53 protein-coding genes and 1 pseudogene (1 of these 54 cut by a window edge) are annotated in these 56,035 nt (G+C 72.4%); 29 read left to right on the top strand and 25 right to left on the bottom strand.

Going from position 1 to position 56,035, the window contains the following annotated elements; genetic code table 11:
* The 9 genes from ACWDRW_RS29315 to ACWDRW_RS29275 form a co-directional block, all read left to right on the top strand.
* On the top strand, nt 1-107 hold the end of the coding sequence (locus ACWDRW_RS29315) for a molybdopterin oxidoreductase family protein (RefSeq protein WP_451727867.1). Its footprint begins 2,407 nt before the window's first position; the window shows 107 of its 2,514 coding nt (coding positions 2,408-2,514); its start codon lies beyond the left edge, outside the window; the stop codon is at nt 105-107.
* Nucleotides 104-586: a hypothetical protein gene (locus ACWDRW_RS29310; RefSeq protein ID WP_451727864.1), complete on the top strand. Its 483-nt coding sequence runs from the start codon at nt 104-106 to the stop codon at nt 584-586. The genes ACWDRW_RS29315 and ACWDRW_RS29310 overlap by 4 nt, the downstream gene beginning before the upstream one ends.
* A gap of 156 nt (nt 587-742) precedes the next feature.
* The gene (locus tag ACWDRW_RS29305) at nt 743-1,843 is read left to right on the top strand and encodes a substrate-binding domain-containing protein (RefSeq protein WP_451727863.1); all 1,101 of its coding nucleotides are present in this window, start codon (nt 743-745) and stop codon (nt 1,841-1,843) included.
* Nucleotides 1,844-1,967: 124 nt separating this feature from the next.
* Entirely contained in the window at nt 1,968-3,278 is a 1,311-nt protein-coding gene (locus ACWDRW_RS29300; protein ID WP_451727860.1) for an ABC transporter substrate-binding protein, read from the top strand.
* Between the two features lie 204 nt (nt 3,279-3,482).
* Complete coding sequence (locus ACWDRW_RS29295) at nt 3,483-4,451, top strand: carbohydrate ABC transporter permease (RefSeq protein WP_451727858.1); 969 nt, start codon at nt 3,483-3,485, stop codon at nt 4,449-4,451.
* Complete coding sequence (locus ACWDRW_RS29290; protein ID WP_451727855.1) at nt 4,448-5,365, top strand: carbohydrate ABC transporter permease; 918 nt, start codon at nt 4,448-4,450, stop codon at nt 5,363-5,365. Before ACWDRW_RS29295 ends, ACWDRW_RS29290 begins: the two co-directional genes overlap by 4 nt.
* 2 nt (nt 5,366-5,367) lie before the next feature.
* Nucleotides 5,368-6,432, top strand: coding sequence for a hydroxyacid dehydrogenase (locus tag ACWDRW_RS29285; RefSeq protein WP_451727854.1), 1,065 nt, complete (start codon nt 5,368-5,370; stop codon nt 6,430-6,432).
* 33 nt (nt 6,433-6,465) lie between these two features.
* Entirely contained in the window at nt 6,466-7,926 is a 1,461-nt protein-coding gene (locus tag ACWDRW_RS29280; protein WP_451727851.1) for an HAD-IA family hydrolase, read from the top strand.
* Nucleotides 7,927-8,020: 94 nt separating this feature from the next.
* A complete protein-coding gene (locus ACWDRW_RS29275; RefSeq protein ID WP_451727848.1) occupies nt 8,021-8,851 on the top strand; it encodes a hypothetical protein in 831 nt (276 codons plus the stop codon).
* Here the strand turns inward: ACWDRW_RS29275 and ACWDRW_RS29270 are convergent.
* Nucleotides 8,838-11,264: a polysaccharide lyase 8 family protein gene (locus ACWDRW_RS29270; protein ID WP_451727845.1), complete on the bottom strand. Its 2,427-nt coding sequence runs from the start codon at nt 11,262-11,264 to the stop codon at nt 8,838-8,840. The two genes, ACWDRW_RS29275 and ACWDRW_RS29270, sit on opposite strands and share 14 nt — an antisense overlap.
* A gap of 166 nt (nt 11,265-11,430) precedes the next feature.
* Here ACWDRW_RS29270 and ACWDRW_RS29265 point away from each other — a divergent pair, with 166 nt between their 5' ends.
* Entirely contained in the window at nt 11,431-12,081 is a 651-nt protein-coding gene (locus tag ACWDRW_RS29265; protein ID WP_451727843.1) for a peptidoglycan-binding protein, read from the top strand.
* 251 nt (nt 12,082-12,332) lie between these two features.
* Here ACWDRW_RS29265 and ACWDRW_RS29260 read toward each other — a convergent pair whose 3' ends face one another.
* From ACWDRW_RS29260 to ACWDRW_RS29225, 8 genes are all read right to left on the bottom strand, one after another.
* Nucleotides 12,333-13,307 (bottom strand): GNAT family N-acetyltransferase, encoded by a 975-nt coding sequence (locus ACWDRW_RS29260; protein ID WP_451727840.1) that lies wholly within the window; start codon nt 13,305-13,307, stop codon nt 12,333-12,335.
* A gap of 244 nt (nt 13,308-13,551) precedes the next feature.
* A complete protein-coding gene (locus tag ACWDRW_RS29255) occupies nt 13,552-13,917 on the bottom strand; it encodes a hypothetical protein (protein WP_451727837.1) in 366 nt (121 codons plus the stop codon).
* 355 nt (nt 13,918-14,272) lie between these two features.
* Nucleotides 14,273-15,193, bottom strand: a complete 921-nt coding sequence (locus ACWDRW_RS29250; protein ID WP_451727834.1) for a MurR/RpiR family transcriptional regulator — start codon at nt 15,191-15,193, stop codon at nt 14,273-14,275.
* 110 nt (nt 15,194-15,303) lie between these two features.
* Nucleotides 15,304-16,971, bottom strand: a complete 1,668-nt coding sequence (locus ACWDRW_RS29245; protein ID WP_451727832.1) for a phospholipid carrier-dependent glycosyltransferase — start codon at nt 16,969-16,971, stop codon at nt 15,304-15,306.
* A 95-nt stretch (nt 16,972-17,066) separates the two neighbouring features.
* The gene (locus tag ACWDRW_RS29240; protein WP_451727831.1) at nt 17,067-17,249 is read right to left on the bottom strand and encodes a hypothetical protein; all 183 of its coding nucleotides are present in this window, start codon (nt 17,247-17,249) and stop codon (nt 17,067-17,069) included.
* A 16-nt stretch (nt 17,250-17,265) separates the two neighbouring features.
* Entirely contained in the window at nt 17,266-17,553 is a 288-nt protein-coding gene (locus ACWDRW_RS29235; RefSeq protein ID WP_451727829.1) for an SHOCT domain-containing protein, read from the bottom strand.
* A 46-nt stretch (nt 17,554-17,599) separates the two neighbouring features.
* A complete protein-coding gene (locus ACWDRW_RS29230) occupies nt 17,600-18,043 on the bottom strand; it encodes a DUF6325 family protein (protein WP_451727826.1) in 444 nt (147 codons plus the stop codon).
* A gap of 17 nt (nt 18,044-18,060) precedes the next feature.
* On the bottom strand, nt 18,061-18,771 hold the full coding sequence (locus tag ACWDRW_RS29225) for a nucleoside/nucleotide kinase family protein (RefSeq protein WP_451727823.1): 711 nt from the start codon (nt 18,769-18,771) through the stop codon (nt 18,061-18,063).
* Between the two features lie 192 nt (nt 18,772-18,963).
* Between ACWDRW_RS29225 and ACWDRW_RS29220 the strand changes: the two genes are divergently transcribed.
* The 3 genes from ACWDRW_RS29220 to prcB all read left to right on the top strand — a co-directional run bounded on the left by ACWDRW_RS29220 (nt 18,964) and on the right by prcB (nt 22,323).
* The gene (locus ACWDRW_RS29220) at nt 18,964-20,463 is read left to right on the top strand and encodes a hypothetical protein (RefSeq protein WP_451727820.1); all 1,500 of its coding nucleotides are present in this window, start codon (nt 18,964-18,966) and stop codon (nt 20,461-20,463) included.
* Nucleotides 20,460-21,395, top strand: a complete 936-nt coding sequence (locus tag ACWDRW_RS29215) for a lysylphosphatidylglycerol synthase domain-containing protein (protein WP_451727817.1) — start codon at nt 20,460-20,462, stop codon at nt 21,393-21,395. Before ACWDRW_RS29220 ends, ACWDRW_RS29215 begins: the two co-directional genes overlap by 4 nt.
* Nucleotides 21,396-21,468: 73 nt before the next feature.
* Nucleotides 21,469-22,323, top strand: a complete 855-nt coding sequence (gene prcB / locus ACWDRW_RS29210; protein ID WP_451727814.1) for a proteasome subunit beta — start codon at nt 21,469-21,471, stop codon at nt 22,321-22,323.
* A 2-nt stretch (nt 22,324-22,325) separates the two neighbouring features.
* Here the strand turns inward: prcB and ACWDRW_RS29205 are convergent, their stop codons facing one another.
* Together ACWDRW_RS29205 and ACWDRW_RS29200 are read right to left on the bottom strand one after the other, a co-directional pair.
* On the bottom strand, nt 22,326-23,285 hold the full coding sequence (locus ACWDRW_RS29205) for a hypothetical protein (protein WP_451727811.1): 960 nt from the start codon (nt 23,283-23,285) through the stop codon (nt 22,326-22,328).
* 10 nt (nt 23,286-23,295) lie between these two features.
* Entirely contained in the window at nt 23,296-24,768 is a 1,473-nt protein-coding gene (locus ACWDRW_RS29200) for an APC family permease (RefSeq protein ID WP_451727809.1), read from the bottom strand.
* 315 nt (nt 24,769-25,083) lie between these two features.
* On the opposite strand from ACWDRW_RS29200, the gene ACWDRW_RS29195 reads away from it, so the two are divergent.
* Entirely contained in the window at nt 25,084-25,581 is a 498-nt protein-coding gene (locus ACWDRW_RS29195; protein WP_451727806.1) for a DUF5709 domain-containing protein, read from the top strand.
* A gap of 116 nt (nt 25,582-25,697) precedes the next feature.
* On the opposite strand, the gene sthA is transcribed toward ACWDRW_RS29195, so the two are convergent.
* Nucleotides 25,698-27,131, bottom strand: coding sequence for a Si-specific NAD(P)(+) transhydrogenase (gene sthA / locus ACWDRW_RS29190; RefSeq protein WP_451727804.1), 1,434 nt, complete (start codon nt 27,129-27,131; stop codon nt 25,698-25,700).
* Nucleotides 27,132-27,286: 155 nt separating this feature from the next.
* Here sthA and ACWDRW_RS29185 point away from each other — a divergent pair, with 155 nt between their 5' ends.
* Entirely contained in the window at nt 27,287-28,405 is a 1,119-nt protein-coding gene (locus ACWDRW_RS29185) for a sulfite oxidase (RefSeq protein ID WP_451727801.1), read from the top strand.
* A gap of 6 nt (nt 28,406-28,411) precedes the next feature.
* On the opposite strand, the gene ACWDRW_RS29180 is transcribed toward ACWDRW_RS29185, so the two are convergent.
* Nucleotides 28,412-28,615: a hypothetical protein gene (locus ACWDRW_RS29180; RefSeq protein ID WP_451727799.1), complete on the bottom strand. Its 204-nt coding sequence runs from the start codon at nt 28,613-28,615 to the stop codon at nt 28,412-28,414.
* A 157-nt stretch (nt 28,616-28,772) separates the two neighbouring features.
* Between ACWDRW_RS29180 and ACWDRW_RS29175 the strand changes: the two genes are divergently transcribed.
* Entirely contained in the window at nt 28,773-31,016 is a 2,244-nt protein-coding gene (locus ACWDRW_RS29175) for an MMPL family transporter (protein WP_451727796.1), read from the top strand.
* Between the two features lie 7 nt (nt 31,017-31,023).
* On the opposite strand, the gene ACWDRW_RS29170 is transcribed toward ACWDRW_RS29175, so the two are convergent.
* Entirely contained in the window at nt 31,024-32,229 is a 1,206-nt protein-coding gene (locus tag ACWDRW_RS29170) for a glycoside hydrolase family 64 protein (RefSeq protein WP_451727794.1), read from the bottom strand.
* A 225-nt stretch (nt 32,230-32,454) separates the two neighbouring features.
* Here ACWDRW_RS29170 and ACWDRW_RS29165 point away from each other — a divergent pair, with 225 nt between their 5' ends.
* Nucleotides 32,455-33,219, top strand: a complete 765-nt coding sequence (locus tag ACWDRW_RS29165) for a hypothetical protein (RefSeq protein WP_451727791.1) — start codon at nt 32,455-32,457, stop codon at nt 33,217-33,219.
* 22 nt (nt 33,220-33,241) lie between these two features.
* Here the strand turns inward: ACWDRW_RS29165 and ACWDRW_RS29160 are convergent, their stop codons facing one another.
* Nucleotides 33,242-34,168: a GNAT family N-acetyltransferase gene (locus tag ACWDRW_RS29160; RefSeq protein WP_451727789.1), complete on the bottom strand. Its 927-nt coding sequence runs from the start codon at nt 34,166-34,168 to the stop codon at nt 33,242-33,244.
* Nucleotides 34,169-34,216: 48 nt separating this feature from the next.
* The gene (locus tag ACWDRW_RS29155; protein WP_451727786.1) at nt 34,217-34,642 is read right to left on the bottom strand and encodes an OsmC family protein; all 426 of its coding nucleotides are present in this window, start codon (nt 34,640-34,642) and stop codon (nt 34,217-34,219) included.
* 214 nt (nt 34,643-34,856) lie between these two features.
* Here ACWDRW_RS29155 and ACWDRW_RS29150 point away from each other — a divergent pair, with 214 nt between their 5' ends.
* Complete coding sequence (locus ACWDRW_RS29150; RefSeq protein WP_451727783.1) at nt 34,857-35,756, top strand: GNAT family N-acetyltransferase; 900 nt, start codon at nt 34,857-34,859, stop codon at nt 35,754-35,756.
* A gap of 68 nt (nt 35,757-35,824) precedes the next feature.
* Nucleotides 35,825-36,148 (top strand): hypothetical protein, encoded by a 324-nt coding sequence (locus ACWDRW_RS29145; protein ID WP_451727781.1) that lies wholly within the window; start codon nt 35,825-35,827, stop codon nt 36,146-36,148.
* Between the two features lie 11 nt (nt 36,149-36,159).
* Here ACWDRW_RS29145 and ACWDRW_RS29140 read toward each other — a convergent pair whose 3' ends face one another.
* Nucleotides 36,160-37,047, bottom strand: a complete 888-nt coding sequence (locus ACWDRW_RS29140; RefSeq protein ID WP_451727778.1) for a Gfo/Idh/MocA family protein — start codon at nt 37,045-37,047, stop codon at nt 36,160-36,162.
* A gap of 238 nt (nt 37,048-37,285) precedes the next feature.
* On the opposite strand from ACWDRW_RS29140, the gene bdeA reads away from it, so the two are divergent.
* From bdeA to hypE, 10 genes and pseudogenes are all read left to right on the top strand, one after another.
* Nucleotides 37,286-38,188 (top strand): bis(hydroxyethyl) terephthalate hydrolase, encoded by a 903-nt coding sequence (gene bdeA / locus ACWDRW_RS29135; protein WP_451727775.1) that lies wholly within the window; start codon nt 37,286-37,288, stop codon nt 38,186-38,188.
* A gap of 63 nt (nt 38,189-38,251) precedes the next feature.
* A pseudogene (locus ACWDRW_RS29130) lies at nt 38,252-39,781 on the top strand (LuxR C-terminal-related transcriptional regulator); the annotation flags it as partial.
* A gap of 202 nt (nt 39,782-39,983) precedes the next feature.
* Nucleotides 39,984-41,261, top strand: coding sequence for a PucR family transcriptional regulator (locus ACWDRW_RS29125; protein ID WP_451727773.1), 1,278 nt, complete (start codon nt 39,984-39,986; stop codon nt 41,259-41,261).
* 102 nt (nt 41,262-41,363) lie between these two features.
* A complete protein-coding gene (locus tag ACWDRW_RS29120) occupies nt 41,364-43,079 on the top strand; it encodes an enoyl-CoA hydratase-related protein (protein WP_451727770.1) in 1,716 nt (571 codons plus the stop codon).
* Nucleotides 43,076-43,648 (top strand): hydrogenase maturation protease, encoded by a 573-nt coding sequence (locus ACWDRW_RS29115; protein WP_451727767.1) that lies wholly within the window; start codon nt 43,076-43,078, stop codon nt 43,646-43,648. The genes ACWDRW_RS29120 and ACWDRW_RS29115 overlap by 4 nt, the downstream gene beginning before the upstream one ends.
* Nucleotides 43,649-43,729: 81 nt before the next feature.
* A complete protein-coding gene (gene hypB / locus ACWDRW_RS29110; protein ID WP_451727764.1) occupies nt 43,730-44,479 on the top strand; it encodes a hydrogenase nickel incorporation protein HypB in 750 nt (249 codons plus the stop codon).
* Nucleotides 44,476-46,803 carry a carbamoyltransferase HypF gene (gene hypF, locus ACWDRW_RS29105; protein ID WP_451727761.1) on the top strand — a complete coding sequence of 776 codons (2,328 nt, stop codon included), beginning with the start codon at nt 44,476-44,478 and terminating at the stop codon, nt 46,801-46,803. Before hypB ends, hypF begins: the two co-directional genes overlap by 4 nt.
* A gap of 2 nt (nt 46,804-46,805) precedes the next feature.
* The gene (locus tag ACWDRW_RS29100; protein ID WP_451727758.1) at nt 46,806-47,123 is read left to right on the top strand and encodes a HypC/HybG/HupF family hydrogenase formation chaperone; all 318 of its coding nucleotides are present in this window, start codon (nt 46,806-46,808) and stop codon (nt 47,121-47,123) included.
* Complete coding sequence (hypD, locus tag ACWDRW_RS29095) at nt 47,120-48,262, top strand: hydrogenase formation protein HypD (protein ID WP_451727756.1); 1,143 nt, start codon at nt 47,120-47,122, stop codon at nt 48,260-48,262. The genes ACWDRW_RS29100 and hypD overlap by 4 nt, the downstream gene beginning before the upstream one ends.
* A gap of 73 nt (nt 48,263-48,335) precedes the next feature.
* Complete coding sequence (gene hypE / locus ACWDRW_RS29090; RefSeq protein ID WP_451727966.1) at nt 48,336-49,325, top strand: hydrogenase expression/formation protein HypE; 990 nt, start codon at nt 48,336-48,338, stop codon at nt 49,323-49,325.
* 48 nt (nt 49,326-49,373) lie between these two features.
* On the opposite strand, the gene hypA is transcribed toward hypE, so the two are convergent.
* From hypA to ACWDRW_RS29050, 8 genes are all read right to left on the bottom strand, one after another.
* A complete protein-coding gene (gene hypA / locus ACWDRW_RS29085) occupies nt 49,374-49,712 on the bottom strand; it encodes a hydrogenase maturation nickel metallochaperone HypA (protein WP_451727753.1) in 339 nt (112 codons plus the stop codon).
* A 7-nt stretch (nt 49,713-49,719) separates the two neighbouring features.
* On the bottom strand, nt 49,720-49,872 hold the full coding sequence (locus ACWDRW_RS29080) for a hypothetical protein (RefSeq protein WP_451727750.1): 153 nt from the start codon (nt 49,870-49,872) through the stop codon (nt 49,720-49,722).
* Nucleotides 49,873-49,927: 55 nt separating this feature from the next.
* Nucleotides 49,928-50,134, bottom strand: coding sequence for a hypothetical protein (locus ACWDRW_RS29075; protein WP_451727747.1), 207 nt, complete (start codon nt 50,132-50,134; stop codon nt 49,928-49,930).
* Nucleotides 50,135-50,181: 47 nt separating this feature from the next.
* Nucleotides 50,182-50,778 (bottom strand): DUF5947 family protein, encoded by a 597-nt coding sequence (locus tag ACWDRW_RS29070; protein ID WP_451727744.1) that lies wholly within the window; start codon nt 50,776-50,778, stop codon nt 50,182-50,184.
* On the bottom strand, nt 50,775-51,329 hold the full coding sequence (locus tag ACWDRW_RS29065) for a NifU family protein (RefSeq protein ID WP_451727741.1): 555 nt from the start codon (nt 51,327-51,329) through the stop codon (nt 50,775-50,777). Before ACWDRW_RS29065 ends, ACWDRW_RS29070 begins: the two co-directional genes overlap by 4 nt.
* A complete protein-coding gene (locus tag ACWDRW_RS29060; RefSeq protein WP_451727738.1) occupies nt 51,322-53,115 on the bottom strand; it encodes a nickel-dependent hydrogenase large subunit in 1,794 nt (597 codons plus the stop codon). Before ACWDRW_RS29060 ends, ACWDRW_RS29065 begins: the two co-directional genes overlap by 8 nt.
* Before the next feature lie 66 nt (nt 53,116-53,181).
* Nucleotides 53,182-54,270, bottom strand: coding sequence for an NADH-quinone oxidoreductase subunit B family protein (locus ACWDRW_RS29055; RefSeq protein WP_451727735.1), 1,089 nt, complete (start codon nt 54,268-54,270; stop codon nt 53,182-53,184).
* Between the two features lies 1 nt (nt 54,271).
* Nucleotides 54,272-55,786: a hypothetical protein gene (locus ACWDRW_RS29050; RefSeq protein ID WP_451727732.1), complete on the bottom strand. Its 1,515-nt coding sequence runs from the start codon at nt 55,784-55,786 to the stop codon at nt 54,272-54,274.
* Nucleotides 55,787-56,035: the final 249 nt, after the last annotated feature.

Raw genomic sequence — 56,035 nt, 5'->3', positions numbered from 1 at the left:
CCACCGCCTCGTCCCCCGTCGACGCCGCCGTGCCCGCCACGCACGGCGGCACCGGCGCGGTCGTCGACGAGGCCGGACCCGCACCGTCCAGGGGAGGAAGCACATGAAGATCGGCGCCGTCCTGCGCGAACTGCACGAAGACGAGCGGGAGTTGGTGCGTTGTCTGCTGCTCACGGCCGAACGGCACCGCAGCGCCCACGACATCCACCATCTCTCCCTCGACCTCGCCGACTGGTCCCGTCGGCATCTGCGGGACGTGGCCGAGGTAGCCGACCGGTACGGCGTCCACCTCGAACCGGCCCCCGACGACGGCCCCCGGCGCACCGACCGGCTGCGGGAGAAGGGCAGCGCGCTGCTCGGCCTTCGCACCGATCCCGGGCTCCTGCTGCTGCACGACCTGCGGGAGATCCACGGGCGGGCCTCGACGGTCTCCCTCGACTGGGAGCTGGTCGCCCAGGCCGCCCAGGCCACCGCCGACGACGGGCTGCTGGACCTCGCACAGCGCTGCCACCCGGACACCCTGCGGCAGCTGCGCTGGGCCAACGCCGAACTGAAGGAGACCTCGCCACAGGTCCTGACGAGCTGACCATCAGGACCCGAGGAGCCGACCGCCCCGGTCGGTGACGACGCGTCCGTGACGATCGTATTGATCGCAAACGATCGATACGATTGTGGGCGTAGAGTAAGCGCTCCGGGATCACTGCCTCTAGCCCGGAGACACGCCACCGACCAGGGGGAACCGATGCGACTCCATGTCGACCAGCGCCACGAGCGCGTGCTCGAACTCGTCCGCGAGCGGCGCAGCATCCGGGTCGCCGAACTCGCCGCCGAACTCGGCGTGTCCGCGGTCACCTTGAGGCGGGACGTGGAGGCGCTGGCCGCCCAGGGCCGGGTGCAGCGGCTGCACGGCGCCGTGGTGTGGCCGGAGGAGACGGCGGCCGAACCGCGCGAGCGCCCGGCGGGCGCGGGGGGCGCGGGGGGCGCGGTGATCGGAATGATCGTGCCGACCACCAACTACATCTTCGCCGACATCGTCCGCGGGGCCCGGGAGGCGGTCGCCGCCCAGGGTGGACGGCTCGTCCTCGGGGTCTCCGGTTATGTGGACGCCGAGGACTCGGTCCAGGCGGAGCACCTCATCGCGGGGGGAGCGGAGGGGCTGCTCGTCGCGCCCAGCTGGTTCGGGGGCGTGCCCGAGGGCGGCCAGGAGAAGTGGCTGCTGGACCACGACGTCCCGGCGGTCCTGGTGGAGCGCTCGGCGCCGCCCGGCAATCCCGCCGCGGTGCTGGACCGGGTCCGCACCGACCGGGCCCACGGCGCCGCCGTCGCCGTCGGGCACTTCGCCGCCCTCGGTCACCGCAAGATCACCGCGGTTCTCCAGGCGGGCCCGCACGCCGACCAGATCTCCGTCGGCTTCCGGGCCGCCGTGCGGGACCTGGGCCTCGACGTCGACATCGACGCCCCGACCGTGCGCGAGCACGGCGACTACGAGGCGAGCGTCGACCACCTCGTCGGTGCCGTGCAGAAGCGGGGCGTCACGGCGGCGCTGGTGCACAGCGACGAGGACGCGATCGTGCTGGTGCCGCGGCTCCAGGCGGCCGGCGTGCGGGTCCCCGACGACCTGGCGCTGATCGCCTACGACGACGAGGTCGCGGGCCTGTCCGACGTACCGCTCACCGCCATCGCCCCGCCCAAGCGCTCGGTCGGTGAACTCGCCGCCAAGCTGCTGCTCCAGCGGCTCGCCGAGCGCCGCGGCGGACAGCGGCCGGGTCCCGGTCAGCACCTCGATCTGCTTCCGGTGCTGCGGGTTCGCTCGTCCTGCGGCGGCGAACCGATCGCCGACTGATCGTTCCTTTCGCTGTCCGATCGTTTTGATTGTCTTGGTCGAACGCTCTTGACGTCGATCGTCCGCTCACAAAAGATGTCCTGCGACCGCCTCTTCCCGTACGAGGTCTCGTAGGAGCCGTGCCATGACGCGCACTTCACGTTCGTTCCGCACCACCGCCACCCTCGCCGCCGTCGCCGCTCTCGGCATGCTCGCCACCGCCTGCGGCGGCGACGGCGACTCGACCGACACCGCCGCGGGCGGCAAGCCGGTCACGCTCACGTACTGGACCTGGACGCTCGGCGCCAAGTCGACCGTGGAGGCGTTCAACAGGACGCACCAGGACATCAAGGTCGAGCTCACCGAGATACCGAGCGGCACCGAGGGCTACAGCAAACTCGCCAACGCCGTGAAGGCGGGCAACGCGCCCGACGTGGCCACGATCGAGTACCAGATGGTCCCCGAGTTCGCGAGCCAAGGTCATCTGATCGATCTGACCGAGTACGCGGGCGAAACGGTCAAGACGAAGTTCCCGCAGGCCGTCCAGGACCTGGTGACCTTCGGCGGGAAGACCTGGACCGTCCCCTACGACGCGGCCCCGCAGCTCTACTACTACCGCACCGACCTGTTCGAGAAGTTCGGCATCGAGGTCCCCACGACCTGGGACGAGTTCAAGGCGGCCGCCGAGAAGGTCAAGAAGCAGGACAAGAGCGTCCGCCTCGCCTCGATGCCGAAGAACGACCCCGCCCTGCTGGCCGCCCTGTCCTGGCAGGCCGGCGCCAAGTGGTTCGCCGTCGAGGGCGACGCCTGGAAGCCCGCCGTGAACGACGCCGCGACGAACAAGGTCGCCGCCTACTGGGACGGCCTGATCGAGGACGACCTCGTGCAGTCCTACACCGGCTACAGCCCCGAGGAGACCAAGGCCCGCACCTCCGGCAAGACCCTCTCCTTCCTCGGTGCCTCCTGGTCCGCGGGCGGCATGAGGACCGCCATGCCCGATCTGGCCGGCAAGTGGGCCGCCGCGCCCATGCCCCACTGGGGAAGCGCCGCCAGCGGCAACTACGGGGGCACCTCCTACGGCGTCCTCAAGGGCAGCGACCACGCCGAGGCCGCCGCCGAGTTCATCACCTGGCTCACCACGGACAAGGCCGGCGTCCAGGCCCGGCTCGCCGACCTGGAGTCGCCCAGCAGCGCGCTGCCGGCCAACCCCGAGATGCGCGAGGTGGCCGCCGCGGAGTTCGACACCGCCTACCTCGACGGCCAGGACCTCTACGCCCTCGCCTCCGAGCAGGCCGACACCATCGTCCCCGGCTGGACCTGGGGCCCGAACCAGATGGACGTCTACACCGCCGTCCAGGACCGCACCGCCAAGTCCGACTTCACCGCGGGCGTCGAGGCGGGCCAGGAGAAGGCCGAGTCGGGCATCACGGAACGCGGCCTGAAGCTCGCGAAGTAGCCCACGCCGCCCGACCCGGGGCGCGTGACCCGGCAACTCCGATCCGCGCCGCCCGGCCCGGGGCCCTGTGCGGGAACCCTGACGGGCGCCGCCCGACCTGTCGGCCCTCGCCGGGACGCCCCACAGCCCCGGCGGCCCGGGACCGCTCGCCCCCCGCCTCCCCGCGCCCCCGCCTCGCCCGTCCCACCCCGCCTAGGAGCCCCTGTGGCAGCACCGTCCGCCCCAGTCGCGCGCCCCGCGGCCGTACGCGCACCCGCGCCGCGGTCCTCCGGCGCCTCGCGGCTGCGGCGCAGTCAGCGCCGTACCGCCGCCCTGTTCATCGGCCCGTTCTTCGTGCTGTTCGCCGCCGTGATGGCGGCCCCCATCGTCTACGCCGGGTGGATGAGCCTGTTCCAGGAACGCTCCTCCGGACTCGGCTTCGGCGGCACCGAGCGGGTGTTCGCGGGCCTGGACAACTACACCAGAGCCCTCTCCGACCCCGGCTTCCGCGCCTCTTTCGGGCACATCGCGCTCTACTGCGCCCTCTACATCCCGGTGATGGTCGGCGGCTCGCTCGCCCTGGCCCTCCTGGTGGACTCCGCGCTCGCCCGCGCCAAGCGGTTCTTCCAACTCGCCCTGTTCCTGCCGCACGCGATCCCCGGACTGATCGCTTCGATCATCTGGATCTACCTGTACACCCCCGGTCTCAGCCCGGTGCTCGAGTGGATCGGCGCGCTCGGCGGCTCCTGGGACTTCTACCGCAGCGATCACGTGCTCATGTCCCTGGTCAACCTGACCGCCTGGCAGTGGACCGGCTACAACATGGTCATCTTCTACGCCGCCCTGCAGGCCGTTCCGCGCGAAGTGATCGAAGCGGCCGTCGTGGACGGCGCGGGCGCCCTGCGCACCGCCCTGCAGATCAAGGTCCCGATGATCGCCTCCGCGGTCGTCATGACCGTTCTGTTCACCTGCGTCGGCGCGATTCAGATCTTCACCGAACCCAAGCTCCTCAACCAGCGGGGAGCACCCTCGATCGACACCGAGTGGTCCCCGACCCTCTACATCTGGAAGGCGGGTTTCGTGCAGCACGACTACGGCCTGGCCGCCGCCGCGTCCCTGATGCTCGCCGCCCTGGGTGTCGCCCTCTCCTACCTCGTCACCCGGCTCGGCAACCGGTGGAAGGCGACCCGATGAGCACCCTCACCCAGGACACCGCGCGCCCCGCCTCGAAGGAGCCCGAGCCCGCCCCGGCCGCCCGCCGCCGCGGCGCCCCCGGCGCCCTGCTCTCCAAGGGCTTCGTCAACGGCCTGCTGATCGTCGCCGCGTTCTACACCCTGATGCCGGTCAGCTGGCTGCTCTTCGCCGCCACCAAGAACCACCGCGACCTCTTCGCCACCTCCGGCTTCTCCTTCGGCGACTTCAACCTCCTCGCCAACCTCCAACGCGTCTTCACCTTCAACGACGGCATCTACCTGCGCTGGTTCGGCAACAGCATCCTCTACTCCGTCGTCGGCTCCGCCGCCTCCACCCTGCTGTGCGTCGCCACCGGCTACGCCTTCGACAAGTACGAGTTCCGCGGCAAGGAGAAGCTGTTCGGCCTGGTCCTCGGCGGCGTCCTCGTCCCCACCACGGTCATCCAGCTGCCGATGTACCTGCTGGCCACCAAGGCCGGCGTCGTCAACACCTACTGGGCGCTGCTGCTGCCCGCCCTCGTCAACCCCTTCGGCGTCTACCTCGCCCGCGTCTTCTCCGAGGGCTACGTCCCCGGCGAGGTGCTGGAGGCCGCCCGCGTCGACGGCGCCGGCGAACTGCGCACCTTCACCCGGATCGGCCTGCCCATGCTGGCGCCGGGCTTCATGACCATCTTCCTGTTCTCGTTCACCGCCAGCTGGAACAACTTCTTCGGCGCCCTGGTGATGCTCAACGACGAACAGCTCTACCCGGTCAACCTGGGCCTGTTCATGTGGAACAGCGTCACCCAGCAGCAGCCCGAGTTCTACTCCCTCGTCATCACGGGCTCCCTCGTCGCCGTCGTCCCGCTCATCGTCGCCTTCGTCTGCCTCCAGCGCTTCTGGCGCTCCGGGCTGACCGCCGGTGCGGTGAAGTGACGATGCCCGCACCGGAAGGCACCCCCCTGAACCCCCTCGACCCCCCGAATCCCTCGGACAGCACCCCCCGCCCGCACACGGTCCTGGCCATGGGCGCCCAGATCCACCGCCAGCTCCTCGCCGAGCCGGCCCTCGACCGTCTCCACACCGTCGCCCGCGTCGACACCACGACCGCGATCAGCGACCTCGCCACCGCCGACCCGCGCGAACTCGCCGCCGCCGAGGTCCTCTTCACCCACTGGGGCGCCCCCCTGCTGGACGAGGACGCGCTGCGCCTGATGCCCCGGCTGCGCGCGGTCGTCCACGCCGCGGGTTCCGTCAAGCACCACGTCACCGACGCCGTCTGGCGGCGCGGCATCACGGTCTCCTCCGCGGCCGCGGCGAACGCCCTGCCCGTCGCCGAGTTCACCCTCGCCGCCGTCCTCTTCGCCGGCAAGCGGGTCCTCGACGCCGCCCGCGACTACGCCGACACCCGCACCCGCCCCGACCTGCTGCCGTACTACAGCGGACACGGCAACTACCGCCGCACCGTCGGCGTCGTCGGCGCCTCCCGCATCGGCCGCCGGGTCATCGAGCTGCTGCGACCCTTCGACTTCGACGTCCTCCTCTACGACCCCTACGTCGACGCCCATGAGGCCCGGGCCCTCGGTGTGGAGCGGGCCGGCCTCGACGAACTGGTCCGGCGCGGAGACGTGGTGTCGATCCACGCGCCCCAACTCCCCGAGACCCACCACATGTTCGACGCCCGCCGCCTCGCCCTCCTCAAGGACGGCGCCACCCTCGTCAACACCGCCCGCGGCGACCTCGTCGACACCGACGCGCTCACCGCCCACCTGCTCACCGGCCGGATCCACGCCGTCCTCGACGTCACGGAACCGGACGTCCCCCCGACCGACTCGCCCCTGTACACGCTGCCCAACGTGCTGCTCACCCCGCACATCGCGGGCTCCCTCGGCAACGAACTCGGCCGGATGACCGACTGGGCCGTCGACGAGGTCGCCCGCTACGCCCAGGGCCTGCCCCTGGCGTTCGAGGTCGCCCCGGACGAGCTGATCCGCTCGGCGTGACCGCGCGCACCTCTTCCGCAGGAAAGGACCCCCATGCCCGACCCGGCCCAGCGCGTCCTCGTCGTCGGCATCGACGGCGTACGCCTCGACTCCCTGAACCGGCTGACCACCCCGCACCTCGACGCGCTCGCCGCCGAGGGGTTCCTGGCGCCCGTCGAGGTGGACGCGGACACGCCCACCATGTCGGGGCCGTGCTGGGCGACCGTCGTCACCGGCGTCACGGTCGCCCGGCACGGCGTGTGGAGCAACGACTTCACCGGCCACCGCCTCGACGTCTTCCCCGACTTCGCGACCCGGCTCGCCGTCCAGGACGGGCGGCGCACCTTCGTCGCCGCCGGCTGGCAGCCCCTGATGCAGGCCCGCTCCGGCGGCCCCCTGTTCGCCGCGCCCTCCCGATCCGCGTACGTCTCGCCGGCCGAGGACACCCCCGAGGCGTGGGAGCACTGCGACGAGCGGATCACGGAGGCGGCCGTACGCCTCCTCGCAGACCCCACCGACGACACCGCCGCCTCCTTCGTCTATCTGGGCGCACCCGACGAGACCGCGCACTTCCTCGGCTGCGGCGAGGCGTACGAGGCCGCGATCCGCCGGGCCGACGCCCGCCTCGGGCGGCTCCTGGACGCGGTCCGCTCCCGGCCGTCGTACGCCGAGGAATCGTGGACCGTCCTGGTCGTCACCGACCACGGCCATGTCGACGCGGGCGGCCATGGCGGCCGTACGACCGAGGAGCGCACGGCGTGGCTGGCCGCCGCGGGTCCCGGAATCGGCGCGCCGACCCGCCCCCTGCGCCACGCCGACGTCGCCGCCCAGGTGTTCGCCGCGCTCGGCCGCCGCCCCGACCGGCACTGGACGCTCGATGGGACGCCCTTCGCCGCCGCCCCGCACGCCGTGCTCCTCGACATGGACGGCACGCTCGTCGACACCGAGTCCCTGTGGCTGCGCACGGTCCGCGAGGCCGCGCCCGCGATCGAGCAGGAGGACCTCTTCCAGGCCCTCGGCCGCTCGGCCGCCGACACCGCGGCACTTCTGCGGCCCGAGGACCCGGACGCCCTGGCCGCGGATCTGGAGGCGCGCTTCCTCGCGGCCGTCCAACGCGAGGCCGCCCCCCTGCCCGGCGCGCTCGGACTGCTCGACCTGCTGCGGGAGCTGGGCGTCCCGGCCGCCCTGGTCTCGGCGTCCTCGCGGCCGGTCGTGGACGCGGTCCTCAAGACGCTCGGCACCGACCGGTTCCGCACCACGGTCGCCGCGGGCGAGACCCCGCGCACCAAGCCCGCCGCCGACCCCTACCTCGCCGCCGCCCGGGCCCTCGGCGTCGACCCCGCGGCCTGCCTGGCGGTCGAGGACTCACCGACGGGCGTCGCCGCCGCCGAGGCGGCGGGCTGCCGCGTCCTCGCCGTCCCCTCGTACACCCCGATCGAACCGGGCCCCCGCCGCACGGTGCGCCACGGCCTGGCGGGAATCGGCAGGGGCGAGCTGTGGGCGGCGGGTCTGTGACCTCGACGGCGGGACCGTGACGTCGTAACCCGACGTTTGTTCGATGGTCTGCGGCCCGCATACGATCGCCTCCCGCCCGCCCCGAGGAGCCCGTATGCCGTCCGCCCGCCGCAGCCTGCTGTACGTCACCGACCTCGCCTATCCGGCCCGCGGGCGCCGCTACTGCGACGAGGACATCCGGCTCACCGCCCGGCTCCGCGAGGACTTCGATCTCGCCCTGTGCCATCCGCGGGACGCGGTCGCGCTGATGGACGGCTTCGACGCCGTCGTGGTCCGCAACAGCGGGCCGGTCCTCGAGTACCCGGAGGCGTACCAGGCGTTCCGCGACCATGCGGCCGCGACCGGGGCGCTCGTCTACAACGAGCTCACCGGGCGGGCCGACATGGCGGGCAAGCAGTACCTGCTCGACCTGACCGCGCAGGACTTCCCGGTCATCCCGACCGTCGACCGGCCCGAGGACGTGGACCGGCTGCCCGTGGCCGACCGGTACGTCGTCAAACCCAAGCTCGGCGCGGACTCGATAGGCCTGCGGATCGTCCCCGCCGACCGGGCCCGCGAGGCGGCTGACGGAAGCGTCCTCGTGCAGCCCTGCGTGGACTTCGCCTACGAGGTCTCCTTCTACTTCGTCGACCACGACTTCCAGTACGCCCTCCACGCTCCCGACCCGGAGCGGCGCTGGGAACTCCAGCCGTACGAACCCACCGGCGCCGACCTGGAGTTCGCGCGCCGCTTCATCGACTGGAACACCATCCGCCACGGCGTCCAGCGCGTCGACGCCTGCCGCGCCCCGGGCGGGGAACTGCTGCTCGTGGAACTGGAGGACCTCAACCCGTACCTGTCCCTGGACGCGCTGGACGAGGAGCGCCGGGACGCCTTCGTCTCGGCGATGAAGGCGTCCCTGCACGGGATGTTCAGCCGAGCCTGACGGTGATCCGCTGGGTGGCGCCGGCCGTGGTGCTCAGGTCGCCGAAGGTGAGCCTGAGCGAGGAACCGGTGGTCGCCGAGGTGACGGTGGCCGGTTTCGAGGTCACGCCGGTGACCGGGCGGTTCCAGGTGAGGGTCAGGCCCGTCCGCATGCGCATCGGGTCGCTGACACAGATCACGGCGGTGCCGTCGCCTTTCTCGTTGATCATCACGCAGCAGGGGTCGCTCGCGACGAGAGCGCCCACGGTTCCGCCGAACCAGAAGTTGACCCCGGTGAACCCGAGCGAGGCAACGGCCACGCCCTGCTGGTCGTTGGTGTTGGCGAGGACGGTCAGCCAGCCCGTGGCGGCGGCCCGGGCCCGGGTCTGCGCCGCCGTCGCGCCCGGCATCAGCTGGTAGGCGTAGGTGCCGGCGGTCGGATCGGTGCCGTGGTCGACGTACAGCGTCAGGTACTTGCGGTTCAGTACGGCCGTGGAGCCGCCCTTGTTGATGTCGCTCCAGCGGCCGTCGCGGGCCTCGCGGAGCACCTTGACGGTCGCCCCGCCGGGGAAGACGTAGCCGCCGTGGCCGCCGAGGTGCGCCCAGCTCGCGCCGGTGAGCGTCTCCGACCAGGGATAGGCGAGCGGCCTGGTGGTGCCGTCGACCGTGAAGGGCGCGCTGCCCGTGGGGCCGAGGTTGCGGTTCTCGACGGTGGTCTCCACCGCCGTCCCGTCGGCGCAGCGGATGCCAGCGCCGAGGCAGACGACCGTGTCGTCGAGGAAGAACCACGACTTCTTCGCCAGCAGCGTGGACTGGAGTCCCTTCAGGTACTGCCCGATCGCCGCTCGCTGACCGTCCGTGGCGCCGCCGACCCAGTTCACATCGGGCAGTGAGGCGCCCCAGTCGCCGCCGGCCGCGTCCGCGAGCACCTTGCGCGAGGCGGTGGTGCCGGGGAGCCGGTAGGGGTCGACGGTGGGCCAGAAAGCGTCGCTGTACTGGCCGTTGGCGAAGGTGTCGCCCCACCAGTAGAGCATTCCGGAGCCGGTGTGCCAGCCGCGGAGGTTCTCGCCGTTGCCGGTCTCGTAGTACGTGATCCTGCGGTCGGCCATGCTGAGCGAGGCCGCCCAGCCGGGTCTGCGGTGGGTGGCCCGGGCCATGTTGGTGAACAGCCGGTGCCCGGTCGGCTCGCCGATCGGGGTGACCGAGGTGTCGTCCAGCACCGACTCGAGCCGGGCCAGGTTCGTCAGCCCGAGCGAGGGGTTGCTCATCGGCGGGCTGTAGTAGTCGCGCTGGAGCCAGCCCTTGACCAGCCCGCGCCAGCGGGTGTTCTCCGCCGCGCTCGCGCCCTGTCCGAGCAGGACGATCGAGGCGAGGATCGGATGACCGCGCAGGTGATCGTCCTGCTGGATCTGCTTGGCGTCGGAGGCGGAGAGCCCTCGGCTGATCGCCCGCCCGGAAACGCCGTCCATGACCAGGCCGTTGTAGAGGAAAGGGGCCCAGGCGTTCTCGACCGCGTCGAACACGATCTGCCGAGTGGCGTCGGTGACCGCCCAGGTCGACCCGGCGAGCAGCGCGAACAGCATGCCGAGGCCGCCGAGCATCACTGAGCCGTAGGAGCCGGTGTACGGCACGGTGGTGTGCTGGATGAACGATCCGTCGGTGTACAGCCCGTCCCCGTTCCTGACATACGGGAAGACGGGGGAGAGGGCGTCGCGGGCCAGGGCCACCTTGGCGGCGCTGCCCCCGACGATGCCGCGCAGCGCCAGCACGCGGCACAGGTCGACGCGGTTGGCGCCGGTGCTGGTGCCGGTGTAGTCGGCGACGGCGGAGTCGGGCACGAAGTGGTCGACGGCGGCGCAGTAGTCGGCGAGCCGGGTGGCGGTCAGCGAGTCGTACATCAGCACGCACACGTCGAGCAGTGCCTGCGGGGCGCCGATCTGCCAGCTGTACCAGTTGCCGTAGCGGGCCTGGTTCTCGTTGTAGACCTCGGAGTGGAGGTGATCGAGGCCGGTCAGAATGGCTGTCCTGAGCGTGCTGTCGCCGGTCAGTCCCGTGCCGGGCTGGCAGTAGGCCTGGGCGAGCGTGTTGAGGCGGTTGTAGCTCGCGTTCAGATTGCCCGAGTATCCGTACGACTCCTGGTCGGTGTCGGGTTCGGGGTCCGCGTACACCAGGTCCGGCCACAGTGATCCGGCGGCCGGTGCCATGGCGGACCGCAACTGGCCGGCGGTGGTGCCCAGTTCTGTGAGCCGGCTCTTGAAGGGTTCGGCGGTGGGGCTGAACCCCTCGCCGAGGATCAACGTGCGCCACTTCGCGCGCAGGGTCGCGAACTCGTCCGCCTCGGCGGCGACGGCCGTGACGGGGGTGGGGAGGGTGAGGGTGAGAGCGGTTGCGGTGCCCGCGGTCAGAAGACGGCGGCGTGACCAACGAGTCGTCATGACGGCGGTTTCTAGCACGGCAGCGATCAAACGCTCAATAACTCTGGCCGAATTGAGCGTATTGATCGTTCAGTCGCGTGTGGGCGGGTGAACTCCGGGGGCGACGAGCCCGTATCACTCGGTGGAGTGATGTCGCCCCCGCCCACGGGACGGAAGGAAGCGAAACGTGGAGCACACCGGCCCACCCCTCGAACCGGCCCGCGTTCTGCGCCCCCGCCGCACCGACGCTCTCGCCGACCTGTTCCGCGAGCCGGGACGGGAGGCCGGCGACACGGACGGATCCGCCGACTACGAGCCCGTACCCCTGCCCACCCCGCCGCGCGGCGCGGAGGACGACACCCAGGAACTTCCCCCCGTCCCTGACGGCGCCACCGATCCCGCAGGAGCCGACCGCTCTCGCCGCACTCTGTCCCGGGTCACCGCCGCGTTCGCCGTGACCGCGGCCGCCCTGATCGGCTTCGGCGGCGCCCTGGTCCTGCCGGACGCCAGGGACGACCCCGCGGCCGAAAGCCCCACGCCCACACCTCCGGCGGCCGTCGCCCCGACCCCCACTGCCTCGGCCGCCCCGGACCCCGACGGCCCCGGCACCCTGCGGGAGGGACACACCGGCCCCGAGGTCAGCGAACTGCAGCGACGCCTCCTGAACGTCCCGGACGTCTACGTCGCCGGCTCCACCAGCGGCCGCTACGACGCCGCACTCACCGAGGCGGTTGCCCGCTTCCAGCTCTGGTACGGCATCCGAGGCGACGAGACCGGCGTCTACGGCAACGACACCCGCCTCGCACTGGAGTCCCGGACGTCGAACGGCGGCTGGTGACGAGGGCCGCCCCCTCGAACGCCGGGCAAGAAGCGCGGAAAGCGGAGCGAGCCGCGCACGACGGGCTGCCAGCCTGATGCCGGGGCCCGCGCATCAGGCGCCCGGCCCGCTCGACCCGAAGGCCCTCCCCGATGACCGGCTCCCGCATTCCGGGCCTGGTGCTGCCCGCCGTGTTTCTGCTGGCCCTCGTCGTGGGCGCGATCTGGTACTGGCGCCACCGCCACGACGACTGACCGACACCGGCGGCGGACTCAGCGCCAGTCGTCGACCACGTAGGCGTCCGGGTGGCTGTAGCCGGGTTCGTTCGGCTTGTGCATGGTCACGCCTTGCAGCCAGGTGCGGAAACCGCGGTCGGCCATGCGGCGGTAGGCGTCCTGGCGGGCCAGGTTCACTCCGGCGTCGAGTTGGCCCAGGCCCTTCTCGGTGGCCACCTGCTCGCACGCGCTCAGCAGTCGTTCGAACCGGTCCCCGGCGTCCGGGCCGGGGCGTACGGCGCCGAACTTGACGAAGCACACGTCCTCACCGGCCTCCGACCCCGCTCCGCAGTGACAGACGGCCAGACCGTCGAGGCCGGAGTCGGCGCCCTCGAGGAGGACGGTGTCACCGAGCCCCTGCGCCTGGGTGGCCACGATCTCGCGCTCCACGCTCAGACCCTCGTACACGGACTCCGTCAGTGCGCGACCGAGGCTCAGTGCCTCGGGCCGCTCGGCGGCGGTCAGTTCGCCGTAGAGCACGCGGCCGGGGACCGCGGCACTGACGGTGACCTGCTTCTTCATGATGGCTGTGAGGAAGCGGGGCCAGAAGCCGTACCGGCGGTAGAGCTCGAGGTGCTTGGGGCTGTGCGAGAAGGTGAACAGGCCGCGGTGGCGGGTCTCCCAGGTGTCGAAGCAGGCCATGACCGGGTCCATGAGGCGCCTGCCGATGCCCTGGTCCCACAGATCCGGACGTACCGTCAGCGGGCCGAAGTACCCGACGCTGCCCCAGTCGGTGGCGAAGTTCGATCCGACCACCTCGCCGTCCACGGCGGCCGCGAAGGCCGCGTGCGGATCCGCCGCCCAGCGGGTGCGGACGTAGTCGGCGGTACCGAAGAACGTCTTCGGCTCAGGGATGCCGAGGAAGGTCCCGAAGGCGACCCTGAAGATCTCGTCGGCCCGATCCAGGTCCGGCTCGGCCAGCGGACGGACCGACGCCGAGGCGGCGACACTCGTTCGCTTCGCTGCGGGCATGATCGCTCTCCTTCCGCCCCCTGTTCCATCGCACCACGGCCGTGCGCCGCGGGCGAAGCGACAGGTGCGAAGGCACCTCGAGGAGGTGCTGCGAGCCGGTGCCTCGGCCAGGAGCCGCGAGCCGGTGCCTCGGGCGGGAGCCGCGAGGCGGTGCCTCGGCCAGGAGCCGCGAGCCGGTGCCTCCGGCGGGAGCCGTGAGGAGGTGCCTCAGCGGATGCCTCAACGGATCGAGCCGACGGGCCCCTCAGCGGCGCTCCGACAGTGCCAGGGACACCGCCCGTACGCTCCGCGCGATGTGCTGGAGCTGCATGACCTCGGCCGCGTACATCTTGATCGTGTGCTCGATGACCGACTCGGGCATGCCGAGGGCGGGCAGGTCGGCCCGCGCGGTCTGCAGGGCGGTGCGGGCGACGCGGATCTCCTGCTGGACCTGGATCTGGGCGTGCCGGGCGAGCAGGACCGGGTGACGGATCAGCGCCGGGTAACTGGCGTAGCGGGCCGGCACCAGTTCCCGCAGCCACTTGGCCGCGGAGCGCTCCCAGTCGTAGCTGCCCGGCGTCTTGACCTGGCAGGGCCAGTCCGAGCTGATGCGCGTGGTCGTCAGGGTCATGGTGCTCGCTTCCGGGTGTGCGGCGTCGTGAGTGGTGGTCCGACGAGGTCGGGGCGGCCCCGGCCTAGGGGATGACCGGGGCCGCCCGGCCGAACACCCTGTGAGCCGACGGGGTAGGAGTCGGCGGCTGAGGGTGCCCGTCGCGGAGCCCGCGGGGCCGACGGAAGTGCGCACGGCGGATGGGGTGACGTGCGCATGAGCGGACCGTCGGCCTTTCTACGGGCGGGTGCGGCGTGGAGCAGTATTTATATATGCCGTCCGCTTTGCAAGACGTATGAAAACATTCATGCTCGAAAAGGGGTGGAAGGTGCCCCTGTGATGCGGTTTGGCGACCGCGGCGGGGGAGCCCCGGGGATCAGTCCCGGAGGAAGAACTGGTGCTGGTCGGAGATGTGCTCGTACTCCTCGAGCCGGGCCTGGGTGCGCTCCGGGTCGGCGTCGGTCATCGCCTGGAGCAGGGCCGCGGCCATGACGCCGGGCGCGGCGTAGGAGTCGAAGACCAGCCGTGACCCGGTGCCCGTCGCGAAGACGACGTCGGCCGAGTCGGCCACCGGGCCGAGCGCCAGGTCGGTGACGAGCGCGACCCGCAGGCCCGCGCTGCGCGCCACCTGGACCGCGGTGAGCGTCTCCTGGGCGTGCCGCGGCATCGAGAACGCCAGCACCCAGGTGCCGCCCGCCTCGCGCGACTGCAGCAGCGCGTCGTAGGCCACGCTGCCACCCCGTGTCACCAGCCGGACGTCGGGGTGGATTCGCCGGGCCGCGTAGGCGAAGTACTCGGCCAGCGACGCCGAGATGCGCAGGCCCAGGATGGTCAGCGGGGTCGACCGCGACAGCTCGCGGCCCACCTCGATCACCTGGTCGGGGTTGCCGAAGTCGCGCCGGAGGTTCTCCAGGTTGTCGATCTCGGCGTCGACCGCGGCCTGGAGTTCGTTGCTGCCGTTCTCCTCGGTTCCGGGGCCGCCGGCGAGGGCGCCGAGGGCGATCGACTGCAGCTTCTCCCGTAGCGCCGGGTAACCGGTGAAGCCGACCGCGGCGGCGAATCGGGTCACCGAGGGCTGGCTGACCCCGACCCGCTCGGCGAGATCGGTGATCGACAGGAAGGCGGCCTCGGTGATGTTCTCGATCAGGTACTGGGCGATGCGGCGCTGCCCCGGGGACAGATGGGGGCCGTCGAAGAGCACTCTGAGCTGGGAAGTCGGGGACGCCTCCGCTTCCGCGGCGGTCTTCCCCGAGGTGATCGCGGATGCCTGTGCGCGTGCCTGCTGCGGCGATGGCACCGGTGCGCCTCCTTTGTCTTCCACAGTGCCTCAACATAGCTCACGCACCGTGCCGAACCGGAGGCCGAAAGCCCCTCCGGCCGGTCAGGGGGCCGCCGGAATCACAACGCTCATCGGCGATAGATGGTGATCGAATGGCCGACCGTATCGATCGGGCGACTGCTTTCGATCAGCTCGGCCAGTCGGCCGGTCGCCTTCGCCACCGACGAGTCCGACACCACCAGCAGCCCACGCACCTCCCGCGCGGGCACCGTACGCGGGTCGACGGCCTCGATGCCGTAGTACGACGGCACACCGCTGCCCTTGTACACCAGCCAGACCGGCTCGCCCGGATACCGCTCGCGCAGCCGGTCGGCCAGCCGCCCCAGGTCCTGCCCCCAGTCCACGGCCGCGTCGTGCAGCCGCAGATGCGTCTTCGCGGGACCCCCGAACGCCTCGTTGGAGTACGGCAGATAGTAGGGAAACGTCCGCAGCGAGCTGACGGCCACGAACAGCACCAGCCCCGCCGTCACCGCCGCGCCACGCACCCGCGTCCGGCCCTTCCCCGCCACCAGCACACAACCCGCCGCCACGGCCAGGAACATCGGCACGAACACCGCGTACCGCGTCCCGAAGTCCCGTGACCCCTGCATCGCCGCGAGCAGCAGCACGGCCGTGGGCACCAGCACATAAGGCGTCGCGGGCCGCAGCCGTCGCACCGCCGACAACGCCACGGCACCCGCCGCCCACAGCACCAGCATGCCGAGCGGTGTCTTCACCAGCAGCGCGGCCGGCAGGTAGTACCAGAGCGAGCCGGTGTACAGCCGTCCGAACAGAAACCCCTGCCACGGGTGCTCCTCGAAGGCGAACTGGAGCCGCACGCCGTCCCGGTAGGCCTCCGGGAACGGCAAGGCCTCTACGGCCAGGCCCCGCAGCCCGTGCACAACGGGCACCGGCTGCTCCGGCGCCCAGCGCAGCCGCGGATCGACCACCAGATACGTCGCCCATACGACGGCCACCGCGACCAGCGCGACGACAGCGGCCCCCGCCGCGGCCCGCCTCAGCACAACGCGCCGGACCGGCACGGAGGTTCCCCACCACACCGACACCACCGCGAGACCCAGCAGCACCGGCACCGCGCTCAGCGCGCTCATCTTCGTGGCGAGGGCCGCGCCGAGCGCCGCCCCGGCGAGCGGCAGGTACAGGCGGGGCCGCAGACGCGCCCGCCACAGCAGCCACACCGACGTCAGCAGGAATCCGGCCGCCGGGACGTCCAGCGTGGCCAGCGATCCGTGCGCGATGACGTCGGGCGAGAGGCAGTACAGGGCCAGGGCGGTCAACCCGGCCGCCGGACCGGCCAGTTCCCGCGCGAAGGCGAACACCACGAGACCGAACAGCAGGGTCAGCACGATGACCGGCAGGCGGGCGAACAGCATCAGCCGCCAGGGATCGTTGCCGGACTCGTACAGCAGATGCCGCCCGATCTCCCCCTGGTCGCCCTCGAACGAGGCGTCGTAACGCGGATCGGCGAGCGCCAGCCCCGCCGCCACGACCAGTTTGCCCAGCGGCGGATGCTCAGGGTTGAGGCGCAGGCTGTGCTCGTCGAGGTAGACGGCGGCCGTCCCCACGTACACGGGCTCGTCGATGGTCGGCGTCTGCTGGACGGCGGTCGTCACCATCGCCACCGCCATCTGGCCGAGCAGTACGACCGCCAGGAGCGGCACGAGCCACCGCCTGCGGGCGGGGCGCGGTGACTCGGGGACGGCGGGCCGGGTGTCCAGGAGCGGTTCGCTTGCCATCATCCGTCCCGCGATGCCACCGGCCGCACGGTGGCGGGAGGGGTGCTGCGGCGCCTCATGCGCCTACTGTGCACCAGCTCCCGCCGCCAGGAGTGTCACCGCCGCAGGAGTCGTACCGACAGACCCTCCGCCGTGCACAGGAGTACGGCCCGCGACGTCGCGGAGTTCAGCTCCACCCGGCAGCCGTCCGGCCGAGGCCGTGACCAGGAGTCGGGCGGCCGGGGCTCGACGCCCCGGCCTTCCTCGTCGCTCCACCCACGGACCGGTGCGATCACCATCGGGGAAGGTTCCGGGTCAGGCTTCCAGCACCCGGCGCTTCTGTTCCTCGAACTCGGCCTCGGACAGCACGCCCTGAGCCTTGAGTTCACCGAGCTGCTTCAGCTGCTCGATCTTGTCCGTCATGTCGGGGGCCGCCGCCGGCGGCGCCGCGTAGGACGTCGGCTGAGGCGGTTGCGGCGCGGCCTGGTACTGCTCCTGTGCCGCCCAGCGCCCCGCTTGCCGACGGCTCACACGGTTCGACACGGCGGTCGCTGTCCCGGCCACGACGGCGGTGCGTGCCACCCCGCGAAGAAGACCTGGCATGACTGATCCCTTTCTGCGCGTCGGCCGTCATCGGCCGTCGCGTCGTTCAGGAGGCGCCCTCGACCTCGTCGAGGGCGGCGGCCAGCGCGTTCACCGGGATCCGTCCCGAGGCGACCAGCCGGGCACCGCCACGGCGCAGGGCGCCGGCGAAGGGTGCGGCCCACCGGTTCTCGTAGACCAGGATGCCCGCGGAACTGCCCGGTTCCAGCGCGTTGGCCGCCTCCTCGAGGTCGTCCTGGCCCAGCAGCCCGGACGACGCCCCCTCGAAGACGGCGAGGTCGAGCTGTCCGTCGCCGGTGAGGTCGGCGATCTCCATGCCGGTCACCGAACCGTCGGCGTCCTTCCGGACGAACATCAGGTCCAGGATCCGGATGATGCCGCGGTCCACGAGGTCGACCAGGAGAGGGAAGCCCTCGCCCGTCATCCGGTTGCCGGGGAATTCGACGACCAGGTAGTCGATCGGGCCCACTTCTTCGAGTTCCTCGCTCACGCTGTCACCCCTGGTGCTCACGACTGCCCCCAGCGACGCCCCCTCGCCTCAATTGCACCATCGGCGCGCTGTCCGCGCACTTCTGCAGGCCCCGGGCGCGTGCTCACCACCAGATCCGCCCGCCCCCGCGTCGCCGCCACCAGTTCGGCGTTGCGCTGGTCCGACCTCATCACCCACGCCACCGCCTGCTCGTGGGTCTTGCCGAACTCCTCGTGGCGGGCGATCAGGCGGCGCAGGCGTTCGTCCTCGTCGAGTTCGCAGAACCAGACCTCGTCGAGCTGGGGGCGTACGCGGGACCAGGCGCCGGTCTCCAGGAGGAGGTAGTTGCCCTCGGTCACCACCAGGCGGGCGCTCCGCGGTACCGGGACGGCGCCGGCGATCGGCTGCTCCAGGATCCGCTCGAAGCCCGGCGCGTACACCACCTCCCCGTCCGTCTCCTCCCGCAGGCGCCGCAGCAGTGCCGCGTACCCGGCGGCGTCGAAGGTGTCCGGCGCGCCCTTGCGGTCACGGCGGCCGAGCCGGTCCAGTTCGGCGTCGGCGAGGTGGAAGCCGTCCATCGGGACGTGGGCGACCCAGGGAGTGCCCGACCCGTTCAGTTCCCGGATCAGATGTTCGGCGAGTGTCGTCTTGCCCGACCCCGGGCTGCCCGCGATGCCGAGGATCGCGCGCTGCCCGGAGGCCGTGAGGGACCGGGCGCGGGCGAGGAGATCGTCGAAGGTCTGCGGCACGCACCGAGTCTTTCATCCGTTGCCGCGCCGGCTGACTCGTTCTTGTCAGGCACCTGGCCGAACTCAACCCTGCGCATCCGCCCCACGCGAGTTAGTTTGTCCGTGTTTTCTCCCGTTTCCCTGGCTGCGGGCCTCGGACGGCCGGGCACCGCGTCGTAGGGCCCTACGACGCGCAGCGGTAAGGGGTGGACGATGGCGCACGGCACGAACGCGATGCTCGTGGGCAGGGGGCGACGCGACGCGGCGGCCGTGTCCGGCGGATCCTGGCGGACGCGGGGCGACGCCCCGCTCGCCTCGGTGGCCGGTGCCTTCACCGCCGCGCAGCTCCTGCTCGTGCCCCCGGACATGGGCCTCGGCTGGGACGAGACGGTCTACGTCAGCCAGGTCGGCGACCAGGCCCCGCCCGCCTTCTTCAGCGCACCGCGCGCCCGGGGCGTCTCCGTGCTCGTCGCGCCGGTCGCCTCCTGGTCGGAGTCCACCAGCCTGCTGCGGGTCTGTCTCGCCGTCGTCTCGGGCCTCGCCCTCTACCTCGCCCTGCGCGCCTGGCGCGGCCTCTTCCCGCCCCGGGTCCTGGCCGCCGGCGGCGCCCTGTTCGCCTCGCTGTGGGTGACCCTCTTCTACGCCCCGCAGGCCATGCCCAACCTCTGGGTCGCCCTCGGTGCCCTGCTCGCCGTCGGCTGCTTCCTGCGGGCCCGCGCCGCGGACCGGCCCGACCGGCGGGCTCTGTGGGGCGTGGCCGTCGGCACCGCCGTGATGGCGGTGATGCGTCCGACCGACGCCGTCTGGATCACCCTCCCCCTGCTCGCCACCGCCCTGGTCCTACGGCACTGGCGGCTCGGGCTCGTCACCGCGGCCGGTCTCCTCACGGGTGCCGTCCCCTGGGTGGTGGAGGCGTTCACCTCCTACGGCGGACTGCGCGAGCGGCTCGCCGAGGCCTCCCGGGTCCAGGGCGGCCTCGGCTGGCACTTCGCCGTGGACGACCAGATGCGCGGCCTGGTCGGACGGACGCTGTGCCGGCCGTGCTCCGGATCCATGCCCCATCCCGTGCTCACCGTGTGGTGGCTGCTGCTGCCGCTGCTCGCCGTCCTCGGGCTCGTCGTCGCCGTACGGGCACGACGCACCGCCCGCACCCTTGTGCCGCTCCTGTGCGCCACCACCGCGGCCGTCCCCTACCTGTTCCTGATCGGCTACGCGGCCCCCCGCTTCCTGCTGCCCGTGTACGCGCTGCTGGCCGTTCCCGTCGCCGACGGCCTGCTGCACCTGGTCACCGCACCCGACGGGCGGTGGCGGCCGGTCGCCGCGAGCGTCCTGGCGGTCGCGGTGGCCGCGCACCTGGCCGTGCAGTTCGCCGTCCTGAACCACATCGTCGACCGCACCGTCCGCGACCACCGGGTCTGGGCCCGGGACGTCGAGGAGCTGCACGCCCTCGGCGTCCGCCCGCCCTGTCTGCTCACCGGTCACGAGGCCATCCCGATCGCCTACTACGCCGGTTGTTCCTCGGGCGCGATCCGGGGCAACAACGCCAATATGACCACGGCGGAGATCCTGCGCACCGCACGCGTCGAACCGGTCGCCGCGCTGAGCGTGCCCGGCGGCACCCCGCCCTCCTACGCCCGCGGCTGGCAGCTGCACCGGCTCGAGGGCATGGACGTCCGGGTCGCACCGGCGCCACCCGCGGGCGGAGCCGAATGACGCCCGAGCCGCTCGCTCCCGCCTCCACCCGCCGACGGGCCGCCTACTGGCACACCGCGCTCACCCTCGCCGTCGTCGTCGCCGCCTGCTGGCTGGCCCGGCGGCACTGGCCGATGCTGGAGACGGGCGCGGTGCGGCTCGCCGTGGCGGACCAGGGGTGGCTCCTCGTCGCCGGCACGGCGGCGCTCGGCACCTGGCTGTGCGCGGCGCTCGCCCAGCAGGGCGCCGTACCCGAGCGGCTGCCCCGAGGGCGCCTGGTCGCCGCGCAGTTCGCCGCGTCCGCCGCCAACCACGTGCTGCCCGCCGGACTCGGCGCGGGCGCCGTGAACCTGCGCTTCCTCATGCGCTGCCGACTGACCGCCGGCCGCGCGGCGACCGCCGTTGCCGTCAAGGGCCTCGCCGGAGTGATCGTCCGCGCCGCCCTGATCGCCGGGCTCGCCGTCGCCTGCCCCGGCGTGCTGCGCTTTCCGGACGTCTCCCCGGTGGTCCCGCTCGCCGCCGCGGGCGCCGTCGCACTCCTGGCGTGGCTGCTCCGCCGCCGCTGCCGACGGCTCCTGCGCACCGCCCTCACGGACATCCGGGCCGTGCACGCCCAGCCGCAGCGGGCGGCGGCGCTGTGGGGCGGATCGCTCGCCTTCGCCGTACTGCACTGTCTGGTGCTGATCGCCGTCACGCAGGCCGTCGCCCTGCCGCTGCCGCCTCTGCGGGTGGCGCTGCTCTACCTCGCCGCCAGCAGCGCGGCCGCCCTGCTGCCCACCCCCGGCGGGCTCGGCTCCCTCGACGCGGCGCTCGCGTTCGCGCTGACGGCGGCCGGGGCGCCGGGTGCGGCGGCCGCCTCCGCCGTCCTCGGCTACCGGCTGCTGACCGTCTGGCTGCCGCTGGTGCCGGGACTGCTGGTGCTCGGGGTGCTGGTCCGGCGCAAGGCCCTGTGACCGGCGCGGAGTTTCCCGAGCGCACACCGCAGGTAGGACTCCCCTTGTCGGTCCGCGGACGAGGGGGAGTGCCATGACGCAGGGCGAGTACGGCGGGGGACTGGACGAGGAGTTCTTCGTCCCGGGGTCCTCCTCCTTCTCCGAGTTCCTCGCGCTTCACCGTCCGGAACTGCTCAGCACTCGCCGGGTGTTGCCGGACGGCGTACGGGCCGCACCCGACCAGGTGCCGCACGGCACCACCGTGCTCGCCCTCGCCTACCGCGACGGGGTGCTGATCGCCGGGGACCGCCGGGCCACGATGGGCAACCTGATCGCCCAGCGCGATCTGGAGAAGGTGCACCCGGCGGACGACCACACCGCCGTCGCCTTCGCCGGGACCGTCGGACTCGCCCTCGACATGGTGAAGCTCTACCAGGTGGAGCTGACCCACTTCGAGAAGATCGAGGGCATCCCGATGACCCTCAACGCCAAGGCGCGACGGCTGGCGGGCATGATCCGGGAGAACCTCGGCCAGGCCATGCAGGGGCTCGCCGTCGTCCCCCTCCTCACCGGCTACGACCCCGCGAGATCCGAGGGCGAACGCGGCCGCATCTTCAGCTTCGACCTGGCCGGGGGACTCTACGAGAAGAAGGATTTCCACGCCGAGGGTTCCGGATCTCCTTATGCGCGGGGCGCGTTGAAGAAGTTGTTCCACCGGGGCATGTCCCGCCGTGACGCGTCCCTGGCGGCGCTCCAGGCGCTCTACGACGCGGCCGACGACGACTCCGCGACCGGCGGCCCGGACCTCAGCCGGCGCATCTACCCGATCGTCTCGGTCATCACCGAGGACGGCTTCGAGCGGCTGTCCGAAGCCGAGACGGAACAGCTGAGCCGCGAGATGGTCGACCAGCGCCGCAGCCGCCCGGACGGACCGACCGCGACTCCGTGAGCTCAGCTTCTCGGCAGCAACTCCTTGTGCCACTTGGTGAGTTGTCTGACCGGGTCGCCGGTGTACGACCACGGGGTGCGGGTCGCCCGGCGGCCCGTCATGCGCAGCAGCGAGGAGGCGATGTCCGGCAGCCCGGCGAGGCAGGCGGCGTGGGTGAGGTAGTGCAGATCGCGCAGCTCGCCGGGGGCGACCGCGTTCGCGGTGCGGCCCGTCACCCAGCGCTGCCAGGTCCGCCGTACGTCTCCCACCGCGCCGGCGTGATCCCAGTGCTGCCCGAGCCCCATCGCGGAGGTCTGCCCGTGTGCGGCGTCGAGGGCGTAGCGGTACTCCTCGACGCGGGCGTACTGGACCAGGACCGGCAGCGGGCAGCCCGCCGGGGCCGCGCCGGCCGCGTCGCGGGCGAAGTCGTACATCAGGCCGTGGGTGCCGTGCCAGCGCGCCGAGTAGTAGTGCAGCACCTGAAGGTGTCCCTCCACGCTGTACGGGTCGCGCCGGTGCAGTTCGTCCCACCAGCGGGCCAGTTCCCGCCGCCGCACGCCGGACGGGTACAGCCGCGCCACCGAGATCAGTGAGATCCACGGCGTGGGATCGTCGACGTAGGCCTCGGCCGCCCGCAGACACGCCAGTACGGCGCTGTCGACGCGCTGCTGGTCGATGGGCGTGCCCCGGCCCGCGGCGATGGCCAGGTTGAAGGCCCGGGCGGTCTCGGTGGCCGCCCGCAGCACCAGCGCGTCGGCGCTGTTCGGCTCGGCGGCCAGCCAGGACTCCATCGTGGAGCTTCCCGCGCAGGCCTGGGCCAGCATCCGTACCCGGTGGCCCCGGGAGAGCCAGTCGGGTCCGGTCGTCCGCAGCAGATCGCGCAGTCCCTGCCAGCGTCCGATGACGATGTCCTGGCGGGCGGAGGTCAGGGGCGCGTCCCCGCAGTCGGGGTCGAAATCGGGAGTGAAGCGCTCGCGCGCCATCGCGGCCCCCTCAGAAGTCGGTGGGGTGGCCCTCGTGGACGCGGGCGTGCTCGGGCGGGCGGCCCGCGGGGACGTACTCGGTCGCGACGGTGAGCGTGGCGTCCAGCTTGGCGGGCCGGTAGTAGTCGCTGCCGCGGCGCCAGTACCAGAGCATCGGGACCACACCGGCGGCGAGGCCGCCGACGCCGATCGCGATGGCGGCGGGACTGAGTTCGCCGAGCGACTCCACGAACACCCAGAACATGAACAGGGCGCCGAACAGCGGCCATACGCCGCCGAAGACGAAGTTGGCCGGGGACCTCAGCAGCATCTTGCGGTAGGCGACCACGACGGCGAGGCCGGTCAGGCCGTAGTAGACGGCGATCTGCAGGCCGATCGCGGAGATGGCGTCGGAGAGGATGTCGCCGACCGTGCCCAGCGCGTTGGAGGCGACGAACATCGCCAGGGCCACCGCGCCCACCACCACGACGGCCACCCACGGGGTGTTCCAGGTGTGGTGGACCTTCCCCAGCGCGGAGGGCATCGTGCGGTCGCGGCCCATCGCGAAGAGCGAGCGCGTGACCTGGATGAGCGTGGTCTCCAGGGTGGCGACGGTGGACAGCATGACCGCCACGATCAGCAGCTTCCCGCCCCATCCGGGCCAGATCTCCTCGCCGAGGACGGCCAGCACATTGGCCTCGTTGGCGTGGATCTGGTCCGTGGAGAGGATGACGTTCACCGCGATGGTGAACACCTCGAACAGCAGGAAGACCACACCGACCCCGATCAGGCCCGCGAGTCCGGTCGTACGGCGGCTGTTGCGGGTCTCCTCGCTGAGGTTGCTGGTGACGTCCCAGCCCCAGTAGTAGAACGCGGCGATCAACGCGCCCGAGGCGAAGCCCGACACGCCGTCGAACTGGCCGAAACCGAGCCAGGACCAGTCGAAGGCGCGGGCGTTGTCGGTGTGGAAGACGGCCAGCACCGCGAACAGCGCGAGCAGGGCGAGTTCGACGCCGGACATGACGAGCTGGGCGCGTACGGTGAGCCGGGCACCGCCCAGCACCACCAGCAGCATGAGCAGGAACCAGGCCGCGCCCACCGCCGTGGACAGCGCGGTGTTCTCGGCGAGTTCGGCGTCGAACAGCGCGAGCGTCATCGACCCCGCGGGCAGCGAACCGGCCACCATGAAGATGGTCGCCGACACCACCAGGGCCCAGCCGCTGAGAAAGCCCAGAAAGGGATGGAGAGTTCGGCCCACCCACGAGTAACTGGCGCCCGCGTTCACATCGATGCGGCCGAGGTAGCTGAACGCCAGCGCGATGCCGAGCATGGGTATCGCGCAGTACAGCAGAGCGGCCGGACTGGCCGTCCCCACCACGCCGACCAGGACCGCGGTGGTCGCGGCGAGCGAGTACGCCGGAGCGCTGCCCGCGACCGCCATCACCACCGTGTCGAACGTACCGAGGGCGCCTGCCTGAAGCCCTCTGCCCCTTTTGTTGCTCATGGCCTGTGCTGCTTTCCGTCGTGCACGCCGCCGGGCACCGAGGAGCCCGACGCCGTATGGGGGGTGGGGGGTTGCACCCGCCCGGGGCCGTGGAGGGATGGCCTCGGACCGGGGCGGCGAAAAGTGTTTGGAGGGGTGGGGGCGTGCAGCCGCAGAGTCGGCGTACGATCACACCGCGTGTGCACGTGATGAGTGATGATAGCCCCACCGCCGACTGCCCAGGACAGGCCGGGTGGTTGGCGAACGCGGATCGGGAAACGCGGTTCGGGAGACAGGAGAGGGACCAGCGCCCACGAGTACACGCAGGAGGCAGGCATGGGCACGGACCGCGGCAACCCCGGGCCTATGGCGGACGACGCCTACCAGCCCACCGGTACCAACGAGGAACAGCAGGACGCGGCTCCGCTCGACCTCCAGGACGCGGTGGACGAACGGACCTACGACGACACCCTTGACGAGGGCTACTCCCCGCCGGAGAAGCCGCTCGGCGTGACCAAGTACGGCACCACCGCCGCCGAGCAGCACGAGGGCGAGACCCTCGACCAGCGCCTCGCCCAGGAGGTCCCCGAGGCGCCCGGCCCCGTGGCCGAGGAGGGCGAACCGGCCGACCCGCAGACGGGCGACCGGCGCGCCGGCCGCCTGGTCGCCCCGGACGAGGGCGCCCACCCCCACACCACCAAGGACGAGATCGCCTTCGACGTGGGCGTGGACGGTGGAGCCGCCGGCGCCGAGGAGGCCGCCGTGCACGTCGTGGAGGACGACAGCCACCTCCCCGACGAGGAGGACACCACGGTCCGGCGCCCCGGGCCCTGAGACCGGCACCGACGCCGAGGTCGGTGCTTCTGTGTCGAGCCGCGAGGTGAAGGGGACATCAGGGACCGGCCGCGCGAGCCACCGGTGAGCCTCGCGGCGCGCCGCCGGCTCGGCCGTCAGCCGGAATCCGCCCGACCGGTCATGTCCCCGTCGTCCATGCGGTCCACCTGGCGGAGGCGGTTGGTGGCGTCCAGGGCCGCGACCTTGTAGGACTCCGCCAGCGTCGGGTAGTTGAACACCGCGTCGACCAGGTAGTCGACCGTGCCGCCGCAGCCCATCACCGACTGGCCTATGTGGATCAGCTCGGTCGCCCCGGAGCCGAAGCAGTGCACGCCGAGCAGGGTGCGGTCCACGGGCGAGACCAGCAGCTTCAGCATGCCGTGGGAGTCGCCGATGATCTGTCCGCGGGCCAGCTCCCGGTAGCGGGAGATACCGACCTCGAAGGGGACGCGGTCGTCGGTCAGCTGGTTCTCGGTGCGACCGACGAAGCTGATCTCCGGGATGGTGTAGATCCCGATGGGCTGCAGGTGGTGCATCCGGCCGACGGGCTCCCCGAAGGCGTGGTACGCGGCCGTGCGGCCCTGTTCCATGGAGGTCGCGGCCAGCGCCGGGTATCCGATGACGTCGCCGACGGCGTAGATGTGCGGGACCTCGGTGCGGTAGTGCTCATCGACCGAGATCCGGCCGCGCGGGTCCGCGGACAGTCCGGCCTTGTCCAGGTCGAGCCCGTCGGTGAGGCCCTGCCGGCCGGCCGAGTACATCACCGCGTCTGCGGGGATCTTCTTGCCGCTCTCCAGCACGGTCAGCGTGCCCCGGGGGTGCCGCTCCACCGCGGCCACCGTCTCGCCGAAGCGGAAGGTCACCGCCAGGTCCCGCAGCTGGTACTTGAGCGCCTCCACGATCTCGACGTCGCACATGTCGAGCATCCCGGCTCGTTTCTCCACCACGGTGATCTTGCTGCCGAGCGCGGCGAACATGGAGGCGTACTCCATGCCGATGACCCCCGCGCCGACGATGACCATCGACCGCGGCACCCGCTCCAGGGTGAGCACGTTGTCCGAGTCCATGATCGTCCGCCCGTCGAACTCGACGGTGGCGGGCCGCGCGGGGCGGGTGCCGGTGGCGATCACGATGTGCTCGGCGGTGAGCAGCCGTTCATGGCCGGTCACCTCGCGCACCGCGACGGTGTGGTCGTCGACGAACCGGCCGGTGCCGGCGAAGAGGGCGACCTGGTTGCGGGAGAGCTGGCTGCGGATGACGTCCACCTCGCGGCCCACCACGTGCTGGGTGCGCGAGATCAGGTCGGCGACGGTGATGTCCTCCTTGACGCGGTAACTCTGGCCGTACAGATCGCGCTGGGAGAGTCCGGTGAGGTAGAGCACCGCCTCGCGCAGGGTCTTGGAGGGGATGGTGCCGGTGTGGATGGAGACCCCGCCGACCATGTCGGGGCGGTCGATGACGGCCACCCGGCGGCCCAGCTTGGCCGCGGCGATGGCGGCCTTCTGGCCGCCCGGACCGGATCCGAGGACGAGCATGTCGAAGTCGGGCATCCTCAGGAGTCTGGCAGCCGGAAGACCGTTTCCGATAGGGCGGGCCGGAAACCGACGGCGCGAACCTGCCTCGGGGGCACGGTGGTTGGACCGGCGCACGACGGTCGTGCGTATCCGGCGAGGCGGTCGCGGTGCTCCGGCGGGACAATGCCGGTATGGGTGCACGACTCGGTGCCGCGAGCGCGCCCGCCCGGCTGGCCGCCCCCGACGAGGCGATCGGCCGCGACGAACTGGCGCTCGCCACCAGAAACCACGGACTGCCGCTCGAGGCCCTGCGCTACGACCTCACCCCGCCGGGCCTGCACTACGTCCTGACGCACTACGACATCCCGTACGTGCCCGACGCGGCCCCCTGGACCCTCACCCTGCACGGCAGAGTGCGCCGGCCGCTCCGTCTCGACCTCGCCGATCTCAAGGCGTTCCCCCAGGTCACCACGCGCGTCACGCTGGAGTGCGCGGGCAACGGCCGGGCCCTGCTCACCCCCCGCCCGGTCAGCCAGCCCTGGCTCGTCGAGGCGGTCGGCACGGCCGACTGGACCGGCGTGCCGCTGCGGCTGCTGCTCGGCGAGGCCACAGTGGAGGGCGACGGCGTCGAGGTGGTCTTCACCGGCGCCGACCACGGGGTGGAGCGCGGTGTCGAGCAGGACTACCAGCGCGCCCTCCCACTGGACGTGGCGCAGTGCACCGACCCCGAGATCCTGGTGGCGCACGCCATGAACGGCGCCCCGCTGCCCCCGCAGCACGGCCGGCCCCTGCGGCTGGTCGTGCCCGGCTGGTACGGCATGGCGCACGTGAAGTGGCTGCGGGACATCCAGGTCGTCGACGAGCCGTTCACGGGGTTCCAGCAGGCCGTGGCCTACCGGCTGCGGCAGCGTTCCGAGGAGCGGGGTGAGCCCGTCACGCGGATCGCGCCGCGAGCGCTGCTGATCCCGCCCGGTTTCCCGGACTTCATGTCCCGGACCCGGGTGGTCGCGCCCGGCCCGGTGAGCCTGGAGGGGCGGGCCTGGTCCGGCCTGGCCCCGGTGACGCGGGTCGAGGTGAGCACCGACGACGGGCGAGGCTGGCGGCGGGCCGAGGTCGCACCCGAGGGCGGTCACCGGTGGGCATGGCACCGCTGGCGGTACGACTGGACCGCGACACCCGGCGAGCACGTGCTCAGCGCACGGGCCACGGACGCCGAGGGGCACACCCAGCCGTTGCGGCAGCCGTGGAACCGCGGCGGCTTCGCCAACAACCTGGTCCAACGGGTCCGGGTGGTGTGCCCGGACCCGTAGGGCAGGTCAGGGGAGCATCTTGTCGAGGGCCGCGGGGCCCTCCGCCTCCAGCTTCCGCTTGGCCCATTCGAGATTGCGCGGGGTGATGTCCTTGCCCGAGGCAAGGACCAGGTCCTCCGGGGACACTTCGGTGCCGGTGCGGGCGTGGAGCAGGTCGTCCGGGGTGGCACGGTCCTCGGACGGCCCGGACGCGGGCTGTGACGTCGGCATGATCTGCTCCTCGGGTCCGGATCGCTTCCTATCACCATTCAACGCCTTGGCCCGCCGTGCATCCGGAAGGGGACCGCGGTCTGGAAATGACGTACTGATCGACTCGGCGTGTAATGAAGAAAAGTCATGTCCCGGGTCACGGAGAGATGCCACATACATGTCACCGACTCGCGTGAGCGAGGGGGAAGAGCGCGGGGCTCCACCCGCGCGGGGGATCCTGCGTCGGCTCGGGGAAACCTGTGCCCGGCACTTCGTCATCGTCATCGTCGCCTGGCTGGTGGCGCTCGTCGCCCTCCAGACGCTGAATCACCTGCACGGCGGTGAGTACTCCGACAACTTCTCGCTGTCGCAGTCGCAGTCCCAGAAGGGCCAGGACGTGCTCAAGGAGCACGATCCCCAAGCCGGCGGCTACAGCAGCCAGATCGTCGTGCACGACGCGCAGAAGTCCCTGAGTTCGCTGGACTCGCAGATGTCCACGACGGTCGGTGACCTGCAGAAGCTGTCGCACGTCCTGTCGGTCCAGAACCCGCTGACCGCCCCGCCGCCCGCCAGCGGGCAGCCGAACGTCGGACCCCTGTCCACCGACGGCAAGACGGCCTACATCACCGTCCGCTTCGACGTCCAGCCCTCCACCCTGGGGGACAGCTACCTCGACGGCGTCGACAAGGCGGTGCAGCCGCTGCGCTCGGCCGGGGCGCAGGTGGAGTACGGCGGTCCGCTCGGTGAACTGGCCCGGCCCGAGGCGGACGACCGGGTGAGCGAACTGATCGGGTTCGGGGTGGCGATCGTCGTTCTGCTCATCGGCTTCGGCAGTGTGATCGCTTCGGTGGTCCCCCTGCTCAGCGCGTTGATCGCCGTGGTCGGCGGGCTCGCCTGCCTCGGTCTGCTCGCCGCCGCGTTCACCTTCGCCACCGTCTCCCCGACGCTGGCCACGATGATCGGCATCGGCGTCGGCATCGACTACGCCCTGTTCCTGATCACGCGGCACCGGCAGAACCTCATGGACGGCGCCGATCCGGTCCACGCCGCCGGCCGGGCCACCGCCACCAGCGGCCGGGCCGTGCTGGTCTCCGGCTGCACGGTGATCGTCGCCCTCACCGGCCTGTACGCCTCCGGTGTGTCGTTCATCGGCAAACTCGGCCTGGCCGCCGCGGTGACGGTGGTGTCCGCGGTGCTCGGCGCCCTGACCCTCGTACCGGCCCTGCTGGGCCTGGTCGGCACCCGGATCGACCGTTACCGGGTACGCAGACCGGTCGCCGAGACCGACGCCGAGCCGGGCGCCACCCCGCACGGCACCTGGCACCGCTACGCCCAGCGCGTGGCGCGTCGGCCGCTGCGCTATCTGACCGCCGGACTCGCGACCGTCGCCGTCCTCGCGATCCCGGTCTTCTCCATCCAGCTCGGCCACATCGGCGACGGCGCCGACCCCACGTCCTTCACCGACCGGCGCGCCTACGACCTGATGACCGATGCCTTCGGGCCCGGCTCCAACGGTCCGCTGACCGTGGTGGTGGACCAGACCAAGGTGCCCGACTCCCAGCGCTCGGACCTGTCCTCGAAGGTGCAGAAGAGCCTGGACGGTGTGTCGGGAGCCGCCGCGGTCACCCCGCTCACGACGACCCAGGACGGGGACGTCCTGATCTCCACCGTGTACTCCAAGACGTCCCCGCAGAACGCCGACACCACCGACCTGACCAACCGCCTGGTCGACGAGACGCTGCCCGACGCGGTCTCCGGCACCGACGCCAAGGGCTATGTCACCGGCACGACCGCGGCCCAGGTCGACTTCCGGAACGTCGTCTCCAGCCGGCTGCCCCTGATCATCGGCGTGGTGGTGGCGCTGGCCTTCCTGATCATCCTGGCCGTCTTCCGCGGCCTCCTCGTCGCCGTGAAGGCGGCCGTCCTCAACGTCCTGTCCATCGCCGCCTCCTACGGCGTGGTCGTCGCCGTCTTCCAGTGGGGCTGGGGCGGCCCCGCGCTGGGCGTCAACGGCAAGGTGCCCATCGAGAGCTACGTGCCGATGATGATGTTCGCGATCATCTTCGGGCTGAGCATGGACTACGAGATCTTCCTCCTCTCCCGGGTGCACGAGGCCTGGCTGCGCACCCAGGACGCCAAGGCCTCCGTGGCCCACGCCCTGGAGATCACCGCGCGGGTGATCACGTGCGCCGCGCTGATCATGGTGAGCGTCTTCGCCGCCTTCATCGTCAGCGACAACATCGTCGTCAAGATGCTCGGTCTCGGTCTCGCCGTGAGCGTTCTGATCGATGCGACCGTCGTGCGACTGCTCATGGTGCCCGCGGTGATGACCCTGCTCGGACGGCATGCCTGGTGGACGCCCCGCTGGCTGGACCGGATCCTCCCGCACATCGACGCCGAGGGAGAGCACGGGGGGAAGTGACGCCGCCTCAGCCCTCGAACGGCGTCAGCGTCAGCCGGATCCCGGTGGGGGCGGTGTCCTGGATGTACGAGGCGAAGTCGGCGACGTCGTCGAAGGCGAAGCCGTACGCCCGCCCGTCCGCGGTGGCCGCGTGCACGGCGGCGGAGTAGTGGTTGGTGAGCGAGCCCCGGTAGAAGGTGGCCGGGTCGGTCGTCGGCTGGGAGGGGTGGGACACGAGCGTCGAGCGGTTGAACGCGGCGCCCAGGACCGCCGCGACCGGACCGGTCGTGCCGTCGTTGGGAGCGGCGAGGGCGCCGTCGCAGAACAGCACGTCCCGGGTCGAGGGCCGGGCGAAGGACACCTGGGCGGGCCCGTCGAGGACGAGCCGATCGCCCCGCACCCGGCCGGTGAACGCGCCCGCATTGGTCGTGACGACGAGGTCGCGTCCGGTGTACGTGCTCCACACCTCGTCGATGTACGGCGCGAAGTAGTCCTTCGGGAACAGCCCCGCGTCCAGCCCGTGGCCGGGCGCGATCACCCGCGTCTCGTCCACCACGAGACCCGCGAACTCCTCTCGCTCCCGTACGGCCGCGAAGGCGGAGGCCCGCCCGCCGGGGCGCAGCACACCGGTCGTCTGGTCCCGGGCACCGGTCAGCCGGATGCCGAGCGGCACGCTGAACATGTCGACCATCGTGGTGTTGCAGAACATTCCGGATGAGTTGTAGGTGAACTCGGCGCAGTCGTGCAGCACCGGGTAGTTGGGGTCCGAGGCCACCCAGCCCGCCGGGTACTGCAGCGCCGCCGCGCCGTTGCCGTCGGTCACCGCCTTGAACTTCAGCTTCTGCCCGAGGGCCACGTAGATCCGACCGGACAGGTACGGCAGCGTCAGCCGTGTCTCTTTGCCGCTCGCGAGGGGGATCGCGTAGTCGGTGAAGCCGTCGGGGCCGTTGTCCGAGAGGGCGATCGGGGCCAGGGTGCCGTCGGGGGTGACCCGGACCTGGCGGCCGTCCTGGTTGCCGACGATGTACAGGTGGACGTTCGCGTTGTCGAAGGCGCCGCTGTCGTTGACGATCGTCAGCGGCAGTCCCGCGGCGGCGCCGGCGCCCGCGGACTCGGGGGATCCGGCGAGGGCGTGCGGGGCGAGGGCGGCGACGGCGGGCGCCGCGACGGCGGCACCGCCGAGGGCGAGGAGGAGCTTGCGGCGGCCGAGTCGGCGCTGGTGGCGGGGTGTCATGTGGGGGATCTCCCGGAGCTTGGTGCGGGCATGCGTGGGGGGTGCCGCCCAGACGGCGATCACGCCGACTGAGAGCGCTCTCAGGATGCTTGCCGTCGGCGTGGAAATCGAGGGTCCGTCAGCCGGCGGCGGTCATTTAACCGCGTGCTAAGGGCCCCTTAAGGAAGTAAGGTTGCGATCTTCGGTCGGCCCACGCCCTCCGGAGTCCCGTAGAGGCCGACCACGATGACCCCTGACGACGTCACCCCCGAACAGCTCCGACTCGACCGCGCCCTGGACGACCTGTCCGCCACGTTCCGGGGGATGACCGCCCGGAACCACGAGAACCAGTGCACCTGTCACTGGGGCAGCGACGAGGAGCTCGAGCTGCTGAAGATCCCGGACGTGCGGCTGGAGGCGGACCTGCTGCGCCGCACCTGGGACGCGTCCGATTGGACGGACCACGGCGCGGTCCTGCGCCGCATCCTGCCCCAGTTCGCCCGCGAGCTGGTCGGCGGCCGGGTGGAGCCCATGTTCGGGATGCACGAGGTCGGCCGGTCGTTCGCGCGCGGCCACTGGCGACGGTGGCCCCTCCAGCAGAGCCTCGCCGTAAGGCAGTTCCTGCACGCCTGGTGGGCTCACAGCCTGACGGATCCGGACCCCGCCGTCCCGGTCCACGAGCTGCTCGCCCTGTGCGCCGAGGCGTCGGGCACGCTCACGCCGTGGCTCACCGCCTGGGAAGCACTCGACCACCCCGTCGCCGACCGGCACTTGGCCTCGGCGGCCGACGAATGGGAGTACCCCCTGCTCGGCGACGAGCTGCCCTGGGACACGTGGGACGACGAGGACGCCCTGCGCACCGAACTCGCCGCCTGGCTCGTCCGGTACGCGCCCGCCCGGCTGCGTGCCCTGGACGACGTACCCGACGAACTCCTGCACCGCATACGCCTGATCGGCCTCACCGGCCCCGACCGCTGGGAGGACCCGCACTACCCGCACCGCGTCTACTGAGCGGACCGGGCCGAGTGGGCCGTCAGGTCAGCACCGTCTCCCAGGTGTCGACGGCGAAGTGCACCGTCATGCCGTGGCGGGCGTACAGGCCGGGCGCGCCCGTGGTGTTGCCGGTGTCCACGCCGAGGCCGACCGTGTCCCGGCCGCGTCCGGCGAAGGCGGCGAAGGCGTGGCGCAGCAGCAGACCGCCGAGGCCCCCGGCACGGGCCTCGCGCCGGACGCCGATGCTGCGGATCCAGCCCATGGCCTCGCGGTCGTTGCGCGCGAGGAGGAAACCGGCGTCGCCCTGCTCCTCGGTGCTCACGATCCACACCAGGGACCAGTCGAGCGTCTCGGCGTCGACGTCGTGCAGCCACTGTTCGTAGGAGCGCGGCTGGAAGTCGAAGTGCTCGGCGAAGGTGGCCTGGTACAGGGCGTGGACGGTCCTTCGGTCCGCCTCGTCGGCACAGGCCCGCAGCAGTACACCGGGTGGGGTCCGGGGGTTGAGGTCCGTGGCGGGATCCACCGGGCGGTGCAGTACGTGGTAGCGCCGTACGACGGACCAGCCGCGCTCTGCGATCAGCGAAGTGTCCAGCGTGGGCTCGACGTTGAGGTGGAGATGGACCACGGCCCTGGACGCGCCGTTCGCGCGTGCCCTGGCCAGGGCCCTGGTCTCCAGCGCCGTGAACAGCAGCTGCCCGGCCTCCTGGTGGTCGGGCAGCACATAGTGGTCGGCGTCGACGCGCTCGCCGTTCGACTCGTCCCACACCAGCGCGTAGGCCACCAGCCGGTCCTCGTGGAAGGCCAGCCAGGAGTCCTGGGAGAGATCGACCTCGGGGTGCTTGAGATCGGCCTCGACGGCGTGGAGATCGGTCTCGGGCCGGCCGATCTCGAGCACGTCGACCTGGTTGAGCAAATCGGTGATGGCGGGCGCGTCGGCGAGCTCGGCGGGGCGTATGGCGTAGTGCATGGGGTCAGGGTCCGGCTCCGGGACGTCCGGCCGCAACGGAATAAAGGGTTAGGCGCCTTCGACCGTTACCGTGACCGGCGTGCCCGCCTCGATCGTCCTGCTGACCGTGCAGAGCCGGTCGTGGGAGGTCTTCACCGCGCGGGGGAGGATCGCGCGGGCGCGGTCGCCGCCCTCGCCCTCGGGGAAGGCGACGGAGAAGGTGACCTGAAGGTCGGTCATCCGGTTGCCCTCCGCGTCACTGACCTTGTGGCCGGTCACGGTGACGGTGAACCGGTCGGGTTCCGCGTGGCGGGTGGTGGCGACGTCCACGTCGGCCATGGTGCAGCCGCCGATCGCGGCGAGCAGCAGCTCCACCGGGGTGAAGTCGGCGCCCTCGGTGCCGAACCGGACAGTGCCGCCGCGGGTGTTGACCGCGGTGAAGTGGCCGGTGGCGGTCCGCTCGACGGTGACGGAGCGCAGGGAGTTGTCGGTCATGCCGCAGACCCTAATCGGGCCCGCCTCGGGAAAATGTGTGGACGCACCCGGGGAAGATCCCCTACGTTGTGATCGTCACGCCTCGAGACGACGGAAAGGAGGCGAGTGCCGTGCAGTTCTCCCTCACCCGCGCTCCCTTCACCGCTATCCCGGCGTGCTTCGTGTGACCTGACCGGGAGCGCTCTTCGCAGCATGCATCCCGGAGGAATCCACCATGACCGATCTGGTCATCCGTACGCTCGGCGAGAGCGACACCCACCTGTTCGACGCCCTGCCCGACCCGTTGGGCGCGAGCGAGGCGCATCGCGCCACCGTGCACCGCCCCGATTGGAAGCGTGTGGCCCTGCGCGACGGCCAGGTCGTCGCGCGCGGCGCCTGGTGGGGCGGCCCCGACGCCACGGAGCCGATGCTCGTCAACTGGTTCGACGTGGCCGAGGGGGAGGAGGAGGCGGGTACCGAACTCCTGCGCTCCGCTCCCTGGCAGGTCGAGCTCGAGTTCAACCTCCCCGCCGGCTGGCGGGACGACCCGGCCACGCGTGCCGCGGCCGAAGCCCGTTTCGAGGCCGCCCGGGCGGCCGGATACGAGCTCCTCGTCGAGCGCTTCCTCTACCGGTGGACGCCCGACTGCGGGCTCCCCGAGCGCCCCGGACGGCTCGTCTTCGAGCCCGAGCCCGATGACGCGGTGTTCTTCGACGCACTGCGCCGCATCCACTCCGTCACCCTGGACGCCCACGCCCTGAAGGCCATCGAGCAGGGCGGACTCGACCAGGCGGCCCAGGAGGAGCTGGACTTCTTCCACTGGTGCCCCTCCCCGCGTGAGTGGTGGCAGATCGCGCGTACTCCGGAGGGCGAGCTGGCCGGCATCCACATCCCGGCCCGCAACCAGACCTCGCCCGTCATCGGCTTCATCGGTGTCCTGCCCGAACACCGCGGCCGCGGCTACGCGTACGACCTGCTCGTGGAGTGCACCCACTTCCTGGCCGAGCGGGGCGCGGAGTTCATCAGCGGAGCCACCGACCAGGGCAACTTTCCGATGGCCGCGAACTTCGCCAAGGCGGGTCACCCGGTGATCAGGGAGCGGATCGACTTCCACCTCCCCGGCGCCACCGGCTAGGCGGCCCGCCTGTCGGTGCCGGATGCCATGCTGATCCGGCACCGACAGGGACGGCACACGGGGGCACGGTGGGATTCGACGGCGAGGTGTGGCAGGTCCGCGGCGGGGACGGGCCGGTCGGGGAGATCAGGATCGACGAGGCCGACTTCCCCTGGCTGTCGGGCCGCTTCACGCCGGGTCCCGGGTACGCCTCCGTGCGCGAGTTGTTCGCCCGCGAACTCGCCCTGCTGGACCGGCTCGACGAGCACGTGGAGGAGTGGGAGGCGGTCCACGCCGAGATCGCGCGGCGTGTCCGCCTCGCCTCACCGGACGGCCCGGTCGCCGAGTTCCTGCTGCACATCGACGGCGACCGGGCCTGGTTCCGGTGGAGCGACGAGCCCTTCGAGGACTGACCGCCCCGGTCTCAACCGCCGCCGTTCAGCAGGGCGTCGGCCTCTTCGAGGATCTCGGTGACCCGCAGGCCGAAGGCCGCGTCGCACGGGTGCGGGCGGCCGGTGCGGACCGCGGCGAGCAGGGCGTCCGTCGCCCGTGCGAACGCCGGTACCGCTCCCTGCGTGCTCGCCGGGAGAGTGGTCACCCCGGCGGTACCGCGCAGCTCCACGGCGGCTCCGGCGGCCGCGGCCGGGGCCGTCAGGCTCAGCGCCAGCGCGCTCGACGCGCCACCCGCGTGCTCCAGCACCAGATGCGTGGTGTCCCCGGGCCCGGGCGCGGCCGCCGCCACCCGCCGCACCTCACCGAGGACCGGCAGCAGCACCGACAGGGCGTGCGGCCCCACGTCCCACAGGGCGCCCTTCTCGCGTCGCCACGGCGAGTGCGCGAAGGGGCTGTCGTCCCCGCTGAACACCGCGCCCAGCCACTGCGCGTGCGCGGTGAACCAGCCCTGTGCGGCGGCCTGTTCGGCGATCCATTCCTCGGTCTCCGGCTGGAACCGGGTGGTGAAGAACACCACCGAGGCGACCTCGGCACGCGTCGTCGCCGCGACGACCGCGCGGCCCTGCTCGGCCGTCGTGGCCAGCGGCTTGTCCAGGAGGAGATGACACCCCGCCCGTGCGGCCCGTACCGCGAGCTCGGCCTGGACGGCCGGGGGCAGCGCCACGGCGACGGCGTCGACGTCCGCGAGCAGCGCGTCGACGTCGTCGTAGGCCCGTACGCCATGACGGTCGGCGAGTTCCTTCGCCGCGTCCGTGCGGCGGCCCCACACCCCGACGAAGTCCACGTCCGCGTGCCCGTCGAGAGCCGGTGCGTGGGCCATCCGTGCCCACGGGCCGGTGCCGAGCAGTCCGATGCGCATACCGTCGCCTCTCCATGCAGCCGTAACGGATGACGATCGAGCGTTTCACACCCGCCCGGACCGGGAGCCAGCAGGGCCGGGAACGGCGCGGCCGGATCCGGGCGCACGAGACCGGTGAACTTGCCGGTCCCCGGCGACCGGCCCGGCGCCCACAGTGGCACCGCCAGTCAACCGGCGGTGACCGGCGGCACGGTAATTTCGCGCCGCCCGTCCGCCACGACAGAGAGGACGACTCGTCGTGCAGGTCCACCCCCACACCAGGCCCCGCAGGGCCGGCCGGCTCGCCGGAGCCGCGGCGGCGCTCGCCGTGGTCCTCGGGCTCGGCACCCTCGCCGGTCCCGGCGCCCACGCGGCGGACAACCCCTACGAGCGCGGCCCCGCGCCGACCACCGCCAGCATCGAGGCGGCCCGCGGCTCCTACGCCGTGTCGCAGACCTCCGTCTCCTCCCTCGCCGTCACCGGCTTCGGCGGCGGCACGATCTACTACCCGACCACCACCAGCGACGGCACCTTCGGGGCCGTGGCGATCTCGCCCGGGTACACCGCCTACGAGTCCTCGATCGCCTGGCTGGGCCCGCGTCTGGCCTCCCAGGGCTTCGTGGTCTTCACCATCGACACCAACACCACCCTCGACCAGCCCGACTCCCGGGGCCGTCAACTGCTCGCGGCCCTGGACTACTTGACCCAGCGCAGCTCGGTGCGCGGCCGCGTGGACAGCAGCCGCCTCGGTGTCATGGGCCACTCCATGGGCGGGGGCGGCAGCCTGGAGGCCGCCAAGTCCCGCCCCTCGCTGCAGGCGGCGATCCCGCTCACCCCGTGGAACCTCGACAAGAGCTGGCCCGAGCTCACCACACCCACGCTCATCTTCGGAGCCGACGGCGACACGATCGCGCCGGTCTCCAGCCACGCCGAGCCGTTCTACACGAGCCTGTCCTCCGGCCTGGACCGTGCCTATCTGGAGCTGAACGGCGCCACCCACTTCACGCCCAACACGTCCGACACGACGATCGCGAAGTACAGCATCTCCTGGCTCAAGCGGTTCATCGACAACGACACCCGCTACGAGCAGTTCCTGTGTCCGCTGCCTCGCCCGAGCCTGACCATCGAGGAGTACCGGGGCAACTGCCCGCACAGCGGCTGACGTTGTGCTCCCGCACGGCCGCCGCCCGGAAAGTCTGGGCGGCGGCACAGTCCGTTTTCCACCCCGGTCGCCCGCAGTCGCAGGTCACAGGCCGCTTCGGCGGACGTTCCGGCGGAGGCGACCGGCTTCCGTCGCGCGTTACGCGCAAGTAACCTCGCGGGAATGATCGGTGACAGGAGCGCGCGGACCACGGACCGCGGGTGGGCCGAACTCGCCTGCGGAAGGGCTCGGTTGGGGGACGGCCCCGTCGACGACGCCCGGGAGACCCTGCTGCTGGCCGCCTCCCTGCTGGCGGCCGAGGAGCCGGAGCAGGCCGAGGCGGCACGACTCGCCGCGGTCGACGCGGCCTGGGCCGCGGGAGACCTGGCGGGCTGTCTGAAGGCGCTCGGCGAACCGGCACCGGGCGATGCCGTGGCGGACTACCGCACCGGGATGAAGGCCCTGCTGGAGCAGCGCCCCGACCGCGCGACGGCGCCGCTGCGCCGTGTGCTGGCCCACGACAGCGACCGGCCCGAACATCTCCTGCGGTGTGCCACGGCCGCCCTGCTGCTGGGCGATGTCGTCGCCGCCCGCCGGGCCGGGGCCCGCGCCCTCGCCGTGGCCCGGGACCGCGACTCGGCCGCGCTGCAGTCCCGGGCCCTGGAGTACCTCGCCTACGCCGAGCTCCGCGCCGGCCGGCACGCCCAGGCGCGCACCCACGCCGAGGAAGGCGTGCGGACCGCGCACCGGGCCGGACGCCGCAACACGGTGGCGCATCACCGGGCGATGCTGGCGCTGGCCGCGTCCATCGTGGGGGAGCGGGCGACCGTGGCCGAACACGCGACGGCCGCGCTGACCACGGCCCGTCGGCACGGCCTGGCCCAGGCGGCGACGCTGGCGGAGTGGGCCCTGGCCCGGACCGACCTGGGCTGCGGCCGCCCCCTCGACGCGGCCGACCGGCTCGGGCCACTGGTGCTGCCCGGCGTGCGGCGCGGACACTTCGCGGTCTGGATGCTCATGGTGCCCTGCTTCGTGGAGGCGGCGCTGCTCGCCGACCGGCCGGACGACGCGCGGGCCGTCGTGGAGGACTTCGCGCGGTGGGCGGCGTTCGGTGCCGATCCGCACGCCCCCGCCCAGCTCGCCCGCTGCCGTGCGCTGCTGGCCCCCGGGGAGCGGGCGGACGAGCTGTATCTGCGGGCGCTGGCCCTGCACGACGTGGCGGGCGGGGACTTCGAACGGGCCCGGACCGAACTGCTGCACGGCAAATGGCTACGGCGCCGGCGGCGGCTGCGGGAGGCGCGGGTGCGGCTGGGGGCCGCGCTGGTGGGGTTCGAGCGGTGCGGGGCGGGGGCGTGGGCGGAGCAGACGCGCGCGGAGCTGCGGGCCAACGGGGCCGCCGGCTTCGAGGGCGCGGGCGGGGAGCTGGCCCGGCTGACACCGCAGCAACTGCGGATCGCCCGCCATGTCGCCGAGGGCGCCACCAACCGGGAGGTCGCCCTGCGCCTCGCCGTCAGCACCCGCACGGTCGACTACCACCTGCGCAATGTCTTCGCCACGCTCGGTGTGCGGTCCCGGATGGAGCTGGCCCGCATGGTCGATCAGCAGGGCCGGTGACGGCCGACGTGCGGTTCTGTGAGAGGCGGGAGGAAAAAGAGCGGTGCACGACCCTAGGGACCGACCGGTTGGTATGTCATCCTTCGGGGCAGGACGAGTCGGGCGGCCCCCGCCGTACGGGCTACGCCGGCGACACGGCCGACCGGACACCGATGAGTCTCCCGGTGCGGGCGCACCGCCGGGAGTCCGAGGGAGGACCGCGATGCAACCTGCCGTGAGGGCACGCGCGATGATCCGCACCGGGCCGGTGCCCGTTCCGCAGAGGCGGCCCGGGCGCGGGCGGTCGCTGATCGACGCCGACGCGCTGCGGGTCCTGCACCGGGCCGCGCGGGTGCTGCTCGACGACCTGGCCGACCTCACCGACCGGCTGGTGGCCGTCGTCCAGGAGCAGGAGACCGCCTACCGGACCGCCGTGGAGAACGACTACGCGGGCACCTGGCAGGAGGTGAACCGCTCCCTGCGGCACAGTGTGCTGTCGCTGCTCGACCCGCGCGGCAACCGGGACGCGGCACGCCGCTGCTCCTGGCAGATCGGCGTGCGGCGCGCGGAGCAGGGCGTGCCGCTGGACGCCCTGCTGCACGCGTTCCGCCTCGGCGGGTCACTGGTGTGGCAGCGGCTGGTGGAGGAGACCTCCCGGACGGCACCCGAGGACGTACGGCTGCTGGTCCATGTGGCCACCGACGTATGGAACTTCGTCGACGAGCACTGCACCCTCGTGGCGGACGCCTACCGGCAGGCCGAGCGGCAACTGGCCTGGCGGCGCGAGAACCGGGTACGGCTGCTCGCGGCCGCCCTTCTCGACGGCACCAGCCGCATCGCCGACCTGCCCGAGACCGCCGACGGACTGGGCCTGCCGGAACACGGCCGGTACGTGGTCGTCGCGGTCACCGGCGGACGGCCGGCGGGCCCCTCGGGCGCCCGCGCCGCCGCCGTACCGCCCGGCACGCACGTGCACTGGCACACAGGAGTGGAAGTGGACTACGGCATAGTCCTGGTCGGCGACGAGGATCCGGAGGGCGAGGACGGCCCGCTGGAGGCCCTGGACACGCCGCCCGGCACCAAGGTGGGCGTGGGCAACGTGGTCACGGGCCTGGCCGCGGTGGGCGACGCCCGCCGCCTCGCGGACCTCGCCCTGAGCATCTGTCCGCCCCAGGGCGGCAAGATCCGCCTGACGGAACACCTCCCCGAGGCCCTGGTCGTCTCGTGCCCCGAACTCGGCGCGACCCTCGCGGACCAGGTGCTGGGGCCGCTGCTGCGGCTGGAACCGGCCGACCGGGAGGTCCTCCTGGACACCCTGTCCGCGTGGCTGTCGTGCGACGGCTCCGCCCAGCGGGCGGGGGAGCGGCTGTACTGCCACCGCAACACCGTCCTCAACCGGCTGCGCCGCTGCGAGCAGCTGACGGGCCGCTCGCTGGCCCGGCCGCTGGACGTGGTGGAGATCAGTCTGGCCCTGACCGCACGGCGGCTGCTGCGCGGCTGAGGTGCCCGCGGGATCCGGATGGAGGAAGTGGGCCGACACGGGGCTGCGAAACGCCGTGGCTATCCTTCCCAGCCCCGCGGAAACCGGCGAGCATCCGGCAATATGGACATCTTGCTCGTCGCCAGCGCGTTCAACAGCCTGTCCCAGCGTGTGTACGCCGAACTGTCCGACCTCGGGCACCGGGTGGACGTCGTGCTCGCCTCGCACGGCCCCGACGCGGTCCGTGCCGCTGTCCGCGAGGTGCGCCCGGAGCTGATCATCGCTCCGATGCTGAGGACGGCGCTGCCGGAGGACGTGTGGCGGGAGCACACCTGCCTCGTCGTCCACCCCGGTCCGCCCGGCGACCGCGGCCCGTCCTCCCTGGACTGGGCGATCGCCGAGGCGGCGCCCCGCTGGGGAGTGACGGTGCTCCAGGCCGAGGCCGCGATGGACGCCGGCCCCGTCTGGGCGGCCGAGTCGTTCCCGGTGCCGCCGGTGGGCAAGAGCGACCTGTACCGGGGCGAGGTCGCCGACGCCGCCTCGGCCGCCGTCCGCACGGCCGTACGGCGCTACGCCGAGGGTTCGTTCAAGCCGCGCCCGCAGAGCGATCCCGCGGTCAGCGTGGTGTGGCGTGACCCCTTCCGGCAGGAGCAACGGAGGATCGACTGGGAGAGGGACGGCACCGAGGCCGTGCTGCGCACCCTGCGCGGCGGTGACTCGCAGCCCGGCGTCCTGGACGAGATCCTCGGCCGGGAGGTGTTCCTGCACGGCGGACACCCCGAGGACCGGCTGCGCGGACGGCCCGGGGAACTGCTCGCCACCCGGGCGGGGGCGGTCTGCCGGGCCACCCGCGACGGCGCGGTGTGGATCCCCGAACTGCGCCCCCGCAAGAACTCCGGTGACCCTTCACCGTTCCGCCGCCCCGCGGCCGACGTGCTCGCCTCCTTCACGGTCGCGAGCCCGAGCGGCCGTGCCCCGCTGCCGGAGGACCCCGCCCCGCTCGAACTGCCCCCGGACCGGCGGACCTGGACCGACATCCGCTACCGGCAGCGCGGCGACACCGGCTTCCTGACCTTCTCCTTCCCGGGCGGGGCCATGAGCACCGGCCAGTGCCGCAGGCTGCTCGCCGCCTACCGGCACGCCCTCACCCGCCCCACCTCGGTACTCGTCCTCGGCGGGGCGCGGGACTTCTTCGGCAACGGCATCCATCTGAACGTCATCGAGGCGGCCGCCGACCCGGCCGGTGAGTCCTGGGCGAACCTCAACGCGATCGACGACCTGGTCGAGGCGGTGCTGCGCACCACCGACCGGCTGGTGGTGGCCGCGCTCGGCGGCAACGCGGCGGCCGGCGGCCTCATGCTCGCCCTGGCCGCCGACGAGGTGTGGTGCCGCGCGGGCGCCGTCCTCAACCCGCACTACCGCAGGATGGGCCTGTACGGCTCGGAGTACTGGACCTACACGCTGCCCCGCCGCGTCGGCGCGGACACGGCCCGGCGGCTGACGAGCGAGGCGCTGCCGGTGAGCGCCGCCACCGCGGCGCGCCTCGGGCTGGTGGACCGGCTCGTGCCCGTCGCGGCCCGGGACTTCGCCGCCGAGACCGAATGCGGGGCCGCGGCCCTCGCCGCCGCCCCCGACCTCGCGCGGCGCGTCGCCGCGAAAGCCGAGACACGCAAGGCCGACGAGGCCCGGCGGCCCCTCGCGGACCACCGGCGCGCCGAACTCGCCCGGATGCGCGCCGTCTTCTTCGACGCGCGGGCCCCCTACCACGCCCTGCGGTCCGCCTTCGTCAGAAAGCAGCCGGGCGGATCCGCCCGGCCGCTGAGCGAGGGCGCGGGATGACCCGCCCCGGTGCGCGGCTGCTGGTCGCGGGGGTCGGCAACATCTTCCTCGCGGACGACGCCTTCGGCCCCGAGGTCCTGCGCGCCCTGGAGCGGCGCCCGCTGCCGCCCGGGGTGCGGGCGCGGGACTTCGGCATCCGAGGGCTGGACCTCGCCTACACCCTCCTGGAGGGCTACGACGTCGCCGTCCTGGTCGACGCGGCCGAGCGGGGCCATCCGCCCGGCACCCTGTCCCTGATCGAGCCGGAGCTGCCCGACGGCCCCCACGCCGCGGCGCCGCCCGAGGCGCACGGAATGGACCCGGCGAAGGTCCTGGCCCTGGCCGCCCACCTCGGGGACGGACCGCTGCCGCGGGTCCTCGTGCTGGCCTGCGAACCCCAGGCGCGGCCGCGCGAGGACGAGGGCATCGTCCCCGGCATCAGCGCGCCGGTGGCGGACGCGGTCGAACGAGCCGTCGAGGCCCTGCACGCCCTGGTTCCCGCGCTTCTCGCCGATCCCGCGGCCACACCTCGGTTGAGCCGCCCGGAGGAATCCGCGAACCCGTCCGCGGCCGGGCTCGCCGCTCCGTAGGCCCGCGGCGTCGAGGATCGATGACCGGGACGCCCCCCGCGTCCCGGTTCATCCGCGTGTCCATCGTGAGGAGCTGCCCCCATGTGCGAGTCCGAGGACGTCACGCACGCCGTCCAGGCCGTCCTGGCCAAGAACGACGGCCTGGCCGCGCGTCTGCGCGCCGACCTGGACCGGCGCCGGGTGAGCGTGGTCAACCTGCTGTCCAGCCCGGGCAGCGGCAAGACGGAACTGCTGGGCCGCGTGCTGGCGCGCGCGGTGGAGCGGGGCGTCCCGGTGGCCGCGCTCACCGCGGACCTGGCCACCGAGAACGACGCCCGCCGCCTCGCCCGCTCCGGGGCCCCGGTCAAGCAGCTGCTGACCGACGGACTGTGCCATCTGGAGGCCCGGCAGCTGCGCCGGCACGTGGAGGACTGGCTGCCCCAGGACACCGCGCTGCTCTTCGTGGAGAACGTGGGCAACCTCGTCTGCCCCGCCTCCTACGATCTCGGCGAGAGCCTGCGCATCGTGCTCATGGCGGTGACCGAGGGAGAGGACAAGCCCCTCAAGTACCCCACCGCCTTCGGCTCCGCCCACCTGGTGGTGCTCACCAAGACGGACCTGGCCGAACCCGCCGGCTTCGACGAGGCGGCCTTCGGCGCCGAGGTGCGGCAGGTCAACCCCGGGGTGGAGATCGTACGGTCGTGCGCGCGCACCGGCGAGGGCGTCGACACCGTCCTGGAACGCGTGCTCGCCGTGCGGGACGGGGCACCGGTCCACCGGCCGCCCCTGGCGCCGCACCCGCACGGCCACGTGCACGAGGACTCCGGCGTCCCGGCCGGCCGGGTCTCGTGACCGCGCCCGCCACCCCGGCGGTACGCCGCCGCGTCGTCGTGCGCGGCACCGTGCAGGGCGTGGGCTTCCGCCCGTACGTGCACCGGCTGGCCCGCGACCTGATGCTGTCCGGATTCGTCAGCAACACCGCGTACGGCGTGCTCATCGAGGTGGAGGGCCCACCCGACGGCGTGGGCCGCTTCTGCGACCGGCTGGCCGCCGAGCCGCCGCCGCTGGCCGCAGTCACCGGCCTCGGCGTCGAGGACGTGCCCGCCACGGGCGCCGACGACGCCTTCACGATCCGCGCCACCGAGCAGTCTCCGGGCCGCACCCACCTCCCGCCCGACACCGCGCCCTGTGCCGACTGCCTGCGCGAGCTGGCCGAGCCGGCCGACCGCCGGCACCGCCACCCCTTCGTCACCTGCACCCACTGCGGACCCCGCTTCACCATCGCCACCGGGATGCCGTACGACCGCCCGCTCACGACGATGTCCGGCTTCCCCCTGTGCACCGCCTGCGCCCAGGAGTACGGCGATCCCGGCGACCGCCGGTTCCACGCCCAGCCCGTCGCCTGCCCGGACTGCGGTCCCCGGCTGCGCCTGCTGCCCGCGCCCGGCAGCGGCATCCGCCCGGCCGAGGGCGCCGACGCGATGACGGCGGCCCGGGCGCTGCTGGCCGCCGGCCGGATCCTCGCGGTGAAGGGCCTCGGCGGCTATCACCTGGCGTGCGACGCCGGCGACGCACGGGCCGTGGACGAACTGCGCGCCCGCAAGGCCCGCGGCGGCAAGCCCTTCGCGGTGATGTGCGCCGAGCTCGCCGACGCCGAACGGCTGGCCGAGATCTCCGCCGCCGAACGCGCCGCCCTCACCGGGCCCCGGCGCCCGATCGTCCTGCTCCGCCCCCGCCCGTCGAACCTCGCCCCGGGCGTCTGCCCCGGCAGTCCGCACCTCGGCGTGATGTTGCCCTACACCCCGGTGCACTCCCTGCTGTTCGGGCTGCCCGGCGACCCGCCCGGCCCGCGAGCGCTGGTCATGACGAGCGGCAACCGCTCCGGGGAGCCGATCGTCACGGACGACGAGGAAGCCCTGACCAGGCTCGCCGGGCTGGCCGACGCCTGGCTCGCCCACGACCGCCCCATCGCCTCGCCGTGCGACGACTCCCTGCTGCGGGTACGCCCCGACGGCACCGAACAGGTGCTGCGCCGCTCCCGAGGCTACGTGCCCCGGCCGCTGACCCTGCCGTTCTCGCTGCGCCCCACGCTCGCGGTGGGCGGCGACCTGAAGAACGCGCTCTGCCTCGGCGAGGGCGACCAGGCCTGGTTCGGCCCGCACATCGGCGACATGGGGGAGCTGACCACCCTGGAGGCCGCGCGGCGGGCCGAGACGCACCTGCGGCGCCTGACCGGCGTGAGCCCCGAACGCGTCGCCGCCGACCGGCACCCCGGGTACCACTCGGCACGCTGGGCGCGTCGGCGCGCCTCGGGGCTGCCCGAGCCGCGGCCCGTCCTCGTCCAGCACCACCACGCGCACGTCGCCTCCACGATGGCCGAGCACGGGCTCGACGGCACCACCCCCGTGATCGGCGTCGCCTTCGACGGCACCGGCTACGGCGACGACGGCACCGTCTGGGGCGGCGAGGTCCTGCTAGCCGACTACCGCGGCTACCGGCGCTTCGGCCACCTGACCCCGGCCCCTCTCCCAGGCGGGGACACGGGGGTGGCCAACCCCTGCCGTCTGGCGCTGGCCCGGCTGTGGGCGGCCGGCCTGCCCTGGGACCCGGACCTGCCCAGCGTCACCGCCTGCGCACCCGATGAACTGACGCTGCTGAAGAGGCAGTTGACGCGTCAGCTGGCCTGCGTGCCGACCTCCAGCATGGGGCGGCTCTTCGACGCCGTCGCCTCCCTGGCGGGCGTGTGCCACCGCGCGGGATACGAGGCCCAGGCCGCGGTGGAGCTGGAAGCCGCGGCGGCCTCCGCCTGGGGCGACGACCGTACGGCGTACCCCTTCGGGACCGGGCCCCAGGGGTTCGACCCGGCACCGCTGCTCGGCTCGATCCTCGCCGATCTGCGCCGGGGCACCCCGGCGCCGCTGATCGCCGCACGCTTCCACCGCGGTGTCGCGCGCGCCGTGCTGGAGATCTGCCGACGAGCGCGTGGGTCCACCGGGCTCACGGCCGTCGCCCTCAGCGGCGGCGTCTTCGCCAACGCGCTGCTGGAACTGGAGTGCGCGACGCTGCTGGCCGACGACGGCTTCGCGGTGCTCGGGCACGGCGAAGTCCCGCCGAACGACGGCGGGTTGGCCCTCGGCCAGCTGGCGGTCGCGGCACACCGACGACGAACGGAGTGACCATGTGTTTGGCAGTGCCCGGCAAGGTCGTGTCCATCGATGCCGGAGCCGATCCGCTCACCGGGCTGATCGACTTCGGCGGCGTGCAGAAGGAAGCGTGCCTGGAATACGTCCCCGAGGTGCGGGTCGGTGAGTACGTCATCGTGCACGTCGGGTTCGCCCTCCAGCGCCTGGACGAGGAGTCGGCGTTGGCCTCCCTGAAGCTCTTCGAGGAACTGGGGCTGCTGGAGGAGGAGTTCGGCGACGCCTGGGAGCAGGCGGCCCGGGACGCGGGGGTCGCCGCGGTGCCCGAGGAGACCCGAGAGAGCGAGGCCCGGTGAAGTACATCGACGAGTTCAACGACCCCGACCTGGCGCGGCACCTGCTGGACGAGATCCGCGCCACCGCCACCCGCCCCTGGGCCCTGATGGAGGTGTGCGGCGGGCAGACCCACTCCATCATCCGGCACGGCATCGACCAACTGCTGCCCGAGCAGGTGGAGTTGATCCACGGGCCCGGCTGCCCGGTCTGTGTCACCCCGCTGGACGTCATCGACAAGGCCCTGGAGATCGCCGCCCGCCCCGGGGTGATCTTCTGCTCCTTCGGCGACATGCTCCGGGTACCGGGCACCGACCGCGACCTGTTCCGGGTCAAGGGCGAGGGCGGTGACGTACGCGTGGTCTACTCACCGCTCGACGCCCTGGAACTGGCCCGCCGGAACCCGGACCGGGAGGTGGTCTTCTTCGCCATCGGCTTCGAGACGACGGCCCCCGCCAACGCCATGGCCGTGCACCAGGCCCGCCGCCTGGGCCTGACCAACTTCAGCCTGCTGGTCTCCCATGTGCGGGTTCCACCCGCGATCGAGGCCATCATGACGGCCCCGGCCTGCCGGGTGCAGGGCTTCCTCGCCGCCGGACACGTGTGCAGCGTGATGGGCATGGCCGAGTACCCGCAGCTCGCCGAGCGCTTCCGGGTACCGCTCGTGGTGACCGGCTTCGAACCGCTGGACATCCTCGAGGGCATCCGCCGGGCGGTGCGCCAGCTGGAGCGAGGTGAGCACCGGGTGGAGAACGCCTACGCCCGTGCCGTGCGCGAGGAGGGCAACCCGGCCGCCGTACGCATGATCGAGGAGGTGTTCGAGGTGACCGACCGGAACTGGCGCGGCATCGGGCCCATCCCCCGCAGCGGCTGGCGGCTGACCGAGGCGTTCCGCGCCTACGACGCCGAGCACCGCTTCGACGTCGCCGGCATCCGCACCGAGGAGCCCGCCGAGTGCCGCAGCGGCGAGGTGCTCCAGGGGCTGATCAAGCCGACCGAGTGTGCCGCGTTCGGCACCACCTGCACCCCGCGCTCCCCGCTCGGCGCGACCATGGTCTCCAGCGAGGGTGCCTGTGCGGCCTACTACCTCTACCGCCGGATGAACGGCCCGGCGCCGCAGGCCGCCCCGGCCGTCCGCGAGGAGATGAACCCCGTTGTCTGACCTCGTCGAACCGACCGTCGATCCGGCCGACTGGACCTGTCCGGCCCCGCTGCGCGACCAGCCCGTGGTGGTGATGGGGCACGGCGGAGGCGGTGCCCTGTCCGCCGAGCTGATGGAGCAGGTGTTCACCCCGGCCTACGGCAACGCCACCCTGGCCGCGCTCGCCGACTCCGCCGTCCTCGAACTGGGCGGGGCCCGGCTCGCGTTCTCCACCGACGCGTACGTGGTGCGGCCGCTGTTCTTCCCCGGCGGCAGCCTGGGCGACCTCGCGGTCAACGGCACCGTCAACGACCTGGCGATGAGCGGAGCCCGGCCCGCCTTCCTGTCCGCGGCCTTCGTCCTGGAGGAGGGCGTGGAGCTGACCGTCGTGGAGCGGATCGCGCGGGCCATGGGCGCGGCGGCCGAGGCGGCGGGGGTCGTGGTGGCCACAGGGGACACCAAGGTGGTGGAGTCCGGGCACGGCGACGGCGTGTACGTCACCACGTCCGGGGTGGGGCTCGTCCCCGCCGGAGTGGACATCAGGCCGCAGCACGCCCGGCCCGGCGACGCCGTCATCGTCAGCGGGCCGATCGGCCTGCACGGGGTGGCGATCATGAGCGTCCGGGAGGGACTGGAGTTCGGCGTCGAGATCGCCAGCGACACCGCGCCGCTGGCCGACCTGGTGGCGGCGATGCTGTCGGTCACCCCCGACATCCATGTCCTGCGCGATCCCACGCGCGGCGGACTGGCGGCGTCCCTCAACGAGATCGCCCGCGCCTCCGGCACGGGTGTGCGGCTGCGCGAGCGTGCGATCCCGGTGCCGGACGCCGTCGCCAACGCCTGCGGGTTCCTGGGCCTCGATCCCCTCTACGTGGCCAACGAGGGGCGGCTGGTCGCCTTCGTGCCCCCGTCGGCGGCCGAGGAGGTCCTCGCGGCGATGCGCGCCCACCCGCAGGGCGCCGGCGCCACGCTCATCGGGGAATGCGTCGCCGAGCATCCCGGCATGGTGGTGGTCGCGACCGGCCTCGGCGGTACCCGGGTGGTCGACCTGCCACTGGGCGAGCAACTGCCCCGCATCTGCTGACCGCACGCACCGGGCCCCCGCGACACGCCGTCGCGGGGGCCCGGTCCGTCAGTGGACGCCGGTGATCTCCAACTCCCGGCCGCTGCGCAGTTCGGTCGAGGGCCGGTCGCAGCGCGGGCACCAGAAGAACGGTGGCATGCCCACCGCGAACTCCTCGGCGCACGGGCCGCAGTAGGCCTGAGCGGGGACCTGCTCCACCACCAGTTGGGCCGCGGCGAGGGCGGTGCCGTCGCGCGCCACCTCGAAGGCGAAGCTCAGCGCGTCGGGGACGACCCCGGCCAGCTCGCCCACCCGGACGGTGACCGCCGAGACCTCGTCCGTGCCGTCGGCCCGGGCGCGCTCGCCGGCCTGCTCGATGATCGCGGTCGCGATCGAGAGCTCGTGCACGCCCGGCTCACGGATAGCGGCGGCGCGCGCGGAGCCCGCCGGCCATCCGCCAGATCCGCACCTCGCGGCGCAGGCTCGGGAACTCACTGACCAGGAGCGCCAGTGCCACCGCGCCCGCCAGGACGGCCTCGGCCATCAGCACGCGGTGTCCCGATGCCATGGCTCTTTTGTTCTGTGCTCGTTGGACCTTCATCACGGCGACTCCCTGTCGTTCGTCATCCCGGCGGGATGTTCGGCATGACGTCGAGCAGGGCGTCGTGCCGCTTCCAGTGGATCCCGGTGGAGCGGCGCGCGTCCGCGGTGCCGTCCTTGTGGTGCCCGGTCTGGTGCGTGTACGGGCCCCGGTTGCCCTGATGCATGCCGGGCACGTGCCCGGTGGCGTCGGGCTTGGTGTGGGGTCGGCCGACCCTGATGCTGCCCATGAGGTGTTCCTTCCTCCTTCTCGCCGCCGCGCCGCGGGGTGCGGCGGTCATGGCCGCTCGGTGAGGTCCTCGAAGAACCGCTCGACGGCCGGCCAGACCCGGCCACCGCCGGACAGGCCCCGCCATTCCCGGCGGACGACGGCGACCATGCGGAAGCAGTCGTCGACCGGCACGATCCAGTGGTGGTCGAGGCCGTGCACGGTGTTCACGAGCAGTGCCTCCACGTCAGGCTCCAAAGAGGCGAGTTCCGGCCGGTCCCTGGCCAGGCGTCGCCAGGCGGCCGCGTCCACCTCCCATCGCATGGCCCCGGCCGGGCTCGGGCCCTCCGCGGTGACCGTGCCGTCGGCGCGGGGCACGAAGAACACCAGGCCGACGGGTACGCCCAGGACCTCAGTGTCCACCTTGGGGAGCCTGATCCGCCTGCGGGGGACGAGCCGGTAGCGGCCCTCGCCCGCGCCGTCGTCGGCGAACAGCACCGAACAGGCGCCACAGGCACAGACCGGCTGCTCCTCGGAGGTGTCGTACAGATGGGCGTGCTCGTCGGGCACCGGCGCGGCGCACAGGTCGCACCGCTCCGCCTCTGCCGTCGCCGTGCGATCGGCCGAGGAGCGGATGAGGCGGGCCAGGGCTCCGTCCGTGGTCATGGGGCGCCCCGGTGGGTGAGCGTGGTCAGCGGGACGAACGCGGGGGCCGTGACCTCGACCGGTTCCACGGAGGTGAGCTCCGGCGCGACGGCGAGCACGGCCTCCCGGACCACGGCGGTCACGTCGCCCGTGCCCGTACCGCACCCGGAGCCACAACCGCCCCCGGCCGTCAGCCGGACCCGGCCCACACCGGCCTCGACGCCGGCCCACTCCACGTCGCCGCCGCGTTCCTGTACAGCGGGGCGCAGCCGCTCGACCGCGCGCTCCGCCCGGCGCTCGAGCGGCTCCGGGTGGATGGAGTGCAGCACCAGCAGATGTCCCAGCAGCTCGTCGTCGGCGAGGCGTTCGGCCAGCGGTCCGTCGGCCCGGTCCATGACCCGGGCCAGTGCCTCGCCGTAGACCTCCGTCAGGAGCCCCACCGTCTCGAGGGCGGAGCGGTTGGCGGGGCCGGGGGCGGAGGCGAGCCCTTCCAGCAGTTGGTCGAGCCGGGCCAGCCGGGCCTCCACGTCCGGGTCGGCCAGCCGCTCGGCCGGGGCCTGCGGCTCAGCCATGGTTGGCCCCGTACGTCGGCGAGTGCAGCGTCGTGAGCGTCTTGCCCTTGCCGACGTACATGTGCACCCCGCACGGCAGACAGGGGTCGAAGCTGCGGACGGTGCGCATGATGTCGACGCCCTTGAAGTCGTCCGGCCCGTTCTCCTCGAAGATGGGCTGCCCCTGGACGGCGTCCTCGTAGGGGCCGGGGGTGCCGAACTTGTCGCGAGGGCTGGCGTTCCACGGGGTGGGAGGGTACGGGTGGTAGTTGGCGATCTTCTTGTCCTTGATCACCAGATGGTGGGAGAGCACACCGCGCACCGCCTCGTGGAAGCCGCAGCCGATCGCCTCGTCGGGCACCTCGAAGTTCTCGAACACCTTGGTGTCACCGGCCCGCACCAGACCCATGGCCTCTTCGAGGAACTGAAGGGCCATGGCGGCCGCGTAGGCGACGAAGTACGGCCGGGCGCGGTCCCGCTCGATGGTGTTGCTCCACTGCGGGATCTTCCATTCCAGGGTCGTCTCCGGGAGGGACTCGCCCTTGGGCAGGGAGATGCGCACGCTGTTGCCGGTGGCCTTGATGTAGGGGGTGTCGACCAGGCCGCTCAGCGCGGTGGACCACAGCCGGGCCAGCGGGCCGCCGCCGGTGTCCAGGGCGAGGTGCTCACCGGTGCGTCCGTCGTGCCAGCGGGGGCTCATCACCCAGCTGTACTTCTCGTCGAAGTTCCGCTTCTGCGGCACCGGGACCGTCGTCTGGTTCCACGGGTGGCGCATGTCGACCGGGTTGCCGAGGGGGTCGTGGGTGACGAAGGGCTGCTCGTTGACCCAGTCCTCGTAGTAGGAGCTGCCCAGCATGATGCGCAGGCCGAGGTTGATGTCGACGAGGTTGTTGGTGACCAGTTCGCCGTCGACGACGATGCCCGGGGTGACGTACATCGCCTTGCCCCAGTGGTTCATGTTCTCGTAGCGGTAGTCGACGACGTCCGGGTCCTGGAAGGCGCCCCAGCAGCCCAGCAGGATGCGCCGGCGGCCGACCTCCTCGTAGCCGGGCAGCGCCTCGTAGAAGAAGTCGAAGACGTCGTCGTTCATGGCGACGGCCTTCTTGACGAAGTCGATGACCCGCATGAGCCGGCTGAGGTAGTCGGTGAACACCGTGGGCTGCGGGAGCGTGCCGACGCCGCCGGGGTAGAGCGTGGAGGGGTGCACATGGCGCCCCTCCATCAGGCAGAACATCTCGCGGGTGACCCGGCTGACCTTCAGCGCTTCCTTGTAGACCTCGCCCTCGAACGGGTTGAAGGCCTTCATGATGTCGGCGATCGTGCGGTAGCCGTGAATGTCCCCGCGGGGCGCGTCGGTGCGTTCGGCGCGGGCCAGCACACCGGGGTTGGTGGCCTTGACCATCGCCTCGCAGAAGTCCACGAACACCAGGTTGTCCTGGAAGATCGTGTGGTCGAACATGTACTCGGCTGCCTCGCCGAGGTTGACGATGTGCTCGGCCAGCCGGGGAGGCTTGACTCCGTAGGCCATCTGCTGGGCGTAGTCGGAGCAGGTGGTGTGGTTGTCCCCGCAGATCCCGCAGATGCGGGAGGTGATGAAGCCGGCGTCCCGCGGGTCCTTGCCCTTCATGAACACCGAGTAGCCGCGGAAGAGCGACGAGGTGCTGTGGCACTCCACGACTTCCCGGTTGGCGAAGTCGATCTTCGTGTAGATGCCCAGGTTTCCGATGATCCGGGTGATCGGATCCCAGGACATGTCCACGATCTGCGGCGGCTTGCGGTTTGTTGGCCGGGCCTCGGTTGTGGTCATCGCTGGTGTTGCCCCTCGCTGTCGGTGTTCCTCAAGGTCCGTGGGTGGGGTGCCGGTCGCGCCGGGTCAGGGCCGCCAGTGCGGGTTGTAACCGCTGGTCAGCTTCTTCTTGTTGTGGCGCCACCGGGGTTCGTGGTTGACCAGCTCGTTGGTGACGCCGCGCAGCCGGCGGATGACGGCGCCGTACGGCTTGATGGCGAGCGACGACAGCGTGCCGCCGGGCGGCTCGTCCATGAACGGCATGAACGCGTCGGGGAAGCCCGGCATCGTGCAGCCGATGCAGATGCCGCCGACGTTCGGGCAGCCGCCGATCCCGGCCATCCAGCCCCGTTTGGGTACGTTGCAGTTGACGACCGGACCCCAGCAGCCCGTCTTGACGAGGCACTTGGGGGAGTTGTAGTCCCGGGCGAAGCTCGCCTGCTCGTAGTACGAACCGCGGTCGCAGCCTTCGTGGACGGTCTTCCCGAACAGCCACTGGGGACGCAGCATGTGGTCCAGCGGCGGCGGGGGAGCGGAGCCGGCCGCGTGGTAGAGCACCCAGACGAGGGTCTCCATGAAGTTCTCGGGCTGGATCGGGCAGCCCGGCACGTTCACCACGGGCAGGCCGCCCTGGGACCTGAAGTCCCAACCCAGGTAGTCCGCGAGACCCATGCAGCCGGTCGGGTTGCCGGCCATGGCGTGAATGCCGCCGAAGGTGGCGCAGGTGCCCGCGGCCACCACCGCCCAGGCCTTGGGGGCCAGTTGGTCGATCCACGAGTTCAGGGTCTGCGGCTCACCGGTCTCCGGGTCGTTGCCGAAGGACGTCCAGTAGCCGTCGCCCTCGATGACGTTCTGGTTCGGGATCGAGCCTTCGATGACGAGGATGAAGGGGGCCAGGTCGCCGCGTGCCGCCGCCCGGTAGGGAGCGAGGAAGTCCTCGCCGCCCAGGCTGGGGGAGAGCACTTTGTTGACCAGGTTCACCTTCGGCAGGCCCGGGATCAGCCCGAGCACCAGGTCCTCGATGGAGGGCTGGTCGGCGGCGGTGAGGGAGACGGTGTCGCCGTCGCAGCTCATGCCCTCGGAGATCCAGAGGATGTGGATCTCGTCGAAGCCCTGCCGGTCCTCGCCGCGGCTGGGTTCGCCGCTGACCTCGGTGGTGCCACTGTTCGTCGTCATGTCATCGGCCTCCGCTGTGGGGGGTGGGGGAGTCGATCCGCGGCGCGCCGGGGGCCGCTGCGTCGGCGGACGTGAGCGGCTCGAGTTCGTCGGGGCGGAAGTAGTGGAAGCGGCCGTACCAGGAGTGCAGTTCGGCCGCGGGGTCGTCGTCGAGCGTGACGGCGAGGTGCATGCTGCCGTCCACGTCGTGGAGCACCGCGGCGACCTGGGCGGTCCGGCCGACCAGGAACATGTCCTGGGCGTCGGCGCCCCGGCCCCTGGGACGCAGCCGTACCCGGCTGCCCGCGGCGACGGACACGCCGTCGACGAGCACGGTGTCGGTGGTCGGGGAGAGCCCGGAGTCGGCGCCCTCCTGCCACCAGGTGGGCCGTTCGGCCGCGGCCGGCTTCAGCGAGCGGACGGCTCCGTGCAGCCGGGCGAAGACTTCCTGAGGCATGCTGTCGACCCGGTCGAGGATGGCGGCGGCCCGGGGGTCGGTAGCGCGGGCTTCGAGCTTCTCCTCGTCGGTCAGCAGCATCGTGCGCAGTGTGAGGATCTCGTCGATCTCCCCGGCGTCGTGCAGGTCGCCGGGGCTCTCCGGCGCCACCTGGGGGTGGTCGGGGAGGATGATCGGCGCGGAGAGCAGGAGGGGGCTGGTGCCGCCGGCGTCCGTCCCTTCCGCGGGGGGTTCGCCGCCGAGCACGGGGAAGGTGAACTCGTTGCGGCAGGCGCGGGTGTGCTCGATCAGGTCCGCGGGCGGGTCGATCAGCGAGACGAAGTCCACGCCGTCGCCCGCGAGGAGGGTGTGCGTGGCGATGAGTGCGCCGCGCAGGGCCTCGTCGCGCGGTAGCCGCGGATCGGGCGCGGGTCCGGTGTGGGCGGTGCGCACTCGGATCCGGCACACATCCTCGAAGAGATGTTCGGCCACGAGCGTGGTGTGCGCGCTCACCTCCTCGCGGCGGCGCACGAGCCGTCCGGTGCGGCCGGGCAGCTGCTCGATGTCCGTGCCGGCCACCGAGCCGACGGCGACCGTGTGCTCACCTTGGAGGAGGTCGTCCAGCCGGACGGCGACCTCGACCTCGCGCGGCACCGCCTCGTCGAAGGTCAGATGCGTCGTGCCGTCGTCCGTCCGCAGCGACGCGACGGCACGGAGGCCGCCGTCCGCGGTGGCCTCCTCCACCTGCTTGTGCTGCATCTGGAGGTAGCGCACCCGCACCCGTACGACCGCGCCGGGCCGGCGCACGCGCAGCAGGCACTCGGTCCGCTGGTACCAGGAGTCCGCGGAGCCGGACACGCCCGGGACGGCCGGGCCGGAGGCCTCCACCCACTCGAGGGGGAAGAGCACGCCGAACTGCCACCTGACGCGGTTCTTGGCCGAGGAACGGCGGTAGGGGTAGAGCAGGTAGCCCTCGTAGAGAACGGCATCGGCGACGGCACTCAGCCGCTCGAAGTCGCTCGAGGAGAGATCCGGCGGCAACTCCTCGCCGGTCGCGGGGACCGCGTCCGCAGATCCGTCCTTGGTCAGGCCCCTGGGCATTGCGCCTCCTGCCTTCTCGCATCCGTCAGCGCACACATCCGTTCCACCACGGTCACATCCGTAACGGGCCCGCGCTTGCCCGGCCCACCGTCACTGGGCCGTTCGGGGGGTCGGCCAGCCCCCAGGCGCACCAGCCGCCCCCACACGGGGCGTCCCCAGGGCCGGACGCCCCCGCCGGGCCGGACGTCCCCGCCGGGCCGGACGTCCCCGCCGGGCCGGACGTCCCCGCCGGGCCGGACGCCGGCCGGA

It is taken from the genome of Streptomyces sp. NPDC003635 (genome assembly GCF_053587635.1).
The sequence above is the reverse complement of the archived record's forward strand: the minus strand, read 5'-3'. Positions and strand labels throughout refer to the sequence as shown.

Bases quoted from the DNA above. Each gene is read 5' to 3' on its own strand.
- ACWDRW_RS29180 (WP_451727799.1), bottom strand. From the start codon at position 28,615: ATGCCGACGTCACAGCCCGCGTCCGGGCCGTCCGAGGACCGTGCCACC.
- ACWDRW_RS29200 (WP_451727809.1), bottom strand. From the start codon at position 24,768: ATGAGCAACAAAAGGGGCAGAGGGCTTCAGGCAGGCGCCCTCGGTACG.
- ACWDRW_RS29275 (WP_451727848.1), top strand. From the start codon at position 8,021: ATGCCGTCCGCCCGCCGCAGCCTGCTGTACGTCACCGACCTCGCCTAT.
- ACWDRW_RS29160 (WP_451727789.1), bottom strand. From the start codon at position 34,168: ATGCACTACGCCATACGCCCCGCCGAGCTCGCCGACGCGCCCGCCATC.
- ACWDRW_RS29240 (WP_451727831.1), bottom strand. From the start codon at position 17,249: ATGGTGATCGCACCGGTCCGTGGGTGGAGCGACGAGGAAGGCCGGGGC.
- ACWDRW_RS29080 (WP_451727750.1), bottom strand. From the start codon at position 49,872: ATGGCATCGGGACACCGCGTGCTGATGGCCGAGGCCGTCCTGGCGGGC.
- ACWDRW_RS29120 (WP_451727770.1), top strand. From the start codon at position 41,364: ATGGACATCTTGCTCGTCGCCAGCGCGTTCAACAGCCTGTCCCAGCGT.
- ACWDRW_RS29290 (WP_451727855.1), top strand. From the start codon at position 4,448: ATGAGCACCCTCACCCAGGACACCGCGCGCCCCGCCTCGAAGGAGCCC.
- ACWDRW_RS29115 (WP_451727767.1), top strand. From the start codon at position 43,076: ATGACCCGCCCCGGTGCGCGGCTGCTGGTCGCGGGGGTCGGCAACATC.
- ACWDRW_RS29060 (WP_451727738.1), bottom strand. From the start codon at position 53,115: ATGACCACAACCGAGGCCCGGCCAACAAACCGCAAGCCGCCGCAGATC.
- ACWDRW_RS29165 (WP_451727791.1), top strand. From the start codon at position 32,455: ATGACCCCTGACGACGTCACCCCCGAACAGCTCCGACTCGACCGCGCC.
- ACWDRW_RS29205 (WP_451727811.1), bottom strand. From the start codon at position 23,285: ATGGCGCGCGAGCGCTTCACTCCCGATTTCGACCCCGACTGCGGGGAC.
- ACWDRW_RS29245 (WP_451727832.1), bottom strand. From the start codon at position 16,971: ATGGCAAGCGAACCGCTCCTGGACACCCGGCCCGCCGTCCCCGAGTCA.
- ACWDRW_RS29075 (WP_451727747.1), bottom strand. From the start codon at position 50,134: ATGGGCAGCATCAGGGTCGGCCGACCCCACACCAAGCCCGACGCCACC.
- ACWDRW_RS29300 (WP_451727860.1), top strand. From the start codon at position 1,968: ATGACGCGCACTTCACGTTCGTTCCGCACCACCGCCACCCTCGCCGCC.
- ACWDRW_RS29280 (WP_451727851.1), top strand. From the start codon at position 6,466: ATGCCCGACCCGGCCCAGCGCGTCCTCGTCGTCGGCATCGACGGCGTA.
- ACWDRW_RS29175 (WP_451727796.1), top strand. From the start codon at position 28,773: ATGTCACCGACTCGCGTGAGCGAGGGGGAAGAGCGCGGGGCTCCACCC.
- prcB (WP_451727814.1), top strand. From the start codon at position 21,469: ATGACGCAGGGCGAGTACGGCGGGGGACTGGACGAGGAGTTCTTCGTC.
- ACWDRW_RS29305 (WP_451727863.1), top strand. From the start codon at position 743: ATGCGACTCCATGTCGACCAGCGCCACGAGCGCGTGCTCGAACTCGTC.
- ACWDRW_RS29185 (WP_451727801.1), top strand. From the start codon at position 27,287: ATGGGTGCACGACTCGGTGCCGCGAGCGCGCCCGCCCGGCTGGCCGCC.
- hypB (WP_451727764.1), top strand. From the start codon at position 43,730: ATGTGCGAGTCCGAGGACGTCACGCACGCCGTCCAGGCCGTCCTGGCC.
- ACWDRW_RS29220 (WP_451727820.1), top strand. From the start codon at position 18,964: ATGGCGCACGGCACGAACGCGATGCTCGTGGGCAGGGGGCGACGCGAC.
- ACWDRW_RS29050 (WP_451727732.1), bottom strand. From the start codon at position 55,786: ATGCCCAGGGGCCTGACCAAGGACGGATCTGCGGACGCGGTCCCCGCG.
- ACWDRW_RS29310 (WP_451727864.1), top strand. From the start codon at position 104: ATGAAGATCGGCGCCGTCCTGCGCGAACTGCACGAAGACGAGCGGGAG.
- hypE (WP_451727966.1), top strand. From the start codon at position 48,336: ATGGGGCACGGCGGAGGCGGTGCCCTGTCCGCCGAGCTGATGGAGCAG.
- ACWDRW_RS29260 (WP_451727840.1), bottom strand. From the start codon at position 13,307: ATGCCCGCAGCGAAGCGAACGAGTGTCGCCGCCTCGGCGTCGGTCCGT.
- ACWDRW_RS29195 (WP_451727806.1), top strand. From the start codon at position 25,084: ATGGGCACGGACCGCGGCAACCCCGGGCCTATGGCGGACGACGCCTAC.
- ACWDRW_RS29270 (WP_451727845.1), bottom strand. From the start codon at position 11,264: ATGACGACTCGTTGGTCACGCCGCCGTCTTCTGACCGCGGGCACCGCA.
- ACWDRW_RS29235 (WP_451727829.1), bottom strand. From the start codon at position 17,553: ATGCCAGGTCTTCTTCGCGGGGTGGCACGCACCGCCGTCGTGGCCGGG.
- ACWDRW_RS29100 (WP_451727758.1), top strand. From the start codon at position 46,806: ATGTGTTTGGCAGTGCCCGGCAAGGTCGTGTCCATCGATGCCGGAGCC.
- ACWDRW_RS29155 (WP_451727786.1), bottom strand. From the start codon at position 34,642: ATGACCGACAACTCCCTGCGCTCCGTCACCGTCGAGCGGACCGCCACC.
- ACWDRW_RS29215 (WP_451727817.1), top strand. From the start codon at position 20,460: ATGACGCCCGAGCCGCTCGCTCCCGCCTCCACCCGCCGACGGGCCGCC.
- ACWDRW_RS29170 (WP_451727794.1), bottom strand. From the start codon at position 32,229: ATGACACCCCGCCACCAGCGCCGACTCGGCCGCCGCAAGCTCCTCCTC.
- ACWDRW_RS29150 (WP_451727783.1), top strand. From the start codon at position 34,857: ATGACCGATCTGGTCATCCGTACGCTCGGCGAGAGCGACACCCACCTG.
- ACWDRW_RS29065 (WP_451727741.1), bottom strand. From the start codon at position 51,329: ATGGCTGAGCCGCAGGCCCCGGCCGAGCGGCTGGCCGACCCGGACGTG.
- ACWDRW_RS29055 (WP_451727735.1), bottom strand. From the start codon at position 54,270: ATGACGACGAACAGTGGCACCACCGAGGTCAGCGGCGAACCCAGCCGC.
- ACWDRW_RS29125 (WP_451727773.1), top strand. From the start codon at position 39,984: ATGCAACCTGCCGTGAGGGCACGCGCGATGATCCGCACCGGGCCGGTG.
- sthA (WP_451727804.1), bottom strand. From the start codon at position 27,131: ATGCCCGACTTCGACATGCTCGTCCTCGGATCCGGTCCGGGCGGCCAG.
- ACWDRW_RS29070 (WP_451727744.1), bottom strand. From the start codon at position 50,778: ATGACCACGGACGGAGCCCTGGCCCGCCTCATCCGCTCCTCGGCCGAT.
- ACWDRW_RS29285 (WP_451727854.1), top strand. From the start codon at position 5,368: ATGCCCGCACCGGAAGGCACCCCCCTGAACCCCCTCGACCCCCCGAAT.
- ACWDRW_RS29255 (WP_451727837.1), bottom strand. From the start codon at position 13,917: ATGACCCTGACGACCACGCGCATCAGCTCGGACTGGCCCTGCCAGGTC.
- ACWDRW_RS29140 (WP_451727778.1), bottom strand. From the start codon at position 37,047: ATGCGCATCGGACTGCTCGGCACCGGCCCGTGGGCACGGATGGCCCAC.